At 65.1% G+C, this 56,815-nt stretch carries 48 protein-coding genes, 1 tRNA gene and 1 pseudogene (1 of these 50 cut by a window edge); 21 read left to right on the top strand and 29 right to left on the bottom strand.

What is annotated here, in order from left to right:
* The 6 genes from AC1DDG_RS11315 to AC1DDG_RS11290 form a co-directional block, all read left to right on the top strand.
* Positions 1 to 551, top strand: the 3' portion of a protein-coding gene (locus AC1DDG_RS11315) for a carbohydrate ABC transporter permease (protein ID WP_476876139.1). 352 nt of this gene lie to the left of the window's left edge; the window shows 551 of its 903 coding nt (coding positions 353-903); the start codon falls outside the window, past its left edge; it ends in the stop codon at positions 549 to 551.
* A 73-nt stretch (positions 552 to 624) separates the two neighbouring features.
* Complete coding sequence (locus AC1DDG_RS11310) at positions 625 to 1,971, top strand: ABC transporter substrate-binding protein (protein WP_476876138.1); 1,347 nt, start codon at positions 625 to 627, stop codon at positions 1,969 to 1,971.
* A gap of 76 nt (positions 1,972 to 2,047) precedes the next feature.
* Positions 2,048 to 2,269 carry a hypothetical protein gene (locus tag AC1DDG_RS11305; protein ID WP_476876137.1) on the top strand — a complete coding sequence of 74 codons (222 nt, stop codon included), beginning with the start codon at positions 2,048 to 2,050 and terminating at the stop codon, positions 2,267 to 2,269.
* A 141-nt stretch (positions 2,270 to 2,410) separates the two neighbouring features.
* Positions 2,411 to 3,448: an L-glyceraldehyde 3-phosphate reductase gene (mgrA, locus tag AC1DDG_RS11300; RefSeq protein WP_476876136.1), complete on the top strand. Its 1,038-nt coding sequence runs from the start codon at positions 2,411 to 2,413 to the stop codon at positions 3,446 to 3,448.
* Positions 3,449 to 3,688: 240 nt separating this feature from the next.
* Positions 3,689 to 5,881, top strand: a complete 2,193-nt coding sequence (locus AC1DDG_RS11295; RefSeq protein WP_476876135.1) for an alpha-galactosidase — start codon at positions 3,689 to 3,691, stop codon at positions 5,879 to 5,881.
* A 105-nt stretch (positions 5,882 to 5,986) separates the two neighbouring features.
* The gene (locus tag AC1DDG_RS11290; RefSeq protein WP_476876134.1) at positions 5,987 to 6,595 is read left to right on the top strand and encodes a TetR/AcrR family transcriptional regulator; all 609 of its coding nucleotides are present in this window, start codon (positions 5,987 to 5,989) and stop codon (positions 6,593 to 6,595) included.
* A gap of 33 nt (positions 6,596 to 6,628) precedes the next feature.
* On the opposite strand, the gene AC1DDG_RS11285 is transcribed toward AC1DDG_RS11290, so the two are convergent.
* From AC1DDG_RS11285 to AC1DDG_RS11240, 10 genes are all read right to left on the bottom strand, one after another.
* The gene (locus AC1DDG_RS11285; protein WP_476876133.1) at positions 6,629 to 7,213 is read right to left on the bottom strand and encodes an HhH-GPD-type base excision DNA repair protein; all 585 of its coding nucleotides are present in this window, start codon (positions 7,211 to 7,213) and stop codon (positions 6,629 to 6,631) included.
* 56 nt (positions 7,214 to 7,269) lie between these two features.
* Complete coding sequence (locus AC1DDG_RS11280; RefSeq protein WP_476876132.1) at positions 7,270 to 8,367, bottom strand: HoxN/HupN/NixA family nickel/cobalt transporter; 1,098 nt, start codon at positions 8,365 to 8,367, stop codon at positions 7,270 to 7,272.
* Entirely contained in the window at positions 8,367 to 9,197 is an 831-nt protein-coding gene (locus tag AC1DDG_RS11275) for an urease accessory protein UreD (RefSeq protein ID WP_476876173.1), read from the bottom strand. Before AC1DDG_RS11275 ends, AC1DDG_RS11280 begins: the two co-directional genes overlap by 1 nt.
* Positions 9,198 to 9,337: 140 nt before the next feature.
* Positions 9,338 to 9,955, bottom strand: coding sequence for an urease accessory protein UreG (gene ureG / locus AC1DDG_RS11270; RefSeq protein WP_230119263.1), 618 nt, complete (start codon positions 9,953 to 9,955; stop codon positions 9,338 to 9,340).
* A gap of 12 nt (positions 9,956 to 9,967) precedes the next feature.
* Positions 9,968 to 10,639, bottom strand: coding sequence for an urease accessory protein UreF (locus AC1DDG_RS11265; protein WP_476876172.1), 672 nt, complete (start codon positions 10,637 to 10,639; stop codon positions 9,968 to 9,970).
* A 142-nt stretch (positions 10,640 to 10,781) separates the two neighbouring features.
* A complete protein-coding gene (gene ureE, locus AC1DDG_RS11260; RefSeq protein ID WP_476876131.1) occupies positions 10,782 to 11,264 on the bottom strand; it encodes an urease accessory protein UreE in 483 nt (160 codons plus the stop codon).
* A gap of 50 nt (positions 11,265 to 11,314) precedes the next feature.
* Entirely contained in the window at positions 11,315 to 13,045 is a 1,731-nt protein-coding gene (gene ureC, locus AC1DDG_RS11255) for an urease subunit alpha (RefSeq protein ID WP_476876130.1), read from the bottom strand.
* Positions 13,045 to 13,380 (bottom strand): urease subunit beta, encoded by a 336-nt coding sequence (locus AC1DDG_RS11250; RefSeq protein ID WP_476876129.1) that lies wholly within the window; start codon positions 13,378 to 13,380, stop codon positions 13,045 to 13,047. The genes ureC and AC1DDG_RS11250 overlap by 1 nt, the downstream gene beginning before the upstream one ends.
* A gap of 8 nt (positions 13,381 to 13,388) precedes the next feature.
* Entirely contained in the window at positions 13,389 to 13,691 is a 303-nt protein-coding gene (locus AC1DDG_RS11245) for an urease subunit gamma (protein WP_230119259.1), read from the bottom strand.
* A 274-nt stretch (positions 13,692 to 13,965) separates the two neighbouring features.
* A complete protein-coding gene (locus AC1DDG_RS11240; RefSeq protein ID WP_476876128.1) occupies positions 13,966 to 14,970 on the bottom strand; it encodes a LacI family DNA-binding transcriptional regulator in 1,005 nt (334 codons plus the stop codon).
* A gap of 240 nt (positions 14,971 to 15,210) precedes the next feature.
* On the opposite strand from AC1DDG_RS11240, the gene AC1DDG_RS11235 reads away from it, so the two are divergent.
* Positions 15,211 to 16,563: a glutamyl-tRNA reductase gene (locus AC1DDG_RS11235; RefSeq protein ID WP_476876127.1), complete on the top strand. Its 1,353-nt coding sequence runs from the start codon at positions 15,211 to 15,213 to the stop codon at positions 16,561 to 16,563.
* A gap of 1 nt (position 16,564) precedes the next feature.
* Here AC1DDG_RS11235 and AC1DDG_RS11230 read toward each other — a convergent pair.
* Positions 16,565 to 16,996, bottom strand: a pseudogene (locus AC1DDG_RS11230) (alpha-L-arabinofuranosidase C-terminal domain-containing protein); the annotation flags it as partial.
* A gap of 123 nt (positions 16,997 to 17,119) precedes the next feature.
* Between AC1DDG_RS11230 and AC1DDG_RS11225 the strand changes: the two are divergent.
* On the top strand, positions 17,120 to 18,286 hold the full coding sequence (locus tag AC1DDG_RS11225; protein ID WP_476876126.1) for a S1C family serine protease: 1,167 nt from the start codon (positions 17,120 to 17,122) through the stop codon (positions 18,284 to 18,286).
* A gap of 31 nt (positions 18,287 to 18,317) precedes the next feature.
* On the opposite strand, the gene araA is transcribed toward AC1DDG_RS11225, so the two are convergent.
* The 6 genes from araA to AC1DDG_RS11195 all read right to left on the bottom strand — a co-directional run bounded on the left by araA (position 18,318) and on the right by AC1DDG_RS11195 (position 30,698).
* Complete coding sequence (gene araA / locus AC1DDG_RS11220; RefSeq protein ID WP_476876125.1) at positions 18,318 to 19,838, bottom strand: L-arabinose isomerase; 1,521 nt, start codon at positions 19,836 to 19,838, stop codon at positions 18,318 to 18,320.
* A 47-nt stretch (positions 19,839 to 19,885) separates the two neighbouring features.
* Entirely contained in the window at positions 19,886 to 20,596 is a 711-nt protein-coding gene (locus AC1DDG_RS11215; RefSeq protein ID WP_476876124.1) for an L-ribulose-5-phosphate 4-epimerase, read from the bottom strand.
* The gene (gene araB / locus AC1DDG_RS11210; protein ID WP_476876123.1) at positions 20,593 to 22,365 is read right to left on the bottom strand and encodes a ribulokinase; all 1,773 of its coding nucleotides are present in this window, start codon (positions 22,363 to 22,365) and stop codon (positions 20,593 to 20,595) included. Before araB ends, AC1DDG_RS11215 begins: the two co-directional genes overlap by 4 nt.
* A gap of 227 nt (positions 22,366 to 22,592) precedes the next feature.
* Entirely contained in the window at positions 22,593 to 24,833 is a 2,241-nt protein-coding gene (locus AC1DDG_RS11205; protein ID WP_476876122.1) for an immunoglobulin-like domain-containing protein, read from the bottom strand.
* Positions 24,834 to 24,914: 81 nt separating this feature from the next.
* Entirely contained in the window at positions 24,915 to 28,001 is a 3,087-nt protein-coding gene (locus tag AC1DDG_RS11200; RefSeq protein WP_476876121.1) for a beta-L-arabinofuranosidase domain-containing protein, read from the bottom strand.
* Between the two features lie 156 nt (positions 28,002 to 28,157).
* On the bottom strand, positions 28,158 to 30,698 hold the full coding sequence (locus AC1DDG_RS11195; RefSeq protein ID WP_476876120.1) for an alpha-L-arabinofuranosidase C-terminal domain-containing protein: 2,541 nt from the start codon (positions 30,696 to 30,698) through the stop codon (positions 28,158 to 28,160).
* A gap of 439 nt (positions 30,699 to 31,137) precedes the next feature.
* Between AC1DDG_RS11195 and AC1DDG_RS11190 the strand changes: the two genes are divergently transcribed.
* The 5 genes from AC1DDG_RS11190 to AC1DDG_RS11170 all read left to right on the top strand — a co-directional run bounded on the left by AC1DDG_RS11190 (position 31,138) and on the right by AC1DDG_RS11170 (position 37,431).
* Positions 31,138 to 32,112, top strand: coding sequence for an ABC transporter substrate-binding protein (locus tag AC1DDG_RS11190; RefSeq protein WP_476876119.1), 975 nt, complete (start codon positions 31,138 to 31,140; stop codon positions 32,110 to 32,112).
* A gap of 94 nt (positions 32,113 to 32,206) precedes the next feature.
* Positions 32,207 to 33,733 (top strand): sugar ABC transporter ATP-binding protein, encoded by a 1,527-nt coding sequence (locus AC1DDG_RS11185; protein ID WP_476876118.1) that lies wholly within the window; start codon positions 32,207 to 32,209, stop codon positions 33,731 to 33,733.
* An 8-nt stretch (positions 33,734 to 33,741) separates the two neighbouring features.
* The gene (locus tag AC1DDG_RS11180) at positions 33,742 to 34,791 is read left to right on the top strand and encodes an ABC transporter permease (RefSeq protein ID WP_476876117.1); all 1,050 of its coding nucleotides are present in this window, start codon (positions 33,742 to 33,744) and stop codon (positions 34,789 to 34,791) included.
* Positions 34,791 to 35,804 carry a galactofuranose ABC transporter, permease protein YjfF gene (gene yjfF / locus AC1DDG_RS11175; RefSeq protein ID WP_230119246.1) on the top strand — a complete coding sequence of 338 codons (1,014 nt, stop codon included), beginning with the start codon at positions 34,791 to 34,793 and terminating at the stop codon, positions 35,802 to 35,804. The genes AC1DDG_RS11180 and yjfF overlap by 1 nt, the downstream gene beginning before the upstream one ends.
* A 169-nt stretch (positions 35,805 to 35,973) precedes the next feature.
* Positions 35,974 to 37,431 (top strand): family 43 glycosylhydrolase, encoded by a 1,458-nt coding sequence (locus AC1DDG_RS11170; protein ID WP_476876116.1) that lies wholly within the window; start codon positions 35,974 to 35,976, stop codon positions 37,429 to 37,431.
* 212 nt (positions 37,432 to 37,643) lie between these two features.
* Here AC1DDG_RS11170 and AC1DDG_RS11165 read toward each other — a convergent pair whose 3' ends face one another.
* The 3 genes from AC1DDG_RS11165 to AC1DDG_RS11155 all read right to left on the bottom strand — a co-directional run bounded on the left by AC1DDG_RS11165 (position 37,644) and on the right by AC1DDG_RS11155 (position 39,992).
* On the bottom strand, positions 37,644 to 38,630 hold the full coding sequence (locus tag AC1DDG_RS11165) for a LacI family DNA-binding transcriptional regulator (protein WP_476876171.1): 987 nt from the start codon (positions 38,628 to 38,630) through the stop codon (positions 37,644 to 37,646).
* A gap of 136 nt (positions 38,631 to 38,766) precedes the next feature.
* Positions 38,767 to 39,777, bottom strand: coding sequence for a LacI family DNA-binding transcriptional regulator (locus AC1DDG_RS11160; RefSeq protein WP_476876115.1), 1,011 nt, complete (start codon positions 39,775 to 39,777; stop codon positions 38,767 to 38,769).
* 142 nt (positions 39,778 to 39,919) lie between these two features.
* Positions 39,920 to 39,992, bottom strand: a tRNA-Lys gene (locus tag AC1DDG_RS11155).
* 222 nt (positions 39,993 to 40,214) lie between these two features.
* On the opposite strand from AC1DDG_RS11155, the gene AC1DDG_RS11150 reads away from it, so the two are divergent.
* From AC1DDG_RS11150 to AC1DDG_RS11140, 3 genes are all read left to right on the top strand, one after another.
* A complete protein-coding gene (locus AC1DDG_RS11150) occupies positions 40,215 to 40,874 on the top strand; it encodes a hypothetical protein (protein ID WP_476876114.1) in 660 nt (219 codons plus the stop codon).
* Between the two features lie 254 nt (positions 40,875 to 41,128).
* A complete protein-coding gene (locus tag AC1DDG_RS11145; protein WP_476876113.1) occupies positions 41,129 to 41,746 on the top strand; it encodes a DUF47 domain-containing protein in 618 nt (205 codons plus the stop codon).
* Between the two features lies 1 nt (position 41,747).
* Positions 41,748 to 42,764, top strand: a complete 1,017-nt coding sequence (locus AC1DDG_RS11140) for an inorganic phosphate transporter (RefSeq protein ID WP_476876112.1) — start codon at positions 41,748 to 41,750, stop codon at positions 42,762 to 42,764.
* Positions 42,765 to 42,873: 109 nt separating this feature from the next.
* Here the strand turns inward: AC1DDG_RS11140 and pstB are convergent, their stop codons facing one another.
* The 5 genes from pstB to AC1DDG_RS11115 form a co-directional block, all read right to left on the bottom strand.
* The gene (pstB, locus tag AC1DDG_RS11135) at positions 42,874 to 43,653 is read right to left on the bottom strand and encodes a phosphate ABC transporter ATP-binding protein PstB (protein WP_205655225.1); all 780 of its coding nucleotides are present in this window, start codon (positions 43,651 to 43,653) and stop codon (positions 42,874 to 42,876) included.
* A gap of 59 nt (positions 43,654 to 43,712) precedes the next feature.
* Positions 43,713 to 44,822, bottom strand: coding sequence for a phosphate ABC transporter permease PstA (pstA, locus tag AC1DDG_RS11130; protein WP_476876111.1), 1,110 nt, complete (start codon positions 44,820 to 44,822; stop codon positions 43,713 to 43,715).
* Entirely contained in the window at positions 44,823 to 45,755 is a 933-nt protein-coding gene (pstC, locus tag AC1DDG_RS11125) for a phosphate ABC transporter permease subunit PstC (protein WP_230119238.1), read from the bottom strand.
* Between the two features lie 121 nt (positions 45,756 to 45,876).
* Entirely contained in the window at positions 45,877 to 46,995 is a 1,119-nt protein-coding gene (gene pstS / locus AC1DDG_RS11120; RefSeq protein WP_476876110.1) for a phosphate ABC transporter substrate-binding protein PstS, read from the bottom strand.
* Between the two features lie 306 nt (positions 46,996 to 47,301).
* Positions 47,302 to 47,541 (bottom strand): hypothetical protein, encoded by a 240-nt coding sequence (locus AC1DDG_RS11115; RefSeq protein ID WP_476876109.1) that lies wholly within the window; start codon positions 47,539 to 47,541, stop codon positions 47,302 to 47,304.
* Positions 47,542 to 47,654: 113 nt separating this feature from the next.
* Between AC1DDG_RS11115 and AC1DDG_RS11110 the strand changes: the two genes are divergently transcribed.
* Positions 47,655 to 48,206 (top strand): flavin reductase family protein, encoded by a 552-nt coding sequence (locus AC1DDG_RS11110; RefSeq protein WP_476876108.1) that lies wholly within the window; start codon positions 47,655 to 47,657, stop codon positions 48,204 to 48,206.
* On the opposite strand, the gene AC1DDG_RS11105 is transcribed toward AC1DDG_RS11110, so the two are convergent.
* Positions 48,203 to 48,670 carry a hypothetical protein gene (locus AC1DDG_RS11105; protein WP_476876107.1) on the bottom strand — a complete coding sequence of 156 codons (468 nt, stop codon included), beginning with the start codon at positions 48,668 to 48,670 and terminating at the stop codon, positions 48,203 to 48,205. The genes AC1DDG_RS11110 and AC1DDG_RS11105 overlap by 4 nt on opposite strands.
* A 10-nt stretch (positions 48,671 to 48,680) precedes the next feature.
* On the bottom strand, positions 48,681 to 50,597 hold the full coding sequence (locus tag AC1DDG_RS11100; RefSeq protein ID WP_476876106.1) for a primary-amine oxidase: 1,917 nt from the start codon (positions 50,595 to 50,597) through the stop codon (positions 48,681 to 48,683).
* A 122-nt stretch (positions 50,598 to 50,719) separates the two neighbouring features.
* On the opposite strand from AC1DDG_RS11100, the gene AC1DDG_RS11095 reads away from it, so the two are divergent.
* Both AC1DDG_RS11095 and AC1DDG_RS11090 read left to right on the top strand, forming a co-directional pair.
* Positions 50,720 to 51,316 (top strand): TetR/AcrR family transcriptional regulator, encoded by a 597-nt coding sequence (locus AC1DDG_RS11095; protein WP_230119232.1) that lies wholly within the window; start codon positions 50,720 to 50,722, stop codon positions 51,314 to 51,316.
* Positions 51,317 to 51,444: 128 nt separating this feature from the next.
* Positions 51,445 to 52,404, top strand: coding sequence for an AraC-like ligand-binding domain-containing protein (locus AC1DDG_RS11090; RefSeq protein WP_476876105.1), 960 nt, complete (start codon positions 51,445 to 51,447; stop codon positions 52,402 to 52,404).
* A 70-nt stretch (positions 52,405 to 52,474) separates the two neighbouring features.
* On the opposite strand, the gene gdhA is transcribed toward AC1DDG_RS11090, so the two are convergent.
* Positions 52,475 to 53,812: an NADP-specific glutamate dehydrogenase gene (gdhA, locus tag AC1DDG_RS11085; protein WP_476876104.1), complete on the bottom strand. Its 1,338-nt coding sequence runs from the start codon at positions 53,810 to 53,812 to the stop codon at positions 52,475 to 52,477.
* 205 nt (positions 53,813 to 54,017) lie between these two features.
* Between gdhA and AC1DDG_RS11080 the strand changes: the two genes are divergently transcribed.
* Positions 54,018 to 54,692, top strand: a complete 675-nt coding sequence (locus AC1DDG_RS11080; protein WP_476876103.1) for an AmiS/UreI family transporter — start codon at positions 54,018 to 54,020, stop codon at positions 54,690 to 54,692.
* On the opposite strand, the gene AC1DDG_RS11075 is transcribed toward AC1DDG_RS11080, so the two are convergent.
* Positions 54,669 to 56,144 (bottom strand): APC family permease, encoded by a 1,476-nt coding sequence (locus AC1DDG_RS11075; RefSeq protein WP_476876102.1) that lies wholly within the window; start codon positions 56,142 to 56,144, stop codon positions 54,669 to 54,671. The two genes, AC1DDG_RS11080 and AC1DDG_RS11075, sit on opposite strands and share 24 nt — an antisense overlap.
* Before the next feature lie 318 nt (positions 56,145 to 56,462).
* Here AC1DDG_RS11075 and AC1DDG_RS11070 point away from each other — a divergent pair.
* Positions 56,463 to 56,815, top strand: a 353-nt coding sequence (locus AC1DDG_RS11070; RefSeq protein WP_476876101.1) for an aldehyde dehydrogenase family protein, incomplete at its 3' end; no start/stop codon positions are given.

The raw sequence follows: 56,815 nt of genomic DNA, 5'->3' as shown, positions 1-56,815 counted from the left end.
TCGCCCGGCTCCGCTGGCCCGGGCGTGACAAGGTCTTCTCCGTGTTCCTGGCCACCATGATGATTCCGGGGATCTTCACCGCGCTGCCCAACTTCCTCATGATCAAGAACCTGGGACTGCTGAACACGTTCGCCGGCCTAACGCTGCCCTTCCTGTTCATGTCCGCGTTCGCCATCTTCTTCCTGCGGCAGTTCTTCCTCAGCATGTCCCGCGAAGTGGAGGAGGCAGCCATGCTCGACGGGGCCAAGAGCCTGCGCATCTTCTTCCAGATCGTCCTGCCCAACGCCGCCGCACCCATGGCCACCCTCGCGCTGCTGACGTTCATCGGCCAATGGAACGAATACTTCTGGCCACTGCTGGTCGGTAACGACGAGAGCATCCGCGTCCTCACCGTGGGCCTCAGCGTCTTCAAGTCCCAGTCCCCCCAGGGCGCCCCGGACTGGTCCGGACTCATGGCCGCCACCATCGTTGCGGCAGTGCCCATCCTCATCCTGTTCCTCGCCTTCGGCAAAAAGGTAGTCAACTCCATCGGATTCTCCGGCATCAAATAGACCGCCAATCCAACCGCTCACCCCCACCAAAGTCCCCTCCGGGCAACCTCATGCCCTCTTCGAAAGGTCCATCATGAAAAAAACCCTAGGCGCCGTCGCTGCCGCCGCAGCCATCGCCATCTCCCTCTCCGCCTGCAGCGGCGGATCCACCTCCGCCACCGCCGGTGAGGCCAAGGGCGAAATCAACTATTGGCTGTGGGATGCCAATCAGCTGCCCGCTTACCAGCAGTGCGCGGCGGATTTCACCAAGGCCAACCCGGACATCAAGGTCAAGATCACCCAGCGCGGCTGGGGTGACTACTGGACCACCCTGACCAACGGATTCGTCGCCGGAAACGCCCCGGACGTCTTCGCCGACCACCTGTCCAAGTACCCGGAGTTTGCCTCCAAGAAGCAGCTGCTGGCCCTCGACGACGCCGTGGCCAAGGACCACATCGATCTCTCGATCTACAACAAGGGCCTGGCCGATCTCTGGGTGGGCCAGGACGGCAAGCGCTACGGCCTTCCCAAGGACTGGGACACCGTGGGCCTCTTCTATAACAAGGCCATGACCGACGCCGCCGGCATCACGGCCGAGCAGATGGCCAAGCTGGATTGGAACCCCAAGGATGGTGGCAGCTACGAGAAGACCATCGCCCACCTGACCGTTGACAAGAACGGTAAACGCGGAGACGAAGCCGGCTTCGATAAGAACAATGTGGCCGTCTACGGCCTGGGTTTGGAGTCCTCGGGCTCGGGCCAGGGCCAGACCCAGTGGAGCTTCCTGACGGCCACCACCGGCTGGACCCACACGGACAAGAACCCCTGGGGCACCAAGTTCAACTACGACGACCCTAAGTTCCAGGACACCATCGCCTGGTGGGCCGGGCTCGCGGACAAGGGCTACATGCCCAAACTTGAAACAACGGTAGGCGCCAGCATGCAGGACAACTTTGGCGCCGGCAAGGCCGCCATCAACAGCCAGGGCGACTGGACGACCGGCCAGTACACCGGCTACAAGGGCATCCAGACCGGCATCGCACCCACCCCGACGGGACCGGACGGCAAGCGCGCGTCCATGTTCAACGGCCTGGCCGACTCCATCTGGGCCGGCACCAAGAACCCCGCAGGAGCCACCAAGTGGGTCGAATACCTCGCCTCCTCAGCCTGCCAGGACGTCGTCGCGTTCAAGGGAGTCGTCTTTCCCGCCATCAAGTCCTCCACCGCCAAGGCTGCCGCGGCTTTCAAAGCCAAGGGCGTCGACGTCACCGCCTTCACCCAACAGGTGGAGGATGAAACGACGTTCCTCTTCCCGATCGCGGACAAGGCTGCCAAAGTTGACGGCATCATGAATCCCGCCATGGACGCAGTGGTCTCCGGCAAGGCCCCGGCCAGTTCCCTCACCCAGGCCAACGAAAAGGTCAACGCCCTCTTCAAGTAACCATTCGACACCACGGAGGGGCGGGCCCTTTCGGTTCCGCCCCTCGGCCCGCGCGACGACGATCCACAGGACCATCATGTACACCGATGCATCAAATGAAGACCTCCTCCACATTCGCGTCCAGAAACGCAGCCAATTAGAGGACCAACTGGATAAAGCCGTGAACATCCTCGCCGAGCGGGCCCCGCTCTGCGGCGGCAAAGGGATCCTCGTTGCCCGGCACTCCCCCCGGGACTTCACCGTCCAGCTCCACCCCGACATCCCGTACGGAACCATCCAGGAAAAGCAGCAATGGTAAGCCGCGATGGGAACACTCTCCCCTGGAAACCGTGACCAGGAACCACTCATCCCACGATGAATAGCAGCCGGAAACCACCTCAACCAACAGAGAACCCGTGACCCCGGACCTGCATATGAGCGGTCCCGACAGGATGAACCTATGACTTACCCCGCTGCGGAAAACCGCTACGAGTCCATGCCCTACCGCCGTGTCGGACTCAGCGGCCTCAAACTTCCCGCCATCTCCCTGGGCCTGTGGCACAACTTCGGCGACGACAAGCGCTTCGATGAACAGCGCGCCATCCTCCGCCGCGCCTTCGACCTCGGCGTCACCCACTTCGACCTCGCCAACAACTACGGACCCCCGGACGGCTCGGCAGAGACCAACTTCGGCCGTCACTTCAAGGACGACTTCGCCCCGTACCGCGACGAACTCATCATCTCGACCAAGGCCGGCTACGACATGTGGCCCGGCCCCTACGGCAACTTCGGCTCCCGCAAATACCTGCTCGCCAGCCTCGACCAGTCGCTGGGCCGGATGGGCCTGGACTACGTGGACATCTTCTACAGCCACCGGCCGGACCCGGAAACCCCCATGGAAGAAACCATGGGCGCTCTGGACCAGGCCGTGCGCTCCGGCAAGGCGCTCTACGCCGGCATCTCGTCCTACACGCCGGAACAGACCCTCGAGGCGGCGCGGATCCTGAAAGAACTGGGCACCCCGCTGCTGATCCATCAGCCCAGCTACTCCATGCTGAACCGCTGGACCGAGAACGGCGCCCCCAACCTGTACGAGGCGCTGGACCAGGTTGGTGCCGGCTCGATTGCTTTCTCCCCGCTGGCGCAGGGAATGCTGACGGACCGCTACCTGAACGGCATCCCGGCCGATTCGCGTGCGGCCAAGGAACGGTTCCTGTCCGAATCCGCGCTGACCGAGGACAAACTGAACCGCGTCCGAGGGCTCAACACGATCGCCGCCGGCCGCGGGCAATCACTGGCGCAGATGGCCATCGCCTGGATCCTCCGCGACCAGCCCAAGGGCTCGCCCGTCACGTCCGCGCTGGTGGGAGCTTCCAGCGTCCAGCAGCTCGAGGACACGCTGTCCGCCATAAACAACCTGGCGTTCACGCAGGAGGAGTTGACGGCGATCGACGAATTCGCAGCCGAATCAGACATCACCGTGACCGTCCGCACCTAATGCCCCGCCTATATCCCGGTCGTCGAAGGCGATAAGTGATCGTTTCCGAGGTGTGTCGATGTGCCAGTTGTGCCAATCGCTGCGGCGAGTGCGGAGAGTCTGGCTGCGACTCTCGCGTAGACCCCCGAACGCTGTACCATCCGACAAAAACCCCGCCAGCTCACTCCTGCGCGCCGCGGGCATCGAATCCCCGCAGCGCGCAGCCCCACCCCGTTACTCCCACACAGAAGGACAGCATTCATGAATCCCCTCCACCTCCGTTCCGCCGGAACCACCCTAGTGATCAGCTTCGACAGCGGGGGGGCTGAGGTCATCCACTGGGGCGCGGACCTTGGCAGCACGCTGCCGGACCTCGCCATCCTTACGGCGGCCATCCCGCCGTCGTCCGTCGACGCCACTGTACCGACTGGCCTCCTGCCGCAGGCTTCAGCCGGCTGGCGGGGCCGTCCCGCCCTGCGCGGCCACCGCATCGCCGACGGCGTCTCCGGCTTGGACTTCTCAGCCCGCCTCCGCCTAGTGAGCGCCGATGCCGAGGGGACCTCCGCGGTGATCGTCCAGTCCGATCCCGACGCCGGCCTCACCGTTTCCTCCGCCCTGACCCTGCACGACGGCGGCCTGCTGGAGTTGCGCCACACCCTCACCAACGATGGCGCCACGCCTTATCAGCTCGACGAGCTGGCCACGGTCCTCCCTGTGGCGCCCGAAGCCGTCGAAATCCTTGACCTCACCGGGCGCTGGTGCCGGGAACGCCACCCGCAGCGCCGCCCCATCCAGCAGGGCACCTGGGTCCGCACGGGCCGGCACGGCCGCACCGGGCACGACTCCTCCCTACTCTTCGCCGCCGGAACCGCCGGTTTTGGCAACCGGCACGGGCAGGTCTGGGCCACTCATTTGGCCTGGAGCGGCAACCACGAGCAGTTCGCCGACAGCATCGGGGACGGCCGCACCATGATCGGCGGTTCGGAGCTCCTGGGCCCCGCTGAGGTCGTCCTTGATCCGGGCGGCAGCTACACCACCCCCACCTTGTTCGCCGCCTACTCGGACCGCGGCCTGGACGGCATCAGCGAGGCGTTCTACAACTGGTTCCGGTCCCGCCCCCATCACGTTTTGCCCGCCGCCGCCACCGGCCTGCCCGCCGGCAAGCCTCGTCCGGTGGTGCTGAACGTCTGGGAAGCGGTCTACTTCGACCACAACCTGGCCACCCTGATGGAACTGGCCGACTCCGCCGCGGAGCTTGGTGTTGAGCGTTTTGTGCTCGACGACGGCTGGTTCCGCGGACGCCGTGACGACCGCGCCGGCCTCGGCGACTGGTACGTCGACGAATCACTCTGGCCCGACGGCCTCACGCCACTGATCAACGCCGTTACCTCCCGCGGCATGGAGTTCGGCCTCTGGGTGGAACCGGAAATGGTCAACCTCGACTCCGATATTGTCCGTGCGCGCCCCGAATGGATTGTTGGCCCGTCCGTCCAGAGCTACAAGGACGGCGGCCGCCTGCCACTTGAATGGCGGCAGCAGCACGTCATCGACCTCGTAAACCCGGAGGCGTGGCAGTACATCTACGATCGCATTGACGCCCTTCTGAGTGAAAACAACATCAGCTACCTCAAATGGGACCAAAACCGCGACCTGCTGGAGCACGGGCACGGCGGACGCTCCTCGGTCCACGAGCAGACCCTGGCCGCCTACAGGCTCTTCGACGAACTCCGCAAGGCCCATCCGGGCGTCGAAATTGAGAGCTGCTCCTCCGGCGGGGCACGCGTGGACCTAGGCATACTGGAACGCACCGACCGCATCTGGGGCTCGGACTGCAACGATGCGCTGGAACGGCAGACCATCCAGCGCTGGACCGGCGTGGTGGTTCCGCCTGAGCTGGTGGGCGGACACATTGGGCCCACCACGTCACACACCACCGCCCGCACGCACGACCTGTCCTTCCGCGCCATCACCGCCCTGTTCGGCCACTTCGGCATGGAATGGGATGTCCGCAACGTTCAGGGCGCCGAACGGGAGGAACTCAAACGCTTCATCGGACTCTACAAAGAACACCGGAACCTGATCCATTCAGGGCGCACGGTCCGCGCGGACGTGCCCGACGATTCCCTCATGCTCCACGGCGTAGTGACCCCCAGCGGTGTCGCGCAGGGCACGACGGCGGCGCTGTTCGCCCTGGTCAGCACACGCACCGCCCTCGCGGAACAGCCGGGACGGATCTCCATCCCCGGCCTGGCGCCGGACCGGGAGTACCGTGTGGAGGCCGTCTTCCCGGCCCCGGGTGACGCCGACTATTCGCACACGTTCACGCAGGTCCGCCCCCCGGCCTGGCTGGCGGACGGCGCCGTTGCGGGCGGCCGTTTCCTGGCCGAGGTGGGACTGCCCATGCCCGCCCTCAACCCCGAACACGCACTGCTGCTGAAATTCACCGCACTGTAGCAACGGGAAAGGTGCTGCCCCGCCGTTTCCGCCGCTCTCCGCACGTCGCGGGGTCCCTCCGACTAGGCTGGGCTTGACCTTCAAGAGCTGCAGTCAGGAGAACACATGGGGCGCCCGCTCCTCCCGTTGATATCCGTGGAGGCCCTGACCACGGCGGCCCTGGAGCTGGTTGATGAGGGCGGAGACTTCAGTTTCCCGAAACTGGCGAAGAGGATCGGCGTCAGCCAGTCCTCCATCTACAACCACGTCAGCGGCAGGGACGAGATCTTGGAGCTCCTGCGGCACCGGATCATCACCGAGGAGCCGTATCCGCCGGTGGACCACAGCGACTGGGAAGCTGCCCTCCGGGTCCTGATCCGTACCTACCGGGACGCGTTCGTCCGCCACCCCCGGCTGGCCCCGCTGTTGGTCCTTCAGACGATCACGGATCCGGATGTCATCGGCCTCTACGAGGACCTCGCGCTGGCCCTGGAGAGTGCGGGGTTCCGGGGACGGGACGTGGTGGCGGCCATCTCCACCATCGACAGCTTTGCCCTGGGCGCAGCCCTGGACCTGGCGGCTCCGGAAGTTGTCTGGGATCCCCCGGCGGAGGGCTATCCCACGCTCAAGCGCGCGCTCGGCAACGCAGGCCCCACGGAGGAACGGGGCGGGCACGCCTTCGACTTCGGCCTGGATGTAATTATCGGCGGGCTCCGGGCCAGGCTGGCTGTCTGACGTCGCCTTGGCGGCGCCGTACAGGCCGAAGCGTCAGTCCCCGGCGGTTTTCGCAGCCTTGGCAGCGGCCTTGGCAGCCTGCTTGCTGGCGCGCACCTTGCTCAGCGACTCCGGATCCACAATGTCGGCAACAGACAGGAACGCATCCTTCTGGCCGTAGTGGCCGGCGGCCTCGCGCCAGCCTTCCGCCTGTAGTCCGCACTGCTTGCCAAGGAGCGCAAGGAAGATCTTGGCCTTTTGCTCGCCGAATCCGGGCAAGGCTTTGAGCCGGCGCAGCACCTCCTGGCCGTCGGGGTCACCCTGCGTCCAGATGGTTGCGGCGTCCCCGTTCCAATCGCGGTGCACGGTCTCGGCGAGGGCCTGGACACGTCCGGCCATGGATCCCGGGAAGCGGTGCACTGCCGGCCGCTCCTTGAACATCTCCACGAAGCCCTGGGGGTCGTACCCGGCGATCGCAGCGGGCTCCATGGATCCGATGCGCGTCCGGATCTTTTCGGGACCGGCGAACGCCGACTCCATGGTCACCTGCTGGTCAAGCAGCATGCCGGTGAGCAGCGCAAACGCGTCATCGCTGAGCAATTTATCGGCAGCGGGATCCCCTGTGATGTGCAGTTCCATGCGTCCTATCCTTGCACCCGCCCCGGTCCGCGTCATAGGGTGCGCCTGTGTTCAGGTTACGCTGCCGGGGAGCGGCCCTTTAGCCGTCCGTGCACCGTGGCCACACCCCATGCGGCCAGGAGCAAAGCGATGAGGAGCAGTCCGGCGTCGCCCAGGTCGATTTTTCCCAGCCAGGTGGTCAGCGGGTCATCGAGGCCAAAGGCAGCGTTGAAGAATCCGCCCAGCGTGATGACGGAGACGAACAGGGCGGACACCGCCGAAATACCCGTGATCACGGCGTTGAATCCCAGTTTCCGCAACGGATTGTGGATGGCCGACCTGTACATGTGCATCATTGCGACGCCGTTCGTGGTATCGCACAGCGTCATGGCGGCGGTGAACGCCAGCGGGAGCGCCAGGAGCGCCAGCGGGGAAACTCCGGCCAGGGATGCCGCCGTCGTCATGACCAGCAGTCCGATGGTGGTGGCAGTATCGAAGCCCAGCCCGAAAAGGAATCCGATCACGTAGATGTTCCGCGGCCGCTGGACACGGGACAAGGGTTTGGCCAGCAGCCGTGCAACGAACCCCTTCGCCTCGAGATCCTCGACCCGCACTTCCCCGCCACCCTGAACACTCCGGTAGGCCTGTGCGGCCCGCACAAACGCGGAACCGTTGAAAAGTCCCATGGCCAGCAGGAACAGCCCGGAGACGCCGCTGCCGACCAGCCCCAGCACCAGGTTCCCGGTGGTGCCATCCTCCATGAACTGGCCCACCATCGCTGCGCCGCCCACCACCAGGATGCCGGCCAGGATCACCACCGAGCTGTGGCCCAGGCTGAACGCGAACCCGACGCTCACCGGTTCCTTCCGCTGGGCCACGAACTTGCGCGTCGAATTGTCTATCGCGGCGATGTGGTCCCAGTCGTAACTGTGTTTGATGCCCGCCAGGTAGGCAGTGAGCACCAGGCCCAACGCCAGCGGCTGTCCCGCCGTCGCCGTTCCGGCGCCAAGGCTTCCGGCCCCAAGACTTCCGACCCCCAGACTTCCGACAAAGAGAAGCACGACGGCGGCAAGGTGGAGTGCGGCCACCGCACCAAAGGTGATCATCAGCCTCGTCCGGACCGGCAGCCGCTCCCGCTCGCGGTAGAGCGCGGCGAACTGGGTCAGTGTGGTCATCAGTACTTCCTCAGGTTCAGGCGCGCCTGCCCGTACCAGCGTTTCCGCAGCAGCGCCGTGCAGTCACCCAGCAGCCTGGCGAGTTCCTCTGTGCTGTTGGACAGCGACCGCAGGACCAGGCCCGCAGTTCCGCCAACGGACACCGTGAGGGACACGCCGGTGTAGGCGTCGTGGCCGGCCGTGAGGGCATGGAGTTCGTCGGCGAGCGCTTGGTCCACGCGGGCGTCCACCACCACCAGCGAACCCAGGTGGCTGTAGCCCTCCATGAACCCCATGCCGGTGACATCGTTGCAGGGCGGCCGGATCAGCAGGTTGTCCAGCGCCAGAAGGTCGGTGCCTTGCGCGCCCTCGACGTGGATTTCGGTGCGCAGCCGCAGTTCCTCGTAGCGGAACGACGCCCCGTCCGGGGACCATCCCGGCGTGACCACCTCGGCCATCACCAGACTCGATGACGGCCGGACCGAAATGTGCGTATTCTGCCGGTAGCTGGCCTCCCGGTACGCAATGACCTGGTCAGGAGCGAGCTCCAGCTGCGCCACCTCCCCCAGCCGGACGGTCATCCGCTGCTCGGCAAACGACCCCGGAGTCCGGTAAATCTTGGTGGCGGACTGGGTGGTCAGCAGCAGCTTCGCCTTATCGCCCACCTCCACGTCAATGACATAAAGATCAGCCCCAAGATAGGCGCCTCCAGGATTCACGAGCACGTAGCAAACCTGCCCCGACTCATCCAGATAGTGCGGCCGCAAAACCCGCAAGGCGCCCCGATGGTACTGATGGGAGGCCACGGACTTGCCCGCGCGCTGCTCGATGCGCAAGGCGAGCTCCCCCATGGCCGCCGATTGAGCCTGTCCAAATCCCACGGTCTCGCTCCCCACCGGGCTCTCCGCTGATTGAGCCTGTCGAAATCGCGGCCCCACGGTCGCGCTCCCCACCGGCTCGACCAGCGGGGCCGAACCACGCGCCGTCGCACTCATTGCGCCAGGTCGAGCATCAGGACGTCCCTGCGCACCCACTCGATGACGGCGTCGAGCCCTTCATCCGTTTTCAGGTTGGTGAAGCAGAACGGCTTGGCGCCCCTGAACTCCCGAGAGTCCCGCTCCATGACAGTGAGGTCTGCGCCGACGTGCGGGGCGAGATCGGTTTTGTTGATGATGAAGAGGTCGGACTTGATCATGCCCTGCCCGGCCTTGCGGGGGATCTTTTCGCCCTGCGCCACGTCGATGATGTAGATCGAGAAGTCCACCAGTTCGGGGCTGAACGTGGCGGAGAGGTTGTCGCCGCCGGACTCGACGAAGATCACCTGGAGGTCCGGGTGGCGCTTCTTGAGCTCCTCGATGGCTGCGGTGTTCATGGAGGTGTCTTCGCGGATGGCGGTGTGCGGGCAGCCGCCGGTTTCGACTCCGATGATCCGGTCCTCCGGAAGGATTCCGTTGGCGGCCAGGATCTTGGCGTCCTCGATGGTGTAGATGTCGTTGGTGATGGCGGCCATGGAAATTTCGCGACTCATGTGGCGGGTGAGACGCTCCACCAGCTGGGTCTTGCCGGCGCCAACCGGGCCGCCGATGCCGATCTTGATGGGTTCAGACATTGTGTCCTCCTACTAGCTCATGAACATGCGGGCACGTTGACGCTCGTGCCGCATCTGCGAAATTTCCAGCCCGGGGCTGACTGCCCCAAAATCGTCCGGCGAAAGGTGGCTGACGTGCCCGACGGCGGCAGCAACGCCGTCGGACGCTTTCCGCAGCAGCCGTTGGCCGGCGTTCTGCCCGAGCGGAATGGCTCGCACCGCATTCTGGGTCAGCGAGGTGACCGCGGCGAACAGGTAGGCTGCGAGCGCTTCGGGAAGCGGGACGCCTAGGGAACGGGCGACGACGGCGAACGCCAGCGGCTGATGGCCGGCGGCCCGGCCTGCGGTCACCAGCTCCCGGTACGCCACGAGCTCGGGAGACGGAAAGACTTCGGAGCCGATCTCCAGCAGCCGGGTGCCCATCTTGATGCTGGCCTCGCGCAGCTGCCGCGGCAGGAGCTGAGCCGTGAGCACGGAATCCAGCTCCTCAACCGGGGCGCCCTCATAAAGGAACCGGATGGCCAGCCCGTCAGAGTACGTCAGCTGCTGCCCGATGAACGCTGACAACCAAACCCCGAAAGTCTCCTCGTCATGCACCAGCCCGCGCTCTATATAGGTCTCAAAGCCAAGAGAGTGCGCAAACGCCCCCGTGGGCAACGCGGAGTCTGTGAGCTGCTGCAGGGCGAGCTGATAGCCCCCGCTGATTGCGCCTGGGGCCACGACCGCAGGGTTCCCTGGCCGAGCTTGCGGGGTTAGGGAGCGGTTGGGGAGCGAAACCTGGTCTCGACAAGCTCGACCGGCGGAGTCCGCTCGACCGGCGGAGTCCCCTCGACCGGCGGACTCGATTTCAGTGCGAGTGTTCGGCATGGCGGAAGGGTACGGGCATGACGCGTTCCTGGCGGTCGTAGGGCACTCCGACGTGTTTGAGGTAGTCCTCCACGGTGTGGTCGTACTGGCACACCATGACCTCGGCCGCATACTCGGAGGCTGCGTCGAAGAACTGCGCCTGCAGGTGCCGGTTGCCAAGGGAGTGCGCCACGACGCCCATCTCGTGGATGGTCCGTGGCGCGATCACCAGGACATCGGAGGGGAGCACTGACACCACGATCACGTTGGCTTCGGCTACGAAGAGGACGTCCCCGTCGCGGAGGTCCGCAGAACCCGCGGGAAGCCGGATGCCCAGTTCCTTGCCGTGGTCGGTGGTGACGCGCTGGATGCGCTTGACCAGTTGGGCGCTGGGCAGCACCACCTTTTCCTTGTGCAGCCCGAAGTAGGGATCCGTACCCGGGGCCTGGTCGTGCAGGTTGCCCAGGATCTTCTCGATAATCATGTCGTTCTCCGTAGTGCTTTGACAGCGGTGGTGCTTTGAACCGGTAGCGCCTAGAAGAGGAAGTAGCGCTGGGCCATCGGCAACACATCCGAAGGCTCGCACGTGACGTCCTCGCCGTCGACTGTCACCTTGTACGTCTCGGGATCCACCTCGATGTCCGGGGTCGCATCGTTGTACTTGAGGTCGGCCTTGGTGAGCGAACGGATCCCCGAGACAGGCCGGATGACCTTCTCCAGTCCGAGCTCCTGCGGCACACCGGCGTCGATGGCGGCCTGGGACAGGAACGTGATGGAGGACTGCTGCAGCGCCTTGCCGAAGGTTGCGAACATGGGCCGCATCGTGCGCGGCTGCGGGGTGGGGATGGAGGCGTTGGCGTCGCCCATCAGGGCGTAGGCGATCTGCCCGCCTTTGAGCACGAGCTCCGGCTTCACGCCGAAGAACGCCGGATCCCAGAGCACCAGGTCCGCGAACTTGCCCTCCTCCACCGAGCCGATGGAGTCCGCCATGCCCTGGGCGATCGCCGCGTTAATGGTGTATTTCGCCACGTAGCGCTTGAGCCGGAAGTTGTCGCTTTCTGCGGATCCGTGCGTGCCGCCGGCGGGGTCCCTCAGCACTCCGCGCTGCTTCTTCATCTTGTCCGCCACCTGCCAGGTGCGGGTGATCACCTCACCCACACGGCCCATGGCCTGGGAGTCGGAGGAGGTTATGGCGAAGATCCCCATGTCCTGCAGGACGTCCTCGGCGGCGATGGTTTCGGCGCGGATGCGGGAATCCGCGAACGCCACGTCTTCCGGGATGTCCGGGTTGAGGTGGTGGCACACCATGAGCATGTCCAGGTGCTCTTCGATGGTGTTCCGGGTGTACGGCAGCGTGGGGTTGGTGGAGGCGGGCAGGACGTTGGGCAGGCCGGCGATCTTGATGATGTCGGGGGCGTGGCCGCCGCCGGCGCCCTCGGTGTGGAAAGTGTGGATGACGCGGCCGTCGATGGCCCGGATGGTGTCCTCCACGAAGCCGCACTCATTGAGGGTGTCGGTGTGGATCGCCACCTGGACGTCGTAGTCGTCCGCAACTTTCAGGGAGGTGTCGATCGAGGAGGTGGTGGAGCCCCAGTCCTCGTGGACCTTCAGGCCGATGGCCCCGGCACGGATCTGTTCGGCCAGCGGTTCGACCGCCGATGCGTGCCCCTTGCCCAAGAGGCCGATGTTGATGGGGAGGCCCTCGGCCGCCTGCAGCATCCGCTGAATGTGCCATTTGCCGGGCGTCACGGTGGTGGCCTTGGTGCCTTCCGCCGGGCCGGTGCCGCCACCCACCATGGTGGTCACGCCGCTGCACAGCGCCGTGGGGACCTGGTCCGCGGAGATGAAGTGGATATGCGTGTCTACTCCGCCGGCGGTGAGGATCTTGCGCTCCCCCGCGATGATCTCCGTACTGGCGCCGATCACGATGTCCACGCCGTCGGCGATCTGCGGGTTCCCGGCCTTGCCGATCCTGAAGATATGCCCGTCCTTGAGAGCGACGTCCGCTTTGTAGATGCCGGTGTAATCCAGCACCACCACGTTGGTGATCACGGTGTCCGGGACGTCCTCATCCCGCACCACCTGGCCGTTCTGGCCCATGCCGTCGCGGATCACCTTACCGCCGCCGAACACCACTTCCTCGCCGTAGCTGGTGAGGTCCTTCTCGATCTCGAGGAAGAGCTCGGTGTCGGCCAGGCGGATGGCGTCGCCCGTCGTCGGGCCGTACAGGTCCGCATACTGCTTGCGGGACATCTCGAAACTCATTATGCTCCCCCGGCCGTTGACTGTGCCGGCCCCAGGCTTCCGTTGACCGCGTTGCTCAGCCCGAACACCTCGCGGCTGCCGGCAAGCTCGATCAGCCTGACTGTCTTGCTGTCGCCGGGCTCGAAGCGTGCCGCGGTCCCGGCCGGGATGTCGAGCCGGCGCCCGTAGGCTGCCTGGCGGTCAAACTCCAGGGCGCTGTTGGCTTCGGCAAAGTGGTAGTGCGAGCCCACCTGCACAGGGCGGTCACCCGTATTAACAACCGCGACGTCGATCGCCTCGCGTCCCGCATTGACGGTGAGCGGTTCTCTCCGCAGGACATACTCTCCCGGAATCATGGGGCTCCCTATCGGATGGGATCGTGGACTGTGACGAGCTTGGTGCCGTCAGGAAACGTGGCTTCGATCTGGACGTCGTGGATCATCTCAGGCACGCCCTCCATGACGTCGTCGCGGCCCAGCAGCGTGGTGCCGTAACTCATGAGCTCGGCCACGGTGCGCCCGTCCCGCGCCCCTTCGATCAGTTCATAGCTGATGATGGCGACCGCCTCAGGGAAGTTCAGCTTGAGTCCGCGCGACTGGCGGCGACGCGCGAGGTCGGCGGCGACCACGATCATGAGCTTCTCCTGCTCGCGGGGCAACAGATGCATTACGAAATCCCTTCTACGACGGGCACCACCGCGGCGCGCCCCGGCAAATGCTCCCCAGTAACTGTGCCTACACGACAGCGCCTGCACAACACTGCCTGCGCAACCGTGAACTTAAGCAACAGTGAACCTCAGCAACAATGAACCTAAGCAACAATGCACCCGTGCGGTGGTGCGTGACCAGCGTAAGCCGTGGACATTTCCGCGAGATTTCCGATTCCCGTTCCGCGGCGGGTCCAGTCACCGGGCCGCCGGCGCGGGCTGTCCGGCACCTCCCCTAGGGTGCCGAGGCGCGGATCCTCAGCTCGAACCCGGCTTCAATGTGGACGCCCCTGTCCGCTGTCTCCGTCCCTTCGATCCGGTCGATCAGCAGCCCGACCGAGCGCTCGGCGATCTCCTGCATGCCCGGTGACACCGTGGTGAGCGACGGCGACGCGAACCGGGCCTCATCAATGTCGTCGAAGCCGGCCACGGCGACGTCCTGCGGCACCTTCACACCGCGGACGAGGAGCTCATGCATGGCGCCCAGCGCCAACGCGTCGTTCAGACCGAAGACGGCGTCGAACCCTATTTCGCTGTCCAGCAGCTCGCCCACCGCCGCCGCGCCGGCGTCGCGGCGCCACTCGGACTGCACTACCAGGGCCGGATCAAAGTCCACCCCGGCGGCGGCGAGCGCCGCCCGGTAGCCGGTCAGGCGCAGGCCGGGGCTTCCGGTGTGGTCCTCCACTGCCGCTCCGATCACTGCTATCCGACGGCGGCCTCCCGCCAGCAGGTGGGCGGTGATCGCCTGGGCAGCCCCCACGTTTTTCATCGTGACAAGGTCGAACCGGGCGTCGTCGATGTGCTCGCCGAGCATCACGAGTGGCTTGCTTCCGCGCCGGCCAGCAACCATGTCCGGCTCCAGCGCCAGCGGAGTGAACAGCAGTCCGTCCGTCAGCTGCCGGAAGGGCCCCTGCAGGGCGCTGAGCTCATTGGCCTCGAGAGCGGCCGACTGCTCAATCAGCACGCGATAGCCCCGGGCGGAGGCCACGGTCATGAGACGCGAGGCGAGCTCCGCGTAGTACGGCGCTGAAAGGTCGGACAGGACCAGGCCAAGCATGCGCGACTTTCCTGACCGGAGGCTCCGGGCCGTCAGGTTGGCCTCATAGCCAAGCTCGGCGATGGCATCCAGTACCTTCTGCCTGGTGGCGGGCCTGATGAACTCATAGTCATTAAGGACATTGGACACCGTCTTCAGGGAAACCCCCGCTGCACGTGCAACATCATTCATGGTCACGGCCATCCAAGGCTCCTTCTCACGGCGATACGTCTGGATACATCGTTGCAGAAAGTCCGGCGGACCGCCCCGCCCGCAGGTATTTCCCAAGGTGGGGGGCCCACCCTGTTTCAAGGTCTCCAAGCTCTGTGGCCGGGCAACGGCGCCTGGCCACAGGGTTTCGTGGTGGGACTCCTCGTCGCGGAGGAATGTTGAGGAAGAGGGGCAGACGTGTCGCAAAGTCTTGAGGGGCCCGTAAGTCTTTCAATGCCCGTCGGTCTTGAAATGCCCGTCGGGGACCGGACTGCCCCGGACGGGCGGCTGTTTGCCTTGGTTGCCTCGCATCGGGGAACGGGGTTGGATTTCCTGGCGCGGCTGGGCTCCGGCCCGCGACGGATCACCCCTGCAGCTGTTGTGGAACCAACCCACGTAGCGGGGGTCGTAGTGCTGTCCACCTGCAACCGCTTCGAGGTCTATTTCGAGATTTCGTCCGGCACGGAGCCGTCTGCTGCACGCCAGCGCGTGCAGTCAGCGATCAGCCGCTGCTCCGGCATCCCCGAAGAAGAGCTGGCGCAGTCCTTGGATTTCCTGGCCGGCGCGGCACTGACCGAGCATCTTTTTTCGGTAGGAGCGGGCCTGGACTCTGCGGTGGTGGGCGAACGCGAAATCGCGGGCCAACTGCGCCGGGCACTCACGTCCGCCCAGGAATCGGAAACTGCCAGCGGCGCCCTCATCCGGCTCTTCCAGGCCGCTTCCCGGGCCGCGCGCGACGTCGGGGCCCTGACAACGCTGGGAGACGCCGGGCGCTCGATGGTTTCCGTTGCCTTGGACCTGGCCACCGCAAGGCTGGCAAGAAGCGGCCCATCCGGCCTGTCGGTGGTTGTCATTGGCACGGGGGCCTACGCCGGGACCACGCTGGCGCTGCTGGCCGCCGGAAAATGCGCCAAAGTGTCTGTGTTCTCCTGGTCCGGACGTGCTGAGTCCTTTGCCGCGCCCCGCGGCGCTGCGGCACTGACACGGTCCCAACTGACGGCCGCGGTGCAGGGCGCGGACGTGGTTATCGGCTGCAGCGGGCGCGGAACCCGGCTGGGCACCGAGGATTTCAGGCTATTCCGGCAGGGCACGAACGAGCCTCTCGTCGTCGTCGATCTTGCCCTTAACCGGGACTTTGAGCCGGCCACCGGCGAGCTGCCCGGAATCGAGCTGATCACGCTCGATGAGGTGCGGCTTGCCTCACCGCGCGAACACTCGGACGGTGTCCGGCAGGCAGCGGAACTGGTCCGGCAGGCTGCGCTGAGGTTCGAGGAGGACCGGCAGGCCCGGGTAATGGATCCGGCCATCGTGGCCCTGCGCGGACACATGCAGCAGGTGCTGGCCAGCGAACTGGCTCGGGTGAAGAACCAGCATGGCTGCACCGCCACCGCCGAAGCCGTGGAGTTCGCGCTGCGGCGGGTGGTCCGGCAGCTCCTGCACGTGCCCACGGCCAGGGCGCGTGAACTCGCCGCCGCGGGCCGGCAGGACGACTACACTGCCGCCCTCGAGGCCCTCTACGGACTGAAAGTGGAACCCGATGATGCGGACCGGCAGGAGCCGGTCCGCATCATGCCGGCGGCGGGTTAGTTCAGGACTCCACAGCCAAGCGGATCATTGACCAGGACACGGCCGGTAAGACAGCGGTGAGGCGGCCGTCGTCGAGCTTTGCACTGACGTTCTCCCCCGGCAGCACGGACGTGGAGTCGTCCGCAGTGGCGTGCCAGTACGGGTCCTTATTGGCGTAGGTGACCGCCTCGATGAGGCGCACGTTGCCCAGCCCGGCCACCGAGGGGTCGAGGGTCAGGTCCTCGGCCGCCGAACGGTTGACGGCGAAAACCACCGCTTCGCCGGCCTTGGCGTCAAAGGTCGCCACAGCGGAGAGCGCTGCGAAGTCCGCCGTCTTGCCGCCGCTCAGCAGTGGGGATTTGACGGCGAGCTGCAGCACCGTGCCTGCGGCATGCCGCGAGGTCAGGGCGAACGGGTGGAATATGGTCTGCTTCCAGGCGCGGCCGCCGGGCTCGTGCTTGACCGCGCGTCAAGAGCCCGCACGGAAATGGCAAACTAATCCACTCGGGCAGCCGCTCCCTGCCGGGATTAGCTTTTAATCAGCTTTCGAACAAGTCCGGCAGCGAGAAGAAGTTCGATGAACCTCCGGCAAGCGACACCCCATAGCGCGTCCCGCGCGGCGGGCATCCTCGGCGTGGCGGCCGTCGTCGCAACCATTGCGTGCGGCTGCACCGCGCCCGGGCAGAGTCCGGCACCGCCGTCGTCCACGCAGTCTTCAGGCGCCCCCTCAGGCAGCGCATCTGAGAGCGCTTCGGGGAGCGCTGTTGCAGGCGGGCCGTCGGCCAGTTCAACGCCGGCCAGTTCGACGCCGGGTAAGGGCGGCACCGGTCAGGCAACCGCACAAGGGGCGGCCGACATTCCCACGATCGTCAGCAACATCCAGCCTTCCGTGGTGACAGTCTTCACCGACGGCGGACTGGGAAGCGGCGTGGTGTATTCGCAGGAGGGTCTGATACTCACCAACGAGCACGTGCTGCGAGGCAACAGCACAGTGGAAGTGGGCTTCGCCGATGGCCAGCGCGTGGCCGGAAACGTACGGGCAACTGACGCGATCTCGGATCTAGCACTGGTGGAGGCAAAGCGGACAGGCCTCCCCGCCGCCAAGTTCCAGTCAGAACTGCCCCGGATCGGCGAGCTGGCAGTGGTTATTGGCTCGCCGCTGGGATTCGAAAACACGGCGACGGCGGGCATCATCTCGGGCCTCCACCGGGAGATTCCGGGATCGGCGTCAAGCAGCCAGTCCCTCGTGGACCTGATCCAGACCGATGCCGCGATTAGCCCCGGCAACTCCGGCGGTGCCGTGGTGAACAGCAGGAGCGAGGTGGTCGGCATCAGCGAGGCGTACATTCCGCCGTCGTCCGGGGCAGTGGCGCTTGGCTTCGCCATCCCGGCCGCCACCGTGGTGAAAGTGGCAGACCAACTCCGGGAGGACGGCACCGCCGATCACTCCTTCATTGGCCTGGGGCTGGGGGACATCACCCAGCAGATCGCCGACCGGCTGGGCCTGCCGGACACCCGGGGCGCGCTGGCGCTCTCGGTCCAGGAGGGTGGACCGGCAGCCAAGGCCGGCATCCGGCCGGGTGACGTGCTCATCAGGCTCGACGGCGACCAGCTCGCGTCGCCCGAGGACCTGCTCGCCGCACTGAGGAGCAAGAGTCCAGGGCAGACCGTGACGGTTGAATTCCGCCGGGGGTCGGACAGGCAGGAGGTCAAAGTTCAGCTTGTTGCGCGCCCGGCCCCGTAAGGCCGGGCACGCAATCAGGCTGCAGGAGGGGCTAGAGGCCGCCGGCGAGTTTGTAGTAGGCGGCGTTCCAGGCGAGTTCCTTCTTGAACTGTTTGATGGTGGTGCCGTCGTCGATGGTGAGCAGTTCGGTTTGGGCTATTTCGGCGAAGTCCTCGAAGACGTCCATGCCGACGGCGGTGGAGAGGACCGTGTGGTGCGCTGCGCCGGCGGTCAGCCAGGCCGCGGCGGAGGTGGCGAAGTCCGGTTTGGGTGACCAGAGGGCGCGGGCGACGGGCAGGTTGGGCAGCGGTTCGTCGAGGTCCACGACGTCGACGGCGTTCGCCACGAGGCGGAAACGGTCGCGCATGTCGGAGAGGGCAACGACGACGCCGGGGCCGGCGTCGGTGTCGAAGACCATGCGGACGGGGTCTTCCTTGCCGCCGATGCCGAGCGGGTGGATCTCGACGCGCGGCTTCGTGGCGGTCAGGGAGGGGCAGACCTCGAGCATGTGCGCGCCGAGGATCTTCTCCTGGCCCGGGGTGAGGTGGTAGGTGTAGTCCTCCATGAGCGAGGCGCCGCCGGGCAGGCCCGCTCCCATGACCTTGGCGGCGCGGACCAGGATGGCGGTCTTCCAGTCGCCCTCGGCGCCGAAGCCGTAGCCGTCGGCCATGAGCCGCTGGACGGCCATGCCGGGGAGCTGGCGCAGTTCGCCGAGGTCCTCGAAGGAGGTGGTGAATGCGGCGGAGCCGTTGGCCTCCAGGAAGGACCGCAGTCCCAGTTCAATCCGGGCGCTGTAGCGCAGGGACTCGTGGCGGGCGCCGCCGGGCTTCAGTTCCGGAACCACCTCATAAAGGCGCTCGTACTCGGCGACCAGGGCGTCGACGTCGGCCTCTGCGGCGCCGTGCACGGCGTCGGCGAGCTCGTTGACGGACCAGGTGTTGACCGAGACGCCGAAGCGCAGCTCGGCTTCGGTCTTGTCGCCTTCGGTGACGGCGACGTTGCGCATGTTGTCACCGAAGCGGGTCAGCTTCAGGGTCCGGACGGCGGCCCAGCCGGCCGAGGCGCGCTGCCAGACTCCGACCTGGCGGGCGACCTCCGGGTTGGACACGTGCCCGACGACGGTTTTGCGCGGGATGCCGAGGCGGGACTGGATGTAGCCGAACTCGCGGTCGCCGTGCGCGGCCTGGTTCAGGTTCATGAAGTCGAAGTCAATGTCCGCCCACGGCAGTTCCACGTTGGCCTGGGTGTGCAGGTGCAGGAGGGGCTTGCGGAGCAGGTCCAGGCCCTGGATCCACATCTTGGCCGGGGAGAAGGTGTGCATCCACGCGGTCACGCCGATCACCGAATCATCAGAGTTCGCTTCGAGCGCTGTGCGGCGGATGGCATCCGAATCCGTCAGCACAGGCTTCCAGACCAGCTTGACCGGGACCTCGGAGGACTCGTTCAGCGCGGCGGCGATCTCCTGGGACTGGGCGGCGACCTGCTTCAGCACGTCTTCCCCGTAGAGGTGCTGGCTGCCGGTGAGGAACCAGACCTCGTAGGACTCCAGGGAGGTGGTGTTGGCGTCGGACATGTGTTTCTCCTGAAAAGTTGTGGGGCCTAGCGGCCAGGTTGTGGGGCCTAGCGGCCGTAGACGTTCTGGTAGCGGGCGTAGAGGGATTCGATCTGGCCCGGGTCGATGGGAAGCGGCTCGCCCAGCTGCCGTGAGATGTGGACCGTGCGGGCCACTTCCTCGCACATGACGGCGGCCTTGACCGCGGACCGGGCGTCCTTGCCGATGGTGAACGGGCCGTGGTTCTGCATCAGGACCGCGGGCGAATGGGAGGCCTGCAGGGTTTCGACGATGCCGCGGCCGATCGAGTCGTCCCCGATCAGCGCGAACGGGCCCACCGGGATGGTGCCGCCGAATTCATCACCCATCATGGTCAGCACGCACGGGATGGATTCTCCCCGCGCCGCCCAGGCCGTGGCGTAGGTGGAGTGGGTGTGCACCACTCCCCCGACGTCCGGCATGTGCCGGTAGACGTAGGCGTGCGCAGCCGTGTCCGAGGACGGAGTCAGTGCGGGGTTCTCCCATTGCGCCGGTTCGCCGTTGGCGTCGGCCGACAGGCTGGTGACCGGAGTGCCGTACAGGTCCGTGACCACCATGAGCTCCGGGGTCAGGTCGTCATAGGAGACCCCGGAGGGCTTGATGACCATGAGGTCATAGCCCGGGACGCGCCCGGAGACGTTGCCGGCGGTCCAGACCACCAGTTCGTAGCGGGTGAGTTCGGCGTGGAGTGCGCAGACCTCGGCCCGGACGCGGGCCAGGGTATCCAGCAGGGCGCTCACGCGGGGACTCCTTCGGTGAGGAGGGCCCGTGCCTGCAGGGACTTGGCGTCGTTGCGCTGGCTGGCGGCCTTCCGCTGGATGGCCTTGAGCCGGTGCATGACCTCGTTGGTTCCCCGGCCGAAGTAGTCGTGCAGAGTGCGGTACTCCCGGAAGAGTTCCTCGTAGGCCGCGACGTTCGCCGGAATGGGAGTGTAAACGCCTCCGGGGGCTGAGCCCATGGCCGCCGCGGCTGCCCGGATGTCCGCGTACTTGCCCGCGGCGACGGCCGCGTGGATGGCAGAGCCGAGGGCCGGGCCCTGGGCGGAGCCGATGGTGGAGAGCTGCAGCCCGGTGATGTCGGCGTAGATCTGCATCAGGAGTTTGTTCTTCAGCAGCCCGCCGGCCACGATGAATTCCTTCACCGGCACGCCCGAGTCGCGGAAGGCGTCAACGATGGTGCGGGTGCCGAAGGCCGTGGCCTCCAGGAGCGCCCGGTAGATGTCCTCCGGGCGCGTGGCCAGCGTCTGGCCCACCACCACACCGGACAGTTCGTGGTCCACGAGCACGGACCGGTTCCCCGAGTGCCAGTCCAGGGCGATCAGGCCATGCTCGCCGATCGCCTGCTTGGAGGCCAGTTCGGTCAGGTATTCGTGGATGCCCAGATCCGCGGCCGCAGCAGCCTGGTGGTATTCCGGGGAGACGCCGTACTTGGTGAACCAGCCGAAGATGTCACCCACACCGGACTGGCCGGCCTCGTAACCCCAGAGTCCTTCCACGATGCCGCCGTCCACCACCCCGCACATGCCGGGCACTTCGCGCAGCACATCCCCGTTCATGACGTGGCACGTGGACGTGCCCATGATGGCCACGAGCTGGCCCGGCTCCACAGCCTTGGCCGCCGGTGCAGTGACGTGAGCATCCACATTGCCGACGGCCACCGCGATGCCCTCAGGCAGTCCGGTCCAGGCAGCGGCCTCGGCGGTGAGGAAGCCGGCGGCGTCGCCGAGGCGGCCGATGGTGTGCTCCAGCTTGGCGGACACGAAGTCCCTGAACTGCGGATTCAGGGCGGCCAGGAACTTCTCGGACGGGTAATTGCCGTCCTGGTAGATGCCCTTGTAGCCGGCCGTGCAGGCGTTGCGGACATAGTTGCCGCACAGCTGCCAGACGATCCAGTCCGCCGCCTCCACCCAATGGTCCATCTCCGCGTACGCTTCCGGATCCTCTTCCAGCAGCTGCAGGCCCTTGGCGAACTCCCACTCCGACGAGATCAGCCCGCCGTAGCGCGGAAGCCACGTCTCGCCCAACTCCGCCGCCAGCGCATTGATGCGGTCCGCCTGGCCCTGTGCCGCATGGTGACGCCAGAGCTTGACGTAGGCGTGCGGCCGGTTCGCGAAGCCCGGCAGCTCGTTCAGCGGAGTGCCGTCAGCCTTGACCGGCACCATCGTGCACGCCGTAAAGTCCGTCGCGATCCCGACCACCGCGGACGGGTCAATCCCCGCATCCTCGATCGCCGCCGGCACAGCGTGCCGGAGTACATCCCGGTAATCGTTCGGCACCTGAAGCGCCCACTCCCCGGGAAGCCGGGCTACTGTTCCATCGGCTACGTCCGCCACATCCGCCGGAAGGGCCCCGGTGACCACCGCGTGCGGGTAGTCGAACACACCGCTGCCCAGCTCCTTGCCGTCGCGGACCCGCACCACCACGGCACGGCCCGACAAGGTGCCGTAATCCACCCCGATCACATAGGTTTCGCTGCCGGCAGTGAAACCGGTGTCATCAACAGATTGCATGCTAAAACCTCCATCCGGGAGGTACTGGCCCCTGTGCCCGGTGTCGAAAACGTAAATGATTCTCTTAGATTGTGAACGCTAACATATCCGCGCGTCAAGCATTGGCCGTGACCAATTTCCAGGTCCTGCGGTTGCAAAAACAGCACAGGGGACCCCGCCGGCATGGCGGAGCCCCCTGTCCTGCTAAATGTCAGACGCTGCGATGCGGCGCGCTGAGACGCGGGGCCTTAACCCAGCTGGCTGTGCAGCCGGTCCAACTCCGATTTGGTTACGGGCAGGACGGTGCCGTGGCGCGGAGCCCGCGGCAGCTCGTAGTTGGTCGAGAGCTTCCAGTTGGGGTTCTCCAGGCTGGTGCTCTCCAGCGGGATGTAGCCGCGGCCGCCAAACTCATCCACGAACAGGTAGTACTTCTCCTCAGTGTTCGATTTGAAGACGGTCGGCCCTTCAACGCCGCCGGTCCCGGCGTTCTTGCCGATGCAGTTGGCCATCAGGGACCAGTTGCGCGGGTTCGTTTCGGGCAGATCGACGGCCAGCAGATCCGTGGACTTCTCCTGCATGATGTCGAGGCACCCGGAGACACGGGCCTCGTCCTTGGTGAAGCGGTAGTAGGTGTCGCCCTCCTTGATAACAGTGGAGTCGATGACGGAGTCACCCGGGTCGTTCCAGACTTTGGCCTCGCTGAAGGTCCGGAAGTCCCGCGTGGTGGAGTACATCATCTTGTTGTGGGTGCCGCCCGCGTGGCCCGGGTCGTTGTCGGCATAGATTTTGGAGGCCCAGTAGACGACGTAGGCTCCGATTTTCTCGTCGTAATGGGCTTCAGGCGCCCAGGTGTTTCCCGCGGTGTCCGGGGAGACTTTGACGTGCCGCTGCCCGGACCAGTTCACAAGGTCCGTTGACTCCCAGACTTCCAGGTACTGGCTGCCCTGGCGCTGGGAGGCGTCCCACGAGGTTCCACTGCCGATGGAGAGGTCCGTGGCGATCATGTAGAACTTGTCGCCTTCCGGCGAGCGGATGACGAACGGGTCGCGCAGGCCCTTTGTGCCAAGACTGGACTTCACCACCGGCTTTCCGCCATTGAGTTCGTCCCACTTCAGTGCGTCATTTCCCCGGCTGGCAGCCATGGAGATGTTCTCCCCGGCGATGTCGTTGCCGGTGAAGTACGCGAAGGCGTAGCCCTCTTTGGCCTCTGTCTTGGGCAGCGGAAGGACGGTGACACGGAACTTCTTCTTGGACTTCGCCTTGCCGCGAGTGACGGTTGCTTGCAGATCAACGCTTGCCGCCCGGCTGCCGTAGGCGGGCCGGTTGACTTCGCCGGTGGCAGTGATGACGGCGTCGTGGTTCGACTTCCACTCCACCTTGGTTCCGAGCAACCCCGCCGCGGGTAGGGTGATGTTCCCGCGGATCGCGTCGGCATCCCACACGTTCAGTCCTGCGGCAGCCTCGCTGACTTTCTGGTCGTCGCTGATGTCTTCGGGCACCGTGACGGAGAACGACTTCGACGCCGATGCCGCGCCGGAGGTGGCCGTGGCGGTCAGGGTCAAGGTGGCGTTTCCTGTTCCGTTGGCCGGGCGGGACACAATTCCCTGGGGTGACACGGAAGCCGGATCGGAGGAGGTCCAGGTGTAAGCCGAGCCGTTGGGTCCGGCAGTGGGCAGCTTCAGGTCGGCCGTCACAGCACTGGTGTCTCCGAGCGACAGATTTTGGAGATCGAGGGCCACCCGCTGTTCCGGGGACACGTAGCCGAGCTCGCGTACTTCGGCTGCCGAGAGGGCACGGTTGTAGATGCGGAAGTCGCGGACCTGCCCCTTCAGGTACTTGTCTCCGGTGTAGACGGACCTGCCAAGGTAATTCGCCGTCGTCGTTCCTCCCCCGATGCTTCCCGGGGTGATGGTGACGCCGGTCTTGCGCCCAACTTCCGTACCGTCTTCGTAGAGAACGGCCGTTCCGCCGCTGAGTGTATAGGTAATGGTTTTCCACGCGTCGCGTGCCAGATCGCGGTTGGCGCTGGTGGTCTGCTCCGTTGACCAGTTGCCGCTGGCGATGGAGGTCCGGTAGGAGTTGCCGGTGGTGAAGAGGTAGCCGTTGCCTGCGCCGTTGCTGGTGTTGCCCAGTCCCCAAATGAAGTAGGGGGCACCCTGGTCGGGCGCGATCTTCACGTCGGTGGAGACGGTGATGGAGTCGAGCCCGCGCATAACGTCGTTCGGCAGGCGGACATGGGCGTCCGTGCCGCCGAGCTGCAGCCCTTCGCTGCCCAGGCTGGTGGCATCGCCGCTGATCACGCCGTTGCGGCCATGTCCGGAGGTGTCTTCGGCTACAGAGCTGGCCGGTTCGGTCAGGCTGTATTTGAGGACGAGGCCGTCGTCAATTGCGGCTTGGGCGGGGGCGCCTGCGGCGAGGCCGCCAAGCACAAGGGCAGCCGCCGTGAGGACGGCCGGCCCTGTGCGGGCTCTGAGAATCGTTAGGGGCATGAAGGATGCTTTCGTTAGGGCGGCCGCGAGGCCGCGGTTGACGGGATGGGAACTAAATGCCGGCCTCTTGGGCAGACCGGTTCAGGAGGTCAGCCTGATGATGAGCGCCTGCGCGCCGCTGACCAGAAGGTCCCGCAGGGCCGGCTCACCGACGCTTCGCTGGGCAAAGTCGATGTATTGGTTGAGGTATTGCACGGTCTTCGCCGTGGTCTTCTCCGCAGCTGCCTTCCGGGCCGACTCCAGCCGGGCCCTCAGCATTGCGTGGGATTCGACGGTGATGGTGCCCGCCGCGCGGGCTGCATCTGCGATCCCCTGGAGGTCATCGATCTCCCCTGCCGGAGGCGAGAAGGCTCCGCGCTGCGCGGCCCGGTAGATTCGGTCAGCATCAGACTGGGTGAGCCCGCCTTCGGTGACCCATGTGCCGGCCACCCGGGCCACACCCTTCAGCAGTTCCGGCTTGTTCAGGAAGGGAGCAGCATCCCAGACGTCGTCAAGCAGGGTGGACTTATTGGCCCGCATGGGGTTGGCGACCCCGGATTCGGCGCCGCCAAACACCACTGACGGCTCAGTCCGCCGGAAGTAGGAGTGGAAGGCATCGGTCGTTCCCTCGAGGAAGGGTGCCAGTTCGACGCCGGCCAGGGTGAAGTGCAGGGGTTTGCCGGCGAGCGGCTGCACGGCCGGGGCGAGGTCTCCGTTGAGCTTGGCCGTTCCATACAGGCTGAACGGTAGGAGGGTACTGCGGTTGTCCCGTGCGACGAGGTGGACGGGTCCGTACATGAGGGTCTGAATAGTCCGGTCGTCCAAGGCCCGTTCGGCTCGGAGCGTGAATGGCAAGTCAATCTCAACGGAGTCGCCGCTCTTCCACGTCCTGGCGACGGTGAAGTAGGTGCCGGGCGTCGCCTGGGCATCGATACGAGTCCCATTGACGCGGACGGTGAAGCCTGCCGTGGCCCACGCCGGGACCCTTAGCCGGAGCTCGAACTGGCCGGACCCGGCGATAGTAAGTTTTGTCCGCTGCTCAAACGGATAAGCGGTCTCCTGGGTGACTGTAATGTTCCTGTCCGGCCAGTTGAGTGCGGAGGGCATGTACAGGTTCACGTACAGTGCGCTGTTGTCCTCGGCCGTGAAGTACACGGAATCCTGGTACTTCGTCGCTGATTCCATGCCGGTGCCTTCGCAGCAGGTGGTCCCCTGCTTCGGGGTGAAGTCGCGGACTGCGCCAGGCTCAAGGCCAATGAAGTAGGTCGCGAGCGGCAATTCGGCGTTGTCCTGGTCCTGCTTCGAGCCGAGCACCTGGTTCACGAGTGCCCGCTCGTAGTAGTCCATGTATGCGGGGTTCTGCTCCTTGAAGAACAGTTCACGTGAGAGCTTGAGCATGTTGTAGGCGCAGCAGGTTTCGGCGTTGGTGTCAGCGAGCGTGCCGGCGATCTGGTTCGGCGCTTTCCAGAATTCGGTTTGGCTGGTTCCGCCGATGCTGTACATCCGCGTGGGCGTCACCATTGCCCAGAAGTTGCGGGCTGCTGTGAAGTAGCGCTCTTCGCCTGTGGTGTTGTACATGAGCATCAAGCCGGTGAAGATCGGGATGTGCTGGTTGGCATGAATGCCGGTGAGGACGTCCTTGTTGTCGGCACACGCGTCGATGAGGGAGTCGAGGTCAAAGTATTTGGCGAGCTCGAGGTGCTCCGGTTTGCCGGAGTGGCCGTGGGTCTCCAGGATAGCCTCGACGATGCCGCCGAACTCGCCGCTGGAGAAGATCCCCCACATGCGTTGGCGCACGGACGGGGTGAGTCTGCTCAGCCTCGAGTGCATCCAGTCGCAGAGGCCGACCGCCAGGTCAAGGGCTTTCGGTTCCTTCGTGGCCGTGTAAGCATCCAGCAGGCCCTTGAGGATCTTGTGGGCCGTGTAGTAAGGGGCCCAGACACGGGTGTAGTCGGGGGTGGTTCGGGTCTCCAGTTCGATGAACTGCGTCTCCGGGTAGGCCGCCAAAAAACCGGGGTGGCTGGGCTGGCCCCAGGTGCGCCGCAGGGTGGCATGCCGGTTCTTGCCGGACGTGTCCGTGAGCGTGGATCCGCTCGTCTCACCGCAGTCGACGGAGGCGATGTCACCGCCGCCTGCTGATGTGGCGGACGCTCGTGCCCTGGCCAGCTCTCCGATCTGCGCTGCGGTCAGGGCACTCGACCAGATGTTCACATCCTGGTATGCGCCGGCGTACAGGGGGTCGTTGTACTGGGACCGGCCAAGCCATACATTCGCCAGGCTCCCGAGCGCTGCGGGGGTCAGTGTCATGGAGGTGTTTTGGCCGACCTGCTGACCATTGACGCACAGGGTGCCGGTTCCCCCGCCGAGCGTAACGGCAACGTGGCTCCATTGGTTGATCGGCAAGGGCGCGGACCCGACGATCGTCTGCTCGCCGCCCGCGAAGTTTCGCGTGATGGCGAACCGGGGGAGCCCGCTGCCGTCGCGCTGCGCCAGGAACGCATATGCCCTGGTGTCATTTCCGAAGTCGAAGATTCGAGTCCAGTTGGCGGAAGCCGTGGGACGCACCCACGCGGCGAATGTCATGCTGGGAAGCCCGTCGGCGGTACCGGCGGGAAGCTGGCCGTACATGTAGGCCCCCCTGGCCAGGTCGACGGCGGTCCCGGCGAGGTGCCCCGCGGTTGTTTGGACGGTGGGTTCTCGGGTCAGCGCCTGCCGGCATTCGTGGAGCGAGGACACCAGGTTGCGCAGTTTCGTCCCGAACACGTCCTCAGCTGTGCTGGCATAGGCCTGGGCCAGCATGGACATGTGGTGGCCGGTGAAATGGCCCCTGAGATTTCCGTTTGCTTCTCCGTCGAGGCCTTCCCAGCCGCCGGCAGGCAAGGGGGTTACGCCGGCAATGGGCTGGAGGCCGGCGTTGGCCCGGAATACGTTGATGTAGCGCCGCTCGTCGTAGCCCCGGGCGAACTTGAGGATCAGCTCGCGCTTCCGCGCAAACACTCCGGGGCCGAGGGTGACATCGGACAGATTGAAGGGACGCACGGTAATGGCCGAGGCAAGGCCGTTGGCAGTCGCCATGGGCCCTTGCGCAGCGGCCGCCGTCGTTGCCGCTGCAAGCGATGGAAGCCACGGAAGCGCCGTCGCAGCCGCCCCGAGCCTGAGGACATTACGCCTGGATACGTGATTCGTCATTGGATCTCCGATACGTTGCCGCGGCCTGCCGCGGAGGAAATTGCCAGGTGGCACGGGTGTCGTTTTTTGAACGCTGCGGAGGGGCCGGGAGGGGCCGGGCTGGGCCGGCCGGCTGGCCGGGCCGGCCCCTCCGCGTTGAAAACTCCGTTGCCCCGCTTATTTGCGTGAGCTGCCGTCAGCCAAGCGGATGAACGTGACGGAATTGGGCTCGAAGGTGTAGGTGAACTTCGGACCTGCACCGCTGAAAGTGCTGGCGGCAGGGGCTAGGTTCTGCCCGTCGGCAGTCTCGGTGAGTGTCGTCACCGCAGCAGTGGCTGCGATGTTGGCGGCGCCGGTCACGTTGATGTCTACCGGCGCTTTGTCGGTTGAAGTGTTGACGACCTTGACGATGGTGTCGCCCGACTTTTCATCCTTCGTGACCACCGAGTAGACGGGATCGGCGGTGGTGTCGTCCACCGTTCCCCACAGAACGTTGTCCAGGTAGAGTTTCGCGGTGCGCCCGGTGACTTCGATGCGGATGTCGTACTCGTGGCCGGTCTGGATCACGGTGTTCTTTTCAATGACAGTGGTCTTGGCACCGTTGACGGCCTTCTCGACGACGGACTTCGAGTTGTTCCAGCCGCCGAGGTTCCACCAGAAGTAGTTTCCGGTGTCCTTGACGCCGAAGGAGACGAGGAACCCCTCGGAACCGGCCAGCTTTGTGGCCTTCGTGCTGAGCGTGTAGTTGCTCCACTCCGGGCTGCCGGCCGTGACCATGGTGTTCTGTGCCGTGGTGCTTGACTGGACGTAGGCGCCGTCCTGGATCGACCAGGAGCCGGTGCCGTTGCCCGTCCAGGCGGCGGCCGTGCCCGAGAAGTCGTCGCTGAACAGCGCGGCTCCGTCGCTGCCGGTCACCTTCACATTGTCGTATTTGGCGGAGGTGGCCCAGGTGGACAGCCCGATCTTCCCTGCAATCGGCACCACGGTTGAGGCCGGGTTCTTCTGCGCGCTGGGCACCACCTGGGTGCCGACGTTGGTCATGAACAGCTTCTGGACCTCGTAGTTGGGGGTGGTCCGCACAGAGGTTCCGTTGAAGAACACCATGTCCGGGCTCCATTGGGTGTTGGCCTCATTCGCGATCAGAGGCGCGTACGAGGCCATCTTCACAACGTCTGCGTTGCGTTCCAGGCCGGTCATGTAAGACGCTTCGGCGAGTGCGTTGGCCGGCTTGTTGCCCAACGATGCGTATTCCCCGAGCCAGACCTTGTAGCTGTTGCGGTCATAGGAGTCGTAGCGGTGATTGTTGTTCAGGAACCAGGACGGATCGTTGTAGTAGTGCTCGTCGACCATGTCGACTTTTCGATCGGTGTTGAACTTGGACAGGTCGTCGAAGATTGCGCCTTGGTCATCCGGGCCGGTGTTGCTGATGATCTTGATGCGCGGATACTTCGCGCGGATGGCGTCTTGGAACTGGACGAAGTATTGCTTGAATTCAGGCTTGTACTCTTCGTTGCCAACCTCAAGGCGGTCCAGGTTGTAGGGCGCCGGGTGGCCATAGGCAATGCGTTTGGCGCCCCACGTGGTACTGGCGTCACCGTTGGCGAATTCGATCAGGTCCAGGGTGTCCTGGATGTACCGGTCAAGGGTTGCCTGGTCCGGAGCGCTGTTGTTGTCGCCGCAGCCCGTGACGCCGACCGGCACGACCGGCACCGGGGCCGCACCCATATCCTCGGCCCACTGGAAATACTCCATGTAGCCGAGTCCGTACGTCTGGTTATAGCCCCAGAAGTTACGGTTCGCGGGCCGCTGTTCCACCGGACCGATGGTGTCTTTCCACTGGTAGGTGCGGGACCGGGTGTAATTGGGCGCCGAATACGTGTCGTAACTCCCCGTGTTGACGATGCAGCCGCCGGGGAAGCGCAGGAATCCCGGCTTCAGGTCCGCAATTTTTTCGGCGAGGTCCTTGCGAAGGCCGTTTTCCCTGCCGTTCCAGGTGTCCTTCGGGAAGAGCGAGACCATGTCGAGCCTGACGGTGCCGGTCCCTTGCACCACTGTCGCCAGCCGGCCGGCCCCGGTGGACGATTTGGGCGACAGCGTCACATCGTATTTAGCCCACTTGTCACCTTTGACTTTGATCGACGCGAGATCGAGCCGGGCGCCTTCGGGGGTCTCCAGCGTTACAGCCAGGTTTGTTCCGGCCGGGTTGGACGTGCGCGCCCAGACTGAGTAGGTGTACTTCTTGTGCGCCTCGAGCTTCTGCCCCGCGTTCCAGCCGCTGTTGCGGACCCCGACTCCAGCGCCGGCGCCTGCGCCGGCAGTGGTAGCTTCGATTTTCAGGTAGTTCCGGTTGTTCTGGTTCAGCCGGTTGTCGTCATTGACGACGGCGGCAGTTCCGTCGCTGCCACGCTTCAGGACCTCCCAGGCGGTCATCGGCGTAAACGTGCGGTTGTCCCCCGCATTGAATTCAAACGACCGGTTCTGCACGAGCTCAGCATAGATGCCGCCGTCGGCGCCCTGGTTGATGTCCTCGAAGAAGGCCCCATACATGGCCGGATCGATCTTGGGCCCGGCCTCAGCGGCGTTGACGTTGATGGTTCGATTTGCGGACTCTGCGTTGGCGCCCAATGCCGGGGCCAGTGACAGCATCGCTGCCGCCAGTGATCCGGCTAGCGCCAGGGTGCAGGCCCGCTTTGCGGGACTTGATGAACGTGATGGCATGGGAAGAGATGGCCTTTCTCCATTGAACGGTTCCGCCGGCTAGCCGGCGCAGCTCAGGCAGGGCGGCCGCCGACGGTTGCAGGGTGCAATACCGTCCTCGGGCGTGGCCGCCGGTGAATGGGTGACAGAAGCTGTTAACGCTAACAAAATGCGCGTCGGGAAAAGTATTGGACATCTTCGCGGTGTTGTAAAGAGGCTTGACAAGTATTGCTGTCGGATGAATCGCTCGCCGGACCCCTCCCGGGATTCAACCCCGTCCCCCGCTGGCCGCGCCGCCGGCCAAGGAGGCAGCCAAGTCATCGAATTGTGACCCGGACTACTTGACGGCATTCTTTGTTAGCGTTCACAATGAGTCGCAGAGCTCATCGGCTCACTTGCAGCAATGGCGGTGTTCGAGATTCTCCCGCCTGCATGTAACTAACGCTTCCGGGAGGATGTTGTGTTCAAGAAGTCCCTTATTGCGGTTGCCGCCGCATCGATGCTTACCCTGACCGCCTGCGGCGGAACCGGCAGTGCTGCCGGCAACGCGGGCAGTGACAAGGTCACCATGGGTTTTGCCCAGGTCGGTGCCGAAAGCGGCTGGCGTACGGCCAACACCAAGTCTGTTCAGGAGTCCGCCAAGACGGCCGGGATCGATCTGAAGTTCTCCGACGCGCAGCAGAAGCAGGAGAACCAGATCAAGGCGATCCGCTCCTACATTCAGCAGAAGGTCAGCGTCATCGCCTTCTCCCCCGTGGTGGAGTCGGGGTGGGATACCGTGCTGAAGGAAGCCAAGACCGCGAAAATCCCCGTAATTCTCACCGACCGCGCGGTGGATTCTTCAGATAAGTCCCTGTACAAGACGTTCATCGGTTCTGATTTCGTCGAAGAGGGCAAGAAGGCCGGAGACTGGCTCGTCAACGATTCCAAGTCCGCCTCCGGCACCGTGAACATCGTCGAAATCCAGGGCACCACCGGATCCGCGCCTGCCAATGACCGGAAGAAGGGTTTCGCCGATGCCATCCAGGCTGACCCGAAGCTCAAGATCATTGCCTCCCAGAGCGGGGACTTTACCCGCAGCGGCGGCAAGCAGGTCATGGAGGCCTTCCTGAAGAACAACCCGAAGATCGATGTTGTCTTTGCCCATAACGACGATGAGGGCCTGGGCGCCATCGAAGCCATCGAAGCAGCCGGCAAGGTCCCGGGCAAGGACATCAAGATCATCACCATTGACGCGGTGAAGGACGGCATGACGGCCCTGAGCAACGGCAAGATCAACTACATCGTCGAATGCAGCCCGATGCTCGGTGACCAGCTCATGGATCTGGCTAAGAAGGTTGTCGCCGGTGAGAGCGTTCCGGAGCGTGTCGTGACCAAGGAAACGACCTTCACCCAGGAGCAGGCGAAGCAGGTTCTCGCCAGCCGCCCTTACTAAGTCCGGGCACCCCTGAACGACCGTGCGGCGGCGGATCACCGCCGCCGCACGGCAGCCCGCCGCTCGGCAGAACTAGCACAGAAAAGATGCGAGGATGAACGAAATCGTTCCGGTCGTCGAGATGACCGACATAGCTATTGGATTTCCAGGAGTTAAGGCGCTCGACGGAGTCAACTTCCGCCTGTTCCAGGGTGAAGTACACGCCCTCATGGGAGAGAACGGTGCAGGCAAATCCACCCTGATCAAGGCCTTGACCGGCGTGTACACCATTGATTCCGGCACGATAACGGTGCTCGGCGCGCCCCAGCGGTTCTCGACTCCCGCCGAATCCCAGGCGGCCGGAATCAGCACCGTCTACCAGGAAGTCAATCTGTGCACCAACCTGACGGTTGAAGAAAACGTGCTGCTGGGACGGGAGCCGCGCCGCCGCGGCACCATCGACTGGAAGGGCGTCCGTTCCCGGACCAGGGAGGTCCTGGCGGAGCTGCATCTGGGCCATGTTGACCCCGGATCCCTGTTGTCCTCCCATTCGATAGCGGTCCAGCAGCTCATCGCCATTGCCAGGTCCGTCGAGATCAACGCCAAGGTCCTCATCCTGGATGAACCAACATCGAGCCTCGATGCCGATGAGGTCAACCAGCTTTTCCGTGTCATCCGGGACCTCCGTGACCGCGGAGTGGCCATCCTGTTCGTCTCCCACTTCCTCGAGCAGGTCTACGAGATCTCCGACCGCATGACCGTGCTCCGCAACGGCAAACTCGTGGGCGAGTACATGACCCGCGACCTCTCCCGGATGGAACTCATCTCCAGGATGATCGGCAAGGACATGGAAGCCCTCGCCGAACTGGACCACGCCCCGGCCCGCACGCGGGCCGGTTCAGCTGCCGGGCTGCCCCCCTTCCTTGAGACCAGCGGTCTGGGCCGGAAAGGATCGGTCTCCAACGTCGACCTATCCATCTACCCCGGTGAAGTCGTCGGGCTCGCGGGTCTGCTCGGAGCGGGCCGGACGGAGATTGCCCGGCTCATCTTCGGCGCCGACAGGGCCGATGAAGGCTCTCTCAAGATCAAGGGAGACAGCCAGAAACTGCGCTCCCCCCGCACCGCCATCGACAAGCGCATCGGGTTCTGCTCCGAGGACCGCAAAGAGGAAGGCCTCATCGGAGACCTGTCCGTGCGCGACAACCTGGTGCTCGCCATGCAGGCCAGCAAAGGCTGGTCCCGCCGCATCCCCCGCCGCGTCCAGGACGAACTGGTCGCCGAATACATCGCAACCCTGGACATCCGCCCCGCGAACCCCGATGCGCTGATCCGCAACCTCAGCGGCGGAAACCAGCAAAAAGTTCTCCTCGCACGCTGGCTGGTCACCTCCCCCGAACTGCTGATCCTCGATGAACCGACCAGGGGAATCGACATCGGCGCGAAAACCCAGATCCAGAAACTGGTCAACAAGCTCGCGGAGGAGGGGATGTCCATCCTTTTCATCTCCTCGGAACTGGAAGAAGTACTTCGCCTCAGTGACCGCATCGCGGTCATCAAGGACAGGGCGATGGTCGCCGAAATGAAGAATGACGACGTCTCCGTGGAAGACGTCATGACGGTCATCGCCGGAGGTGCCCAATGAAATCCCTTATGAAAAACCGCATTGCCTGGCCGGTCATTGCCCTCGCCCTGCTGCTGCTGCTGAACCAGATCTTCCGGCCGGACTTCCTGAGCCTGAGAATGCAGGACGGCCACCTCTACGGCAGCATCATCGACATCATGCGCAACGGCGCCCCCACCATCCTTATCGCCCTTGGCATGACCCTGGTCATCGCCACCCGGGGCATCGACCTCTCGGTCGGCGCCGTCGTGGCGATCGCCGGCGCAGCATCCTGTGCCTACATCGCAGCCTCCCCGGAACCGGCCTCTCCCGTCACGGCCGCCACGGCCGTTCTCATCGCAGTAATCGCCGGGCTCCTCCTGGGGGTCTGGAACGGCTTCTTGGTCTCCACCATCGGCGTGCAGCCCATCATCGCAACCTTGGTCCTCATGACCGCCGGACGTGGCATCGCCCAACTCATCACCGGAGGCCAGATCATCTCCGTCTCCAACGACTCCTACAAGTCCATCGGCGCCGGATACCTCCTCACCCTTCCGATCTCCATCCTGATCACCGCCGCCGTGTTTGTCCTCGCCGCCGTCCTCACCCGGCGCACGGCCCTAGGGACCCTCATCGAAGCCGTCGGCATCAACCCCGTCGCCAGCCGGCTCGCCGGAATCCGCGCACGGAACATCATCTGGATCGTCTATGTCTTCAGCGCCGTCTGCGCCGCAATCGCCGGCCTGATGATCAGCTCCAACGTCACCGCCGCCGACGCGAACAACGCCGGACTCTACATCGAAATGGACGCCATCCTCGCCGTGGTCATCGGCGGCACCTCACTCGCCGGCGGCCGGTACACGCTGGTGGGAACCGTCGTCGGAGCCTTCATCATCCAGACCCTCACCACCACCGTTTACACCCTCGGTATCCCGCCGGAAGTGACGCTGGTCTTCAAAGCCCTCGTCGTCATCACCGTATGCCTGCTGCAGGCGCCCAAGGCACGGAACCTGCTCAAGAACCTCAAAGCCGGCCCCAACCCCGGCTCAAAGAAACCCGGCCCGAAGGAACTCGGATCTAAGGAAAAGGTCGCCGTCTAATGTCACCCCTGTCCACCCTGACGCCACCGACCGTCAAAAAGCCCTCCCCCGCCCGCAGCCGCATCCGCGGAGGAGCCCGCTATGCGCCCACCCTTGCAACCCTCGGGCTCTTCATCGCCATGTTCGCCGTGGGCGCCGGGATGTACCCGAGCTTCCTCTCCGGTCAAGTGTTCCTAAACCTCTTCATCGACAACACCTTCCTGATCGTGCTCGCCGTCGGCATGACGTTCGTGATCCTGACCGGCGGCATCGACCTCTCCGTCGGAGCCGTCGTCGCACTGTCGATGATGGTCAGCGCCACCCTCCTGCAGCACGGCTGGAATCCGGCCGCCGTCATCATCCTGGTGCTTCTTATCGGCGGCGGGCTGGGCCTGCTGATGGGGCTGATCATCCAATACTTCGACATCCAGCCCTTCATCGTCACCTTGGCCGGCATGTTTCTCGCCCGTGGCCTCTGCTACGTCATCAGCCTCGACTCGATCCCGGTCACGGATGAATTCTTCACGAACATGGCCCAGGCCCAGATCCCTCTTCCGGGGGACCTCTTCGTCTCCCCCGGCGTTCTCCTCGCCCTCGCGATTGTGGCCATAGCCTTCTTCGTCCTGCACCACACCCGCTTCGGGCGGACCGTGTATGCGATCGGGGGCAACGAACACTCCGCGATGCTCATGGGACTGGCGGTCACAAGGACCAAAATCCTGGTCTACGCACTGAGCGGCCTCTGCTCCGCCATCGCCGGAATCCTGTTCTCCTTCTACAGCCTCTCCGGCTACAGCCTCGCAGCCCAGGGCATGGAACTCGATGCCATCGCCGCAGTGGTCATCGGCGGCACCCTGCTGACCGGCGGAACCGGCTACGTCCTGGGATCTGTGGTGGGCGTGCTCGTACTCGGAATTGTCCAGACCTTCATCGCCTACGACGGAACCCTCAGTTCCTGGTGGACCAAGATCGTCATCGGAGGCCTGCTCCTCGTTTTCATCCTGCTCCAGCGGCTATTCGCCAGAAGAGCCTAACTGCACCAGTCCACGCCATTTCCAGCCCTCCGTGGCTGTCCGGGTTTGTTCACACACCAATTCATCAGCTCCATAACCATTTCACCCCTTCGCTGCTGCGCCGCGCGGGCTGCCGATTAGTGCTGCCACGCGCACGCTGCGAAGAGGACCCAGGAAGGATGCCTTCAGCATGAATGTTCCCATCAACACGCAGTTTTCACGCCGCTCATTCCTCGGCACCGGGACTGCCACGGCTGCCGCTGTGCTGCTCGCCGGCGCCGGCGCCGGCGCTCTGGTGACTGCACCAGCCGCGGCTGCCGCCCCTGCCGGTTCAGCACCGGTCATCAACCCCATCGTTCCGCAACGGGCGGACCCGTGGCTCATGAAGCACACGGATGGCAAGTACTACTTCACCGGCTCTGTGCCCGAATACGACCGGATCGTCCTCCGCTCTTCATCCTCCATCTCAGGACTGGGCGGCTCCCCGGAAGCTGTGGTCTGGACACGGCCTGCCACCGGGACAATGGGAGGCTACATCTGGGCACCGGAGCTGCATCACTTTGACGGGAAATGGCACATTTACTTCGCCGCCGGCGACAGCGACGACGTTTTCCGGGTGCGGATCTACGTGATATCCACCGCCGCCGCGGACCCGACCACTGCGGTGTGGGAGCCGCCAGTCCGGGTGTACACGCACGCCGACACTTTCTCACTGGACGCCACCACATTCGAGCACGCCGGCACGCGGTACCTGATCTGGGCCCAGAGCGACACCGGCGTGAATTCGAGCCTCTTCATCGCTTCCATGTCGTCCCCGTCCACTCTCTCCAGCGCTCCGGTCCGCATCGCAGTGCCAACGCTGGCCTGGGAAACCAGGGGATACAAAGTGAACGAAGGGCCCGCCGTGATCAAACGGAACGGCCGCATCTTCGTCACCTTCTCCGCCAGTGCGACGGACGCCAACTACTGCATAGGCCTGCTGACGGCGAATGAAGACGCCGATCTGCTTAACGCGGCCTCCTGGACCAAGGCCCCGACGCCGGTTCTGGCTACGTCCGACGGGTCAAAGCAGTACGGGCCCGGCCATAACTCCTTCACGGTGGATGAAGCGGGCAATGACGTTCTCGTTTACCACGCCAGGTCCTACCGCGACCCGATCGGCAACCCGCTCTTTGACCCCAACAGGCATGCACGTGTTCAGCGACTGTACTGGAACGCAGATGGAACGCCCGATTTCGGCGTTCCCGTCGGGGACGGCGAACTGCCCGTCAGAATGGAACCCGCATCGGCCCGGGGCGCCTACCTGGTCCATGACGGAACAACCGTCACCGCCTCGTCGGCACCGACGCTGGGAGCGTCCCAGTTCCGGATTGCTCCCGGCTACGCCAAGAAAAGCTCCGTTGTCATCGAACCCGTCCTGGCCAAGGGGCGTTATCTTCGGATCCAGGGCTCAACGGTGGCGATCGCTTCCACCGCGGGGTCGTCGTCGGCGTTCATCCGGCGGGGTGGCCTTTCAGATCCGGCAGGAGCCTCATTCGAGTCGGTCGACCTGTCCGGTTCGTATCTGTTGCTCCGGCAAGGCGTCCTGACCGTAGCCAAAGTCGGCAAGAACGACAGGGCCGCCGCAACTTTCCTTCTGGACTCCTGACCTCACGGTAAGGGTACGAATCACTGGTGATGTGGTGGTTCCACCGCAGGGCCCGGCACGCTCCCCGCTGCCGGGCCCTGCGCTTGCCACCCGCCATTAACACAATGGAGGGACGGGCCTGGGTCAACGCAGATAGAGGGACGGGCCTGGCGCCGGGGAAGCAAAGGCGGGAATTGATCAGCTGGCTCGACGGCGCCGATCCAGCCGGACGCTCACGGTCCCGACGGCGGCGCAGTGGTGGAGCGAACCACAAGCCTTGGATTCACGACTGACGACGCACCGGAATGGCCGTTGGCCATATCGAAGAGAAGCATCTGCATGCAGCGGGCTCCGAGTTCCTTGAACCCCTGATTGACAGTGGTCAGGGGCGGGACCAAATAGGCGGCCTCAGGCTGGTCGTCGTAACCCACAACACTGATGTCCAGCGGTACGCGAAGGCCGGCCTCGCTAAAGGCACGCAGGGCGCCAAGCGCCATCTGGTCATTGGCCGCGAAAACGGCGGTGACGTTGCCGGCAGCCGCAAGTTCAAGCCCGGCCCGGTAACCGCTTTCGGCGCTCCAGTCGCCTCGGATCAGCACGGAGTCGGGCAGCCCTGCCTGGGCCAGAGTACGCCGCCAGCCGTCAATGCGGGCGGCTGCGTCGATCCAGTCCGGCGGCCCGCAAACATGCGCGATGGCTGTATGGCCAAGGTCCACCAGGTGCTGCACGGCGAGGCTGGCACCCATCCGCTGGTTCACCGCGGCGACGCTCAGCCGCTCGTCAACGCCGAAGCCCACAGCCACCAGCGGGACAGCCATGCTGATGGTGATCAGCGATTCAAACATTGTCTCGTGGGGCACGATGACGACGATGCCGTCCACTGACTGCATCATGAAATATTCGAGGGCGTCCTTGATCGCGGCCGGAGTGACTTCGTCAAGGCTGGCCATGCTGACGAAATAGCCCTTGTCCCGCGCTGCCTGCTGCACCCCCAGGAGCGTATTGGCCGGACCGTAATGGGACATGTCACTTCCCAGAACGCCGATGGTCTGGGACCGTCTCGTGACCAGGCTGCGCGCTGCCGTGTTGCGGCGATAGCCTAACTCCGCGATGGCCTTTTCGACCCGTTCGCGGGTTACCGTGCTGACGTTCGGATGGGCGTTGAGGACGCGCGAGACAGTCTGGTGTGAAACGCCGGCCAGCTTGGCCACGTCCTCCATCACGGGGGGACGCCTAATCTCTGAACCCAGTGACATTCCAACCCCCGACGTTAGCGCTAACAATCAGCTTACCAGCCCGGGTGTATTTAGGCTGCCGGAAATTTCTGCCGGGGCAGATCAGACGGGAGTGCGGCGATCAGGCGCGGGCAGAGGTACTGCGCCGCACCACCAACTCGGGCTCCACCACCGTGGCGCTTACGCCGTCGCCGTCCCCGATAGCGGTCAGCATCAGATCCATGCAGCGCCGGCCGAGCTCCTCGAAGTCCTGGCGGACCGTGGTGAGCGGCGGCGTGAAGTAGCCCGCCTCGGGCTGGTCATCGAAGCCGACCACGGAGACGTCGTCGGGCACGCGGACTCCGGCCTCATTGAAGGCGCGCAGCAGGCCAAGCGCCATCTGGTCGTTCCCCACGAAAATCGCGGTGGCGGTGCGTTCCGCGGCGAGCTTCCTGCCGATCTCGTAGCCGCTGCCGGCGCTCCAGTCACCAGTCATCAGGAGATCGTCCTCAAGGCCCGCGGTACGCAGGGCGGCGCTCCAAGCCTCGGCCCTCGCTACACCGTCGATCCAGTCCTGCGGTCCGGCGACGTGCCCGATCCGCCGGTGGCCCAGGTCAATCAGATGCCCGACGGCGAGTTCGGCCCCCCGCGTCTGGTCCACCATGGCGCCGCTCACGGCCTCGTTTCCCAGCGACCCGACCGCCACTACCGGTACACCGAGCTTCAGTTCCGCGAGGGCGAGCAGGGTTTCGGAGTGGGGCACGCTCACCACGATGCCGTCGACGGACTGGTCCATGAAGTGCCTGACGGCGTCGAAAATGGATTCACGGCTGACGGACTTCAGCGCCGCGATACTGACGAAATAGCCGGCGTTCCGGGCCGCCTGTTCAACCCCCAGCAGCGTATTGGCGGGACCGTACTGGGAGAGCTCGCTGGCCAGGACGCCGATGGTCTGGGAGCGTCGGGTGACCAGACTCCGCGCCGCCGTGTTGCGCCGGTAACCCAGTTCGGCAACGGCCGCTTCGACCCGCTCGCGCGTGGCCTTGCTGACGTTGGGGTGGTTGTTGATCACGCGGGACACTGTCTGGTGCGAGACCCCGGCGAGTTCCGCCACATCCTCAAGCCGCGGCAGCCGCGCGTTGCTTTTCGTCATGGGCTTATTCTGCGCGACTCGGCGGCACAAGCACGAATAGGCACCCGCCGAAGGCACAAAGAAGGCACAAAGAGGGCAAACAAAAAGTCCCCGGTTTCCTGTTGCCAGGGAACCGGGGACTTTCCACTCTTCGCTAAAAGAGTGGGCCCTGTGGGGCTCGAACCCACGACCCACGGATTAAAAGTCCGATGCTCTACCAACTGAGCTAAAGGCCCAAACTGACCGTTGAAGCGCGTGCCAACGGCACACAAGACGCGTGTCAGTTCCAGTCCATTTCTGGACGTTTAATACTGTACCGCAGTCCGCGGCGCCTTACTGACGGGCCTGCCGCCGCCGCCGTCGTTTTCAATTCTGTCCCGCCTGCGGCCGCGACGCTGCCCCCCGGGGGCCAAAACCCCGCGCTCGATTACCGTCCGGCACAGGAGTAGCGTGGGACCATGAGCGAGAAAGCAGGAACCAGCGGTCCGGGCGGGGCGGAACGGCACCACAAACCGAAGCCTTTTGCGCCCATTGATTTTGAGCCTTTCGCGGGCGGTGCGGATCCGGCACGGGTCTCCGAAGCGGCCCACCTGGCCGCCCAGGCGCTAGTGCGCCACGGCCGCGACAGCGACGATCCCGTCATCACCAGCCGCCTCGTGAAGCTGGCCGACGAGCAGGGCCTCGAAGCCATCGCCGAGATGTGGGCCGAAAGCCCTGCCCGCTCGCTGCCGGGCGCCCTGTGGCGGCTGTACGCCCTGCGCGCGGCGACGGTCCAGGACCCCGAACGCATCTCGGTCTACTTCAAGGCAGGCAAGGACACGGCCCAGGTCGCCAACGTCGTGGCGGGAGCCGCTGAGCCGCCAGGGGCCGACGAAATGAAGACCATGGCTGATGCCATCTTGTCCGGAGCATTCGACGGCGACTTCGATGTCGCGCTGGAGCGTTCGGCCGCCTTCTGCCGGGTTGTTGCGCTGGGACAGGCCACCCTGGCCGACGGTGCGGACCACAGCAACGAGAGCCACGCACGCAAGCTGACGCGGAATTCGCACCTGCTGGTGAAGACCGCCGAGGATCTTGAACATGCAGCCAATGCGTGGCGGCTGGGCGAGCTGGACTGACCCATAGGACCGGATCTGTCAATGTTGACTTGGTCCCGCCAAAGTAGAACACTGAAACTGGTGCCGAGCCGCGAAACCCCCGGGCTTCAACATTTAGCCGCCTAGAGCGGCCTACCGCCGAGAGGCGTATCCGGTTCGGCACCATTTTCATGCCCGGATGCAGCTGCCGGTAAAGTACTGACTAGCTGCGGGCCGGCGTCAAGTCATACGGGCCGCGGTTCCCCGCCCTGACGATCCTCCGGAGACCGGTACTCATGAAGCTGCGCCTTTTTCCCCAGGAGCCCGCGGGGCTGAACCTCCTTTCGCAGCTGGCCCGGCAGATTGTTTTCGCGAGTGCCACCATGGCGGAAATCCTGGGTGCGCCGGCCACCGAGCATGACCGGCTCGTGGACGACATGCACAACCACGAGGCCAAGTCCGCCGAACTGCACTTCGCGCTGCTGACCCACATGCGGACCAGTTTTGTAAACCCGCTCCCACGCGAGGACATGTACGGGCTGTCCCTGTGCCTCAATGAGGCCATGGAGAGGCTGGACGCCGCCGCTGAACTGGTGGCGCTGTACAAGCTGGACCGGCTTCCGAAGCGCGCGGCGGACCAGCTGGAGATCATCAGCCGCCAGGCCGAGCTCACAGCGGACGCCATGCGCCGGCTGAATGACCTGGACGAACTTGAGGACTACTGGATCGAGATCGTGCGGCTGGCCAAACGTGCCGAGCGGACGCACCGGGTCTGGGTGGCGGACATGCTCAAGGACATGAAGCCCGCGCAGTACGCCCGGAACAGGGACATCGCCAACCAGTTGGTGGATGTCACCAAGGACATGCGGCGCATCGCCACCCAGGTGGGCAGCATCATCGTCAAGGAATCATGAGGTGACGGCGTTCATCTTCGGGCTTGTGGTGGTTCTTGCCGCGGCTTTCGCCTTCATTAACGGCTTCAGGGACGTCTCCAACTCCGTGGCCGTGGCGGTCCGGACCCGTGCTTTGACGCCAACTGTCGCGGTGCTGCTGGCGGCCGTCTTCAACTTCGTGGGCGCCTTGCTGAGTGCCGGCCTGGCGGTGGCCATCAGCCAAAACTGGGTAACTCTGCCGCAGGGCGACAGCGGTCTCACCGTCCTCGTGGCAGGGCTGGCCAGCGCCTGCATCTGGGGCCTGCTCCTTTGGTGGCGGGGTGTGCCCTCGTCCTCCACCCATGCGCTGGTTGGCGGGTTGGCCGGCGCCGGAACTGCGAGTGTACTGGTGGGTGGAAACTCCGTAGGCGGCGTGGATCAGTCTCTCCTGTTTCAGGTGGTGCTCCCGCTGGCCCTCTCCCCGGTAATCGCGTTCATTGGCGCCTACCTGCTGGTCTTCCCTGTCACGTGGGCAGCCCGGTATGCGCAGCCGAGCGTCGTCAATCAGCGTTTCCGCGCTGCCCAGTCAATAGCTGCGGGCGCCGTCGCGTTCGGCCACGGACTCCAGGACGGTCAGCGTGTCAGCGCCGTCCTCCTCCTGGCCATCCTGGCGGCGGGGTACGGCGACGGCGGTTCGGTCCCGTTCTGGGTAGTGATGCTCTCGGCGGTCATGATCGCCGTCGGCACGCTGTTCGGGGGCTGGCGGATCTGCCACACGGTGGGATACAAGCTCATTCGGATTGATCCGCTCCGCGGGGTGGTTGCGCAGGGCTTCAGCGCCATCCTGCTCTTCATCGGAGCTATCGGGCTCCACTGGCCCATCTCCACCACCCACACCGTCACGTCAGGGGTGCTCGGTGCTGGGGAAAACCAGCACGTGTCCGGAACGCACCGGAGGCTAGTGGTGCACATCCTCTCGCTGTGGGTCCTGACCCCCGCTGCCACGGCAGCCGGAGCATTCGTGCTGGCGCTTGCGCTCTCTCCGCTCACCGGGGCTTAACCGCGCATCGGCTGCTCCGTAACTGTTCACTTGGCCAGTTACGGAACAACCGATGGGTGTTTAGCGGGCGGCGTGGCCGCCGCGAAGTCGCTTAGCTGCGCGAAGGGGTTTATCCGAAGCGGCCGGAGACGTAGTCTTCCGTGGCCTTGTTGCTGGGGTTGTTGAAGATGGTGCTCGTCTCGGCGAACTCGATGAGCTTGCCCGGCTTGCCGGTACCGGCAATGTTGAAGAACGCCGTCCGGTCGGACACGCGCGCTGCCTGCTGCATGTTGTGGGTCACGATCACCACGGTGTACTGGTCCTTCAGCTCGTTGATGAGGTCCTCAACGGCCAGGGTGGAAATCGGATCCAGGGCGGAGCACGGCTCATCCATAAGGATCACCTGCGGTTCCACGGCGATGGCACGGGCGATGCACAGGCGCTGCTGCTGGCCGCCGGACAGGCCCGAGCCGGGCTTTTCCAGCCGGTCCTTGACTTCGTTCCACAGGTTGGCGCCCTGGAGCGAGCGTTCCACGAGGGCATCAGCCTCGCCCTTGGAGATCTTCTGGTTGTTCAGCTTCACGCCGGCCAGCACGTTGTCCCGGATGGACATGGTGGGGAACGGGTTGGGCCGCTGGAAGACCATGCCGATCTGGGAGCGCACCGTGACGGGGTCCACGCCCGGGCCGTACAGGTTGTCGCCGTCGAGCAGGACTTCGCCCTCGACGCGGGCACCCGGAAGGACCTCGTGCATGCGGTTGAGGGTCCGCAGGAAGGTGGACTTGCCGCAGCCGGAGGGGCCGATGAACGCCGTAACGGACTTGGCTTCGATGTTGATGCTGACGTCCTCGACGGCCAGGAAGTTGCCGTAGTAGACGTTCAGGTCTTTGACGTCGATGCGCTTGGACATGATGTTCCTTAACTTGCTGGTATGGATTGAAGTCTAGGTCCCGGCGGGAAACGGCCCGCCTAGCGGCCGGTCTTCGGGGCGAAGACCCTGGCAATCAGGCGTGCGCCGAGGTTCAGGAGCATCACCAGGATGATGAGAACCAGGGCGGCGCCCCAGGCCCGCTGCGAGGAGGGGTCCGGGTTGGACGGCGAGGTGGGGTTCAGGATCTGCGTATAGATGAACGTGGGCAGGGAGGCCATCCAGCCGCCGAACACGTTGTTGTTGATGCTGGTAGCGAATCCTGCAGTCACGAGGATGGGGGCGGTCTCGCCGATCACGCGGGCGATCGCCAGGGTGACGCCGGACGCGATGCCGGAAATCGCCGTCGGGATGACCACCTTGAGGATGGTCCGCCATTTGCGGACGCCGAGGGCGTAGGCGGCTTCGCGGAGCTCGTTGGGGACGATCTTGAGCATTTCCTCGCTGGAGCGGACCACCACGGGGATCATCAGCACGGAAAGCGCGACGGCGGCGACGGCACCGGTTTTGGTGCCGGGGCCTACCACGGCGAAGAAGAAGGCGGCGGCAAAGAGCCCTGCCACGATGGACGGGATGCCGGTCATGACGTCCACGAAGAAGGTGATGGCGCGGGCCACGGAACGGTCGTTGCCGTACTCCACGAGGTAGATGGCGGTGAGGAGGCCCACGGGCACGGAAATGACCGTGGCCAGCAGGGTGATCTGCACCGTGCCGAGCAGCGCGTGGTAGATGCCGCCAAGGACGGGTGCGCCGCCCTCCGCGGCCTTGTTGTCATAGACACCGGTGACGCCGTTCATCGACGTGCCGAGGAATCCGGGGGTGATGATGCCCGGGATGCCGTTGACCAGGACGGTCCAGATGACGGAGATGAGCGGGAGCAGCGCGATCAGGAAGGAGCCCACCACGAGGCATGTGGCGAGTTTGTCCTTGGCCTTGCGGGAGCCTTCCACGGCAGCGCTCCAGCCCACCAGGCCAGCGGCGAAGAGGATGGCGGAGACGATGCCCCAGCCGAAGGCGTTGAAGCCGATCAGCGCGAGGATGGCCGCCCCGAGGACCAGCGCTGCGGCCAGGACGGCGTACGGGGCGAATTTTGGCAACTGGCCCTTGGTGAGAGCGGACCGCTTGCGGGCCGGGGTCAGGGTGGAGGTCATTTAGTTTGCTCCCGAGAATTCTTTGTGCCGGGTGATGATCCAGCGGGCAACCATGTTCACGCCCAGGGTGATCACAAACAGGACCAGCCCGGCGGCGATCAGGGTGGCGACTTTCAGGCCTCCCGCTTCGGGGAAGTTCAGCGCGATCTCGGCGGCGATGGTCTGGTTGCCGGACTGGATCAGGCTGGCGGTGAGAGCACCGGAGGAGAGCACCAGCGCAACGGCCATGGTCTCGCCGAGAGCGCGTCCGAGGCCCAGCATGACCGCGCTGATGATGCCGGGGCGGGCGAAGGGCAGGACTGCCATCTTGATCATTTCCCAGCGCGTGGCGCCCAAAGCAAGGGCGGCCTCTTCGTGCAGTTTGGGGGTTTGCAGGAAGATCTCGCGGGTCAGCGACGTGATGATGGGCAGCACCATGACGGACAGCACGATTCCCGCCGTCAGGATGGTCTTGCCCGTGGAGGAAGCCGGTCCGTGGAAGATGGGCAGCCAGCCGAGGTTTTTCGCGAGCCAGTCGTAGGCAGGCGCGATTTCCTTGGCCAGGAAGGCGGCACCCCATGCGCCGTAGATGACCGACGGAATGGCAGCCAGGAGGTCCACCACATAGCCAAGGCCCGAGGCCAGTCTGCGCGGGGCATAGTGCGAGATAAAGAGCGCGACGCCGATGGCCACGGGGGTGGCGATGACCAGGGCGATGATGGCGGCGATCAGGGTGCCCACGACGATCGGCCAGATATAGGCAAAGAATCCCTGGCCGCCCTGGATGTCCTCCGCAGGGGCAGTGAATGCCGGGATGGCCTGGATGACGAGGAACAGCGCAACGCCAAACAGCACGGCGAGGATCAGGCACCCTGCTGCCAAGGCGGCCCCTGAGAAGACTTTATCCCCGGCACGTCCTGCGCCCTGGGGGTTGGTCAGGGAGGTGGTGGTCATACCTGGCCCTTCGGTGTTGATGTTGCGGGAGTGCGGAACTTTTCGAAGCTGCGGATTACACGGCTAAGTTCCCCGCCCTGCCTTGCGGCGGGGCGGGGAACTCGGCCGTTTGGGTCAAACCTTACGACTTGACCTTGATGGACTCGACCGACTTGACGGCCTTTTCGGCCAGGGTGGAGGACAGCGGAGCCGACTTGGCGGACTCGGCAGCGGCCTTCTGGCCCTCTTCGGAGAGTACGTACTTCTCGAAGGCCTTGACCAGATCGACGGTTTCCTGCTTGGCGTAGGTGCTGCAGAGAATGTGGTACGAAACCAGGACTACCGGGTAGGCGCCGGATTCCGTGGTGGTGCGGTCCAGCTTGATGGCACCGTCGTTGGCCCCGCGGCCCTCGACAGCCTTGCCGAGGTCCACAGCCTTGGAGGCGGCGTCCGGGGAGATCTTGACGAACTCGGAGCCGACCTTGATCTCGGCGGTGCCCAGCTTGCCGCCGACGGCGGAATCATCGGCGTAGGTGACAGCGCCGGGGGTGTCGGTGACGGTCTTGACGACGCCGGAGGTGCCCTTGGCGTTCTCGCCCTTCAGCGAAGCGGGCCACACGCCGTCAGCCTTGTCTTTCCAGACGTCGGGAGCCGCAGCGGAGAGGTACTCGGTGAAGTTCTTGGTGGTGCCGGAGTCATCAGAGCGGCTGACCGGGGTGACCTTGAGGTCCGGAAGCTTGGCGTCCGGGTTCATGGCGGCGATTGCGGGGTCATTCCACTTGGCGATCTCGCCGCGGAAGATCTTGGCCGCGGTGGAGGCATCCAGCTTCAGGTCCGTAACATCCGGCACGTTGAAGGCGATGGCGATCGGCGAGATGTAGACAGGGACCTCGATGGCGCCGTCCGGGCCGCACTGGTCCTTGGCCTTGGTGAGTTCCTCGTCCTTCAGGTAGGCATCGGAACCGGCGAACTGCGCCGAGCCGTCAATGATGGCCTTGCGGCCTGCGCCGGAACCGTCCGGGGAGTACTGCACGGTGGCGCCCTGGTTTGCGGTGGCGAAGTTGGTCTTCCAGACGTCCATGGCCGCGCCCTGCGCGGAGGAGCCGATGCCGGTCAGGGTGCCGGTGACCTTGGTGCCGGCAGCGGACTGCGTGCCTGCCGGGGAATTCGTGGCGTTGTCTGAACCGCAGGCTGTGAGCGCGAGTGCGCCAGCGGCGATGACAGCGATTGCCGCGTGGCGGCCGAAGCGGAGTGCCTTCACTTGGGTGTACCCCTTCCAGGGTTTCTGATGCGATCCGAACCGGAGACGTTCGGATTGGGAGCTGCGTACGTTGTGTACCTTCATTGAAGTTAGGGGTCCCAGGTAACGAGTATTGGGGTCCAAGGTGAACGGAGGATTAACGACGGCGGCATATTGGCTTACACATGCAGGGTCCCCATTGCGCTGGACGCGCCTCAGTCGTAGTGGGTCGGGCGTCGCATGGCGCCACGGCTAAATTTGGGAAGGGGTTTTGTGATGCAGGGCAGGTACAGCAGTGGCGTGCCGGCCCGGCGCGTGGGCCCAGGCTCAGTGTTCCGGCTTGTCGCGGGCATCCTTCTGGTGCTGCTGGAGCTTCTCTTCTGAATCCCGGCGCCGCTGGCCCACGGTGCGCGTCTGGTGCGTGGACGGTGCGCTGTGATCGTCATGGCGTTCGGCGGGTGCCTTCTTTTCCTCGCCGTCAGGACCGGCCTGATCAGTGCCTGGCCGTTCAGTGCTGGGCTGATCCGCAGCGGTGTTTTCCGGACTGGGTTCCGTGTTTTCGCTCATAGTTGCATGGTCCCACTGTGCTCGTGACGGTGAAAGGTGCAGCCCTGGTGGTCAGCACCCTTCCCTGCACAGAACGGGTGCGGGCGTGGCCGCCGCGTGGCACGATGTGCGTTATGGAGACCCCCGGAGACCTGGACGCCCATCGCCTGGCCGGCGGGCCGCCGTCGGACGCGGACATTGATCTGTACCGCAGGCTCAGCGCCGACATCGCGGCCGGCGTGGCCGTCGTTTCCACGTCCCTGCGGAACCGCGACTACGCAGCCACGGTGAGCGCCTTCCTCTCCGTCTCCTACGATCCGCCGACCCTGCTGGTCAGCCTCTATGCGGAGTCCCGGATCGGCGAGGCGGTGGCGGAGGCGGGAACGTGGGCACTGAGCCTGCTGTCCGGCAAGCATCAGGGCGCCGCGAACTGGCTGGCCAGTCCCGGGATTCCGCTGCAGGGGATGCTTGCCCAGGTTCCCTACCGCCGGGGACCCGCCACTGGATCGGCGATCCTCGACGGAGCGCTCGCCTACTTCGAACTGCGGACTGTTGCGACCCATCCGACCGCCACGCACCTGCTCGTTGTGGGCGAGGTCCTGGCCATGGGCAGTGATGCTTCAGCGGCCGAGGCCGTGGATCCGCTCATACATTTCGGCTCCCAGTACCACCGCCTGGCACCCTAAACGCATGCGACCTGACCACGGCGCAGCCGGGCGACGAGGGTGGCGGCGAGCAGCGCCGTCGTAATCTCCAGGGCTATGACACCCAGCGAAGCCGAGGCGGCTGCGGCAGTTCCCGCAAAGGCCTCGGTTCCGGCGATGGCGGCGGCTCCGACGGCCGCCACCGTTCCGTGGCTGTGGCTGGCCGGTCCGGCGGCGAGCAGCAGGACAGCGTGGAGGAGCGCCATCGCCAGGGCGGAGGCCATGACGCGGTGGAGTGTGCCGACGCGGACGTGTCGCCAGATGTGCACCGAACACGGCAGGCATACGGCAACCATGGCCAGCATCGAGAGGTTCAGCCACAGCGCATGGTGGTTGCCGGCGACCAGCCACAGGTGGAGGAGGCAGGAGCCGGCCGTCACGGCGGCGCACATCCGCGAATGGAGCCTGGGCCCGGCTGCCCGGAACCATGCCTGAATCGGTGTCATGAGCTAGCTGCTAACCATGGCAGTGGCCGCCGGCTGCCTGGGCTGAAGCGGGAACGTCCAGGACCGGGCTGCGGTCGAAGAAGCCCTCCGGCCGCAGCTTGAACCCCACCGTATCCACGGGCATGATCGGCCAGTCTTCGGGCCGCGGGAAATGGGTAAGTCCGAAGGTGTGCCAGACAACAATGTCCTGGCCGTCGATGTCCCGGTCCTGGGCAATGTAGGCGGGCAGGCCCGCTCCTCCGGCATGCTGGTTCACGAAGTCGCCGGTGGGGTACCGCTCGTCTTCCGCGAAGCGGGTCACCCACAGGTCCTTCGTGGCAAATGCCGCACGCTTGGCGATGGAGGAATCGCGATCAGCCAGGAGGGTCGGCTGAGCCTCGGTGTGGAGCTTGTAGCCCACGGGCTCCCCCAGGCGGTTCCTTGAGCCCGGGTTGGAAATGACCCAGGTCCGGCCGCTGCGGGCGTCAGCTTCACGGGCGGCTTCGGACTCCCGGGCCAGCAGGGTCCGCCTCCGCGAGAAGGCGTTGCCCCGCTCGTTGCCCTCCCCGATGGCCTGGCGGACTACATCCTCTTCTTCCACCCTGTTGGTGAACCCGTCAATTGCCATGTCCAGCCGGGCGCTGAAAAGGTGCTGGTGGAAGGGGGCGCCCAGGCCCGGCGCCAGCTGCGAGATATTGTCCGAGCCGCCCTCCGGGTACGCGCTCGTGAAAACGACGCCGGTGGCCTTGGCCTCGAACTCGATGGTGCCGTCGAGGTAGAGGTACCAGTAGAAGCCGTAATCGTAGTTGCCGATGGTGGTGAAGAAGGAAATGACCAGTCGGCGGTTCCGGCGGGTGTAGTTGATGCCTGACCAAAGGTCGCTGTGCTTGGCCAGGATGCCCCAGTCCTCCTCGTGCATGCAGATGCCGTTGCGGATTTCGCGCGGGTTGCCGAACGCGTCGCTGATCACGGGGCTGAGGTAGGTGATGTCGCCGAGGCAGTCACAGCCCAGTTCCAGCGAATTGGCGTACTGGCCCACCAGGTATTCACCGGTGTCGAAGTAGTTCTGCCAGGACCGGATGGGCGACGGGTCGCCGTAGGGAACCACCATCTCGGCAATGGATGCGCGGTTGATGATGGGCCGCTTGCGGTCGCCATCCTGGAACGCAATGTTGTGCAGCACCACGCCCTCGCGGACATCGAAGCCGACATCGACGCTCCATTTTTCCCACTCAACATGGTTTCCGCCCGCGACGGTAAAGCTGGGTCCCTCCGGCTGCGTGATGCTGATGGGTTTCTGGGACGTGCGAAGCGGTCCGGTGAGCTCCGGGTCGGTGAAGTTGCCGTGCTCGGCCGGAACGGGGACAACTCCGGTGTCCAGCACCTGCGTCACGGTTTTGCTGACGACGTCCACGTAGGCAACCAGTCCGTCAACGGGGTGCGCCCAGCCGCTGTCCTCCGGAAACTCCTGCACGAAAGCCAGGCCGCGGAGGATGCGGCGTCCTTTTTCATCGGGGTACTCGAAGACGCCTGCGGAGAGCGGCGCGACGCGGACCTTGGTGACGTCAAGGCCCCTGGCCGCAAGCGCGGCCAGCCAGCGCTCGTCGGCTGCCAGCAGCTCCTCAACGACTTCAAACTCCTCTTCCAGGACGGGCAGTTCGCCCGTGGCGGCGGTGTCGAGTTCGACGACGGCGGTCACCGTGCCGTTCGTGGCGGAGACCGTGACGTCCAGGGGCCGTCCGCCGGACACATCATGAATGAAGACGCGGAAGCGCCGGTCCTGGGTGTCCGGGGCCGCGCCCCGGGCCGGATCCAGCAGGCCCAGGTACGCTATGCGCTTCTCCGGGCCAAGAAGTCCCCCGGCGCGGAGGATGCCCTGGACGTCGGTGATTTCAGTGTTCGTTGCCAGGCGGTACTGGGTGACTGTGTCAGCTGGTGCGAGTGTCATGAGCGACCTTTGTCCGGGACCGTGGTTCGGTCGGGATTTTTATTTTCTATAGTTGTAGAGAATAACCGTCCGTAAGATGGCTCACAATAGCCAGACGCCAAATATTTCCGGAGAGCGGCAGCGTGCCAAAGATTGTTGACCATGATGAACGGCGCCTGGAGCTGGTGGATGCGACCTGGCGGATCATCGCCCGGCTGGGCATTGAAGGCGCCACCATGAGGGAGATCGCACTCGAGGCCGGGTTCGCGAACGGCGCCCTGAAACCGTACTTCCCCACCAAGGACACCCTGCTGACGTTCGCCTTCGGCCACGTCTTCAACCGGACCAATGAACGCATCGGGGAAGTGACTGCAGGCAAGACCGGCATCCCGGCGCTGCGGGCCTTCTGCGTTGAGGTGCTGCCACTGGACTCCGAACGCGTCAGTGAAGCGCGGATTGTCATTCCCTTTTGGCAAAAAGCCATCAATGATCCGGAAAAGGCCGCCATCCACCGGGAGTCCATGGAGCAGTGGCACGCGGCGATTCTGGAGTACCTGGCGCAGGCGCGGGAGTACGGAACCGTCAGTGCCGCCGTCGACGACGCGGCGGTGGCCGGCCACCTCCTGAACATGCTGCTGGGCGCGCAGATCGCCGCCGCCCTGGCCCCCGAAGGGCAGGTAGATCCGGGGTTGAGCGAACAGCTGGAGGCGTTCCTGACTCTCCTGGAGGCGAAGAACTGATCTTTTTTCGACATGCGTCGAAAAAAGATGACACGGCGGAATTTCGGCGCTAACCTGAAATGACTGTGTTCCAGGACACAGTCTGGGGGACCGAAATTCAGGTGGCCGTCCGTCGTCAGGAACATCCAATGTCTGCAACAACAGTCCGCCCGGCGGGCCAGGACCTCACCTCCAGCGTGGCCGCGTCGTTTGACCACTGGCGACACCTCGTGGCGCAGTCCTTCGTGCCGCTGACCGCGGAGACGGACCGCCCTGACTCCTTCCGCGGCCGCATGCGGTCCAGGGTTCTGGACCGCATGTGCATCGTGGAGGTGTCGTCCACGTCCCACAGCGTCCACCGCACACCGGCCCTCCTGGCGCAGTCGGACCAGCGCTATTTCAAGCTCAACCTCCAGCTGGAGGGGACCGGCCTCCTCATCCAGGACAACCGCGAGGCCGTGCTGCGCCCCGGGGACCTGGCCATCTACGACACCAACCGCCCCTACACCCTCGCGTTCGAAGAGCAGGCCCGGATGATGGTGGTCATGTTCCCGCACGACTCGCTGTCCCTGCCGCCGGACTACGTGGGGCAGCTTTCCGCGGTCCGCCTGGCCGCCGGGCACGGGCTGACCAGTATTGTGGGACCGTTCATCGCGCAGCTCGCCGGCAATCTCGAGGCGCTCAGCGGCCCCAGCGGTTCCCGGCTGGCCGCCAATACCCTTGACCTCGTGTCAACGATGCTCCATTCCGAACTGGACCTGGCCCCGGACAGCATGAAGCCCCAGATGGTGCTGGCGACATCGGTCCGCGAATACATCGACACGAACCTCGCGGATCCGCAGCTGTCACCGGCCAGCATTGCGGCGGCCCATTTCATTTCGACGCGCCACCTGCACAACGTCTTCCACGAGTCGGGCACAACAGTTGCCAGCTGGATCCGGAGCCGGCGGCTGGAACGGGTTCGCCGCGACCTCAGGGACCCGCTGCATTCCGGAACCTCAGTGGGCGCAGTGGCAGCGCGCTGGGGATTCCTGGACGCGGCGCATTTCAGCCGCACCTTCCGGGACGCCTTCGGCGAATCCCCTAGCGACTGGCGGCGCGGCGCCTGACCCACCGAACTCCCGCCCCGGCGGACGGGGTTCAGCGATCGGGTCCCGCATACGGGACCCTGTCCAGACCCTAGATCAGTCCCTGGGCCAGCATGGCATCAGCTACTTTGACGAAGCCTGCAATGTTGGCGCCCAGCACGTAATTGCCGGGTTGTCCGTACTCGTCCGCAGTCGCGGCGCAGCGGTGGTGAATGCCCACCATGATGTCCGTGAGGCGCTGTTCCGTATGGTCGAAGGACCACGAGTCACGGCTCGCGTTCTGCTGCATCTCCAGCGCCGACGTGGCCACACCGCCCGCGTTGGCGGCCTTGCCGGGGCCGAACAGCACGCCAGCATCCTGGAACACCGCCACGGCTTCACGGGTCGAGGGCATGTTGGCACCCTCGCCGACGGCGAGCAGCCCGTTGCGGACCAGCCTCGCGGCAGCATCGCCGTCGAGCTCGTTCTGCGTGGCGCACGGCAGTGCGACTGTGGCGTCGACGTCCCACACCGAGCCGGCCTCCACGTAGGAAACGCCGGAACGGCGCAGCACGTAGTCCTTGAGGCGTCCGCGTTCCACTTCCTTGACCTGCCGGAGCAGGCCGACGTCTATTCCCGCCTCATCCACGATGTAGCCGGAGGAATCCGAGCAGGCCACCACTGCGGCGCCCAGTGTCTGCGCTTTGGCGATCGCGTTGATCGCCACGTTGCCGGAGCCGGATACCACCACGCGCTGCCCGTCGAAGGACGTTCCGCGGGTCTTGAGCATCTCCTCAGTGAAGATCACCGTGCCGAAACCGGTGGCTTCGGGCCTGACCAGCGAGCCTCCCCAGGAGATGCCCTTTCCGGTCAGGACGCCTGATTCATAGCGGTTGGTGATCCGCTTGTACTGACCGAAGAGATAACCGATTTCGCGGCCGCCGACGCCGATATCGCCGGCCGGCACGTCAGTGTACTCGCCGATGTGGCGGTACAGCTCGGTCATGAACGACTGGCAGAAGCGCATCACTTCGGCATCACTGCGGCCGCGGGGGTCGAAATCGGAGCCGCCCTTGCCGCCGCCGATGGGCATGCCGGTGAGGGCGTTCTTGAAGATCTGCTCGAAGCCGAGGAACTTCACGATGCCGAGATAGACGGACGGGTGGAAGCGCAGACCGCCCTTGTAGGGGCCAAGCGCCGAGTTGAACTCCACGCGGAAACCGCGGTTTATCTGTACGCGGCCGGAATCGTCGGTCCACGGCACGCGGAAGATGATCTGCCGCTCGGGCTCGCAGAGCCGTTCCAGGATGGCGGCTTCGAGGAACTCGGGGTGCCGGTCATGGACGGGGCCAAGGCTTTCAAACACCTCGGTCACCGCCTGGTGGAACTCGGCTTCGCCCGGGTTCCTGGCCAGGACGGTATCCCTGATGGCCTCGAGCCGTGCATCCATGGTGATTCCTTACGTCGAACCGGGCGCGGGAAGTCTCCGGCATACGCCGGACCGGCATCCTTTTATTGAAACTTCAACATATCCAATTGTGACTGCACGGGCCGCGCATGGCCAATCGGCCTTCGACTAGCCTCCGTATTGTGACATTTAATTTCCATGAAACGAAAACAATGGCCTCGGGTTCGGGCTCGGCGGGGGACTTCTGATGGCCCATATTTGCCTGCTTCTCTCCGGGGCCGCGCTCCTGCTCAACGGGCTCGCGGCGCTGAAGCTGCTCCCCCGCAGGGACGCCGCGGTGATCAGCCTGGTCATCGGCAGCATCCAGCTGGTCCTGGGCATCACGTACCTGGGGATTACGGGCGGCGGCGGTGGTGACGCCGGCGGAACGCCCCTGCTGCTCGGCGCGGCCGGAATGTTCCTCTTCGGCCTGACGTACGTCTATGTGGGGCTGGATTTCCTGCTGGGGCTCGGGTCCAAGGGACTTGGCTGGTTCTGCGGGATGGTGGGCGCGTGCGGCCTCCTGCTCGCCGCCGCCTGGTCCGGGGAGGATCCACTCCTGGCCGTTCTCTGGCTCTGCTGGACCTACCTGTGGATGCTGTTCTTTCTTCAGCTGGTGTTGGGCTTCACACGCCTGACGCCGCTGGTCGGCTGGTCCCTGATCCTCACCAGCCAGGCGTCAGCCACGGTTCCGGCGTTCATGGGCATCACAGGGCACTGGCCCACCGACCCCGAGGCGGTGATGGGGGCTGCGGCCTTCATCGTGACGCTTTTGCTGCTGGCAGGTGGCCTCGCCTGGCGCGGGCGCCAAACATCCGCCCGCGCCGCTGCCGTCGCCCCGGCCGCCCCCGACAGCCCGTTACCCGGCGGGCTGAGGCTCTAGGATCCGGACCCGCTTCTCCACTCGGACTTCCACCAGCACTCCGGCCAGGAAAATCACGGGAACGGCCACCAGCAACCCCACGGCTGTTTCGGCGCTTCCGCCGATGAGGGACGTGAAGTTGCTGACCACCAGGTAGAGCACCCAGGCCAGGAGGAGGGACGCGATCCCGGGGGCGAGCAGTGTCTGCCAGTGCTGTCCGGTCACCCGTTCGCGGCGGAAATAGGCGACGACGGCGAGTGAGCACAGCATGTACAGCACCAGCAGCGCTGCCACGGCAAGGCCGCTGAACCACGAGAAAAGGGTCAGGACCGGGTCCATTCCCAGCAGCGCGAACGGCGCGACGAGCAGGGCGGCAACCGCGGTCTGAATCCAGGCTGCGGTGGCCGGGGCGCGGTGCCTGTTGGTCCGGGCCACGACGGCGGGCATCGAGCCGCGGAGCGCCAGCGAGTGAAGGTACCGGTTGATGCCGTTGTGGAACGCAATAATGCCGGCCAACAGGGATGTCACCAGCAGGACTCCGGCGGTCACCCCGGCCCATGGCCCGAACATCTCCACGATCGGGCCGATCACGAACGATGTGGCGTCGCCTGACTCCAATGCGGCGCCTGCGGCTTCGGCGACGCGTGACGGACCGTAGAAACTGACCAGCATCCAGGTGATGAAGGAGAAGAAGACGGCGATGATGCCTACGGAGAGATAAGTGGCCCGGGCAACGGTCCGGTGCGGGTCCTTCGCCTCGGCGGAGTAGATGGCCGTGGATTCGAAGCCGAACATGGAGGCCACCGCGAACATAATGGCGACTCCCGGAGCCCCGCTGGCGATGGCTTCCGGTGCGAACGAGGCGCCGATGTTCAGCCCCTCGGGACCGCCGCCGTGGAACAGGACAGAGAATCCGAACATCAACAGGATGGCCACCTCCAGGCCCACCAGGACCGCAAGCACGCGGGCACCCAGCTCGATGTTCTTCGATCCCAGGACCTGGACGCCTGCCATGGTGACCAGAGCGAGCAGCCACCATGGAAGCGTCACCCCGGCCGATGCCAGCAGGCCCGAGAACGCGGCACCGTACAGCCCGTACATTGCCGCCTGCACCGTGCTGTAGGCCAGCAGGGCAAGCCACGCCGCCCCGGCACCCACCTTGCGTCCGAACGCTGCCGTGACGTAGGCGTAAAAGGCGCCGTTGGTCTGCACCTTCCGGCTCATGGCCACAAAGCCGACGGCGAAGATCACAATGACAATGCCGACGACGAGGTACGCGCCGGGGGCGCCGGCACCGTTGCCGAGCGCTGCAGCCAGGGGTGCTGCTCCGACGATTCCGGTCAGTGGGGCCTGCGCGGACAGGACAAAGAACAGAATGCCCAGGACTCCGATGCTGCCTGCGCGCAGTGCAGTGGAGTGTTCCTGGCGGGAACCGGGTTCCGCGGTCCGGGATTCGGGATTCGAAATACTCATTGGATCCTTCTTAACGGTCATGAGTGCTGGGATTGTGCTGGGGGAATGTGCTGCAAAACTTGGGATGGGTGCCGGGGCCTGGCATGGGCTGCACCGTGAAATCCAGCATGGCAGTCGCCTCCGGCTGCGGCTTGTCTTGCAGCGATCAGTTCTTGTTCCTGAGCGCAATCACACCCATATGATCCCGTTCCGTTCGCTCCCGCACAACAGCCCTTCGCGGATAGACAAGACCCGCGGCGTGCGGCGGAGCACGCTTGAAGCAGCGCTGACAGGCCACACCGGCCTGCGGTCCCTGACCTACTCGAAGTGGAGTACCCCATGGAAACCTACGACGCCCTGCTGGCCTCGATCACCCCGGACGCCGGCGAAACCCGGACCATCCTTGACCCCGCCACCGGGACCGCCGTCGGCGAAGCACCCGTGCACACCATCCAGGACCTGGAGCAGGCTATTGCCGCCGCGGCGGCCGCCCAGCCGGCGTGGGCGGCCCTGGGCCACGACGCCCGGAGCGCCGCGCTCCTGAAGGCAGCCGACGCCGTCGAACGCTCCGCCGAGGAACTCGCCCGCCTGCTCTCCCGCGAGCAGGGCAAGCCGCTCAACGGCCCCAACGCCCGCTTCGAAGTCGGCGCCTGCGCCGCCTGGCTGCGCGCCGCCGCCGGAACGCCGCTGGA

Source organism: Arthrobacter sp. 10L430 (assembly GCF_056395245.1).
Note: the sequence above shows the minus strand (reverse complement) of the source record. Positions and strands in the feature narration are given on the sequence as shown.

Excerpts from the sequence above, each read along its gene's own strand:
- AC1DDG_RS11310 (WP_476876138.1), top strand. The coding sequence starts at position 625 with ATGAAAAAAACCCTAGGCGCCGTCGCTGCCGCCGCAGCCATCGCCATC.
- AC1DDG_RS11305 (WP_476876137.1), top strand. The coding sequence starts at position 2,048 with ATGTACACCGATGCATCAAATGAAGACCTCCTCCACATTCGCGTCCAG.
- mgrA (WP_476876136.1), top strand. The coding sequence starts at position 2,411 with ATGACTTACCCCGCTGCGGAAAACCGCTACGAGTCCATGCCCTACCGC.
- AC1DDG_RS11295 (WP_476876135.1), top strand. The coding sequence starts at position 3,689 with ATGAATCCCCTCCACCTCCGTTCCGCCGGAACCACCCTAGTGATCAGC.
- AC1DDG_RS11290 (WP_476876134.1), top strand. The coding sequence starts at position 5,987 with ATGGGGCGCCCGCTCCTCCCGTTGATATCCGTGGAGGCCCTGACCACG.
- AC1DDG_RS11285 (WP_476876133.1), bottom strand. The coding sequence starts at position 7,213 with ATGGAACTGCACATCACAGGGGATCCCGCTGCCGATAAATTGCTCAGC.
- AC1DDG_RS11280 (WP_476876132.1), bottom strand. The coding sequence starts at position 8,367 with ATGACCACACTGACCCAGTTCGCCGCGCTCTACCGCGAGCGGGAGCGG.
- AC1DDG_RS11275 (WP_476876173.1), bottom strand. The coding sequence starts at position 9,197 with ATGGGGGAGCTCGCCTTGCGCATCGAGCAGCGCGCGGGCAAGTCCGTG.
- ureG (WP_230119263.1), bottom strand. The coding sequence starts at position 9,955 with ATGTCTGAACCCATCAAGATCGGCATCGGCGGCCCGGTTGGCGCCGGC.
- ureE (WP_476876131.1), bottom strand. The coding sequence starts at position 11,264 with ATGATTATCGAGAAGATCCTGGGCAACCTGCACGACCAGGCCCCGGGT.
- ureC (WP_476876130.1), bottom strand. The coding sequence starts at position 13,045 with ATGAGTTTCGAGATGTCCCGCAAGCAGTATGCGGACCTGTACGGCCCG.
- AC1DDG_RS11250 (WP_476876129.1), bottom strand. The coding sequence starts at position 13,380 with ATGATTCCGGGAGAGTATGTCCTGCGGAGAGAACCGCTCACCGTCAAT.
- AC1DDG_RS11245 (WP_230119259.1), bottom strand. The coding sequence starts at position 13,691 with ATGCATCTGTTGCCCCGCGAGCAGGAGAAGCTCATGATCGTGGTCGCC.
- AC1DDG_RS11240 (WP_476876128.1), bottom strand. The coding sequence starts at position 14,970 with ATGGCCGTGACCATGAATGATGTTGCACGTGCAGCGGGGGTTTCCCTG.
- AC1DDG_RS11235 (WP_476876127.1), top strand. The coding sequence starts at position 15,211 with ATGCCCGTCGGTCTTGAAATGCCCGTCGGGGACCGGACTGCCCCGGAC.
- AC1DDG_RS11225 (WP_476876126.1), top strand. The coding sequence starts at position 17,120 with ATGAACCTCCGGCAAGCGACACCCCATAGCGCGTCCCGCGCGGCGGGC.
- araA (WP_476876125.1), bottom strand. The coding sequence starts at position 19,838 with ATGTCCGACGCCAACACCACCTCCCTGGAGTCCTACGAGGTCTGGTTC.
- araB (WP_476876123.1), bottom strand. The coding sequence starts at position 22,365 with ATGCAATCTGTTGATGACACCGGTTTCACTGCCGGCAGCGAAACCTAT.
- AC1DDG_RS11205 (WP_476876122.1), bottom strand. The coding sequence starts at position 24,833 with ATGCCCCTAACGATTCTCAGAGCCCGCACAGGGCCGGCCGTCCTCACG.
- AC1DDG_RS11200 (WP_476876121.1), bottom strand. The coding sequence starts at position 28,001 with ATGACGAATCACGTATCCAGGCGTAATGTCCTCAGGCTCGGGGCGGCT.
- AC1DDG_RS11195 (WP_476876120.1), bottom strand. The coding sequence starts at position 30,698 with ATGCCATCACGTTCATCAAGTCCCGCAAAGCGGGCCTGCACCCTGGCG.
- AC1DDG_RS11185 (WP_476876118.1), top strand. The coding sequence starts at position 32,207 with ATGAACGAAATCGTTCCGGTCGTCGAGATGACCGACATAGCTATTGGA.
- AC1DDG_RS11180 (WP_476876117.1), top strand. The coding sequence starts at position 33,742 with ATGAAAAACCGCATTGCCTGGCCGGTCATTGCCCTCGCCCTGCTGCTG.
- yjfF (WP_230119246.1), top strand. The coding sequence starts at position 34,791 with ATGTCACCCCTGTCCACCCTGACGCCACCGACCGTCAAAAAGCCCTCC.
- AC1DDG_RS11170 (WP_476876116.1), top strand. The coding sequence starts at position 35,974 with ATGAATGTTCCCATCAACACGCAGTTTTCACGCCGCTCATTCCTCGGC.
- AC1DDG_RS11165 (WP_476876171.1), bottom strand. The coding sequence starts at position 38,630 with ATGGAGGACGTGGCCAAGCTGGCCGGCGTTTCACACCAGACTGTCTCG.
- AC1DDG_RS11160 (WP_476876115.1), bottom strand. The coding sequence starts at position 39,777 with ATGACGAAAAGCAACGCGCGGCTGCCGCGGCTTGAGGATGTGGCGGAA.
- AC1DDG_RS11150 (WP_476876114.1), top strand. The coding sequence starts at position 40,215 with ATGAGCGAGAAAGCAGGAACCAGCGGTCCGGGCGGGGCGGAACGGCAC.
- AC1DDG_RS11145 (WP_476876113.1), top strand. The coding sequence starts at position 41,129 with ATGAAGCTGCGCCTTTTTCCCCAGGAGCCCGCGGGGCTGAACCTCCTT.
- pstB (WP_205655225.1), bottom strand. The coding sequence starts at position 43,653 with ATGTCCAAGCGCATCGACGTCAAAGACCTGAACGTCTACTACGGCAAC.
- pstA (WP_476876111.1), bottom strand. The coding sequence starts at position 44,822 with ATGACCTCCACCCTGACCCCGGCCCGCAAGCGGTCCGCTCTCACCAAG.
- pstC (WP_230119238.1), bottom strand. The coding sequence starts at position 45,755 with ATGACCACCACCTCCCTGACCAACCCCCAGGGCGCAGGACGTGCCGGG.
- AC1DDG_RS11115 (WP_476876109.1), bottom strand. The coding sequence starts at position 47,541 with ATGAGCGAAAACACGGAACCCAGTCCGGAAAACACCGCTGCGGATCAG.
- AC1DDG_RS11110 (WP_476876108.1), top strand. The coding sequence starts at position 47,655 with ATGGAGACCCCCGGAGACCTGGACGCCCATCGCCTGGCCGGCGGGCCG.
- AC1DDG_RS11105 (WP_476876107.1), bottom strand. The coding sequence starts at position 48,670 with ATGACACCGATTCAGGCATGGTTCCGGGCAGCCGGGCCCAGGCTCCAT.
- AC1DDG_RS11100 (WP_476876106.1), bottom strand. The coding sequence starts at position 50,597 with ATGACACTCGCACCAGCTGACACAGTCACCCAGTACCGCCTGGCAACG.
- AC1DDG_RS11090 (WP_476876105.1), top strand. The coding sequence starts at position 51,445 with ATGTCTGCAACAACAGTCCGCCCGGCGGGCCAGGACCTCACCTCCAGC.
- gdhA (WP_476876104.1), bottom strand. The coding sequence starts at position 53,812 with ATGGATGCACGGCTCGAGGCCATCAGGGATACCGTCCTGGCCAGGAAC.
- AC1DDG_RS11080 (WP_476876103.1), top strand. The coding sequence starts at position 54,018 with ATGGCCCATATTTGCCTGCTTCTCTCCGGGGCCGCGCTCCTGCTCAAC.
- AC1DDG_RS11075 (WP_476876102.1), bottom strand. The coding sequence starts at position 56,144 with ATGAGTATTTCGAATCCCGAATCCCGGACCGCGGAACCCGGTTCCCGC.